Genomic DNA, 53534 nt, shown 5'->3' on the forward strand with positions numbered 1-53534 from the left:
CCCCGTCCTGTCAAACCTATGGTTTGAATTAGTTGGGGGTCAATTCGTCGTCGCCCAAAAATTCATCCCACACTCCTAAGAGTGAGTGTGGGGCTTCTTTTCGTTTAAGCTAAACTAACTTTTATTTGTTGTCTGACATCCCGCGCTAAATCCCAAAAAGATGTATTTATTTCTAGAGTGTGCAATGAGGTGATAGACGAAGCTAATACCCCTAAGTTTTCCCGATTAACTTCAGGTTTAAGGCGTTGTCTCAAATCAACATAAGAGCGACAACTAAGGCGTAATTTGGCTCTAGCCTCACTGCTAATTTCTCTCGCTGCTGCCAACATCATCGCTGTACACAAAGCGCCCTGTACTGTTGTTTTTTCTTTTCTGCAAAGTTCCACTAATTGTGAAGTAATTTCTTTATTTAGCTTTGTTTGAACCATGTTGCAACGACGTAATTCAGTGGGTACACACTTCTCGAACTTTAGAGTTTCAGGACGATGCAAACTCAGTTTTAGCTTCAATCGCAACAAAAATAAAATGCCCTTTATTTTCGCAATTTTACCTTGCATCGATTTTGACATTAACTCTTGAATATCAGGAAGCGGATGTAAAATAGGGATATTCTCTTCTATTTTGCCCTCTACTATTTTCTGGCAGTAAGTCAATATTTCTGAATGCAACTGAACAGTTGATAATCCATCTGATATTGCATGGTGCAATATTGTCAGTAAATAATTTGGTTGTCCATCTGCAAAAGTAATTAATACTGCGCGTGCCAGACATTTATCACTGTCAATTGGTTGGTTCAATTCTTCTAAAACAACTTCTTGCCACTGCCCACTAGACTGCTTTTGAACTACACGCAAAGGAATTGTTTTCGCTCCAAAGTCAAAGCGAAGATTATCCGAATCGCCGACGATATGAGAGTTCAGGTGCGGGTGACGACCTTGAATTAAGTCAAGAGCCTGTCTAACTATTTCTTCATTTAAGTCTCCCTTAATCCGGCTAATTGTTACTACATTAAAAGAACCAGCGTGCTGGTTTAAAATTTCCATAGTTTGCTCAATGGGAGCAAGTTTTCTATTGCCTATCATGAGTATTTAACCTTAATAAAAAAAATATGTAATTACAACCAAAATTAGTCAAATATAAATAATTATGGTTAATTACACACATGATGTAACTTATACTATAAAACTTAAGCTGAATTGCACAAATTTTAGAGTATGTGTGACTTAAAGCAAAAGCTTGCCTCTTCCAGAGCCTGACTAACTTTACGGTTGAATGCCCACTTTTCAAGAGGGATATAAATAGAAAAGGTGGACATTGCCCACCTTTGATTTAACCCTTCACACAAAGAACTTGCTTCAGAGTTGCCACAACCTCAACCAAATCAGCTTGATTTTCCATCACTTGTTCTATCGGCTTATAAGCACCGGGAATTTCATCTAAAACCCCTGTATCCTTGCGGCATTCTACACCCTGAGTTTGCTCAATCAAATCATCAAGTGTGTAGACATTTTTTGCCTTATTTCTAGACATCAAACGCCCTGCACCGTGAGAACAAGAGCAAAAGCTGTGAGCATTTCCTTTGCCTTTAACAATGAAAGATTTTGCTCCCATTGAACCAGGGATAATGCCATAGTCTTCAGTTTGGGCGCGGACTGCACCTTTGCGAGTCACATACACATCTTCGCCAAAATGTATTTCTTTCTCAGCGTAATTGTGATGACAATTTACCTCTAATAAAGGTTTAGTTGCCTTACCTCCCGCTAGATGTTTTTCGACAATCCGCTTAAATCGCGCCATCATCACATCACGGTTAACACGGGCATAATCTTGTGCCCATTGTAAATCATTCCAGTAGGCTTGGAATTCTGGTGTACCAGCGACAAAGTGAGCTAAATCTGGATCAGGGAGTTTATTACCTGCCATTTTAGCTAATCCTTTGGCTGTATTAATATGGCATTGTGCGAGATTATTGCCGATGTGACGCGAACCAGAATGCAACATTAACCAAACTTGATTGTCTGTATCGACGCACACCTCAATAAAGTGATTTCCTCCCCCAAGAGAACCCATTTGTTTCATGGCTTTGCCTTGCAAGTCTTGCACACCTCGATGCAAGTCGGAAAAATCGCTCCAGCGTTGCCAGTTGGTGACAGATTTTTCTACTTCTTTGTTTTCGTTGAATCCTGTAGGAATTGCTGCTTCCAGATCCAAGCGGATTTTCTTGAGTTTGCCTTCGAGTTGTTCACCAGTAAATGGGGTTTTGATGGCACTCATACCGCAGTTATGAACAAATACTCCAGCTTTGAGAGCAAAATTATGGTAATCAGGTACTGTGAGACAGTAAACATCTTCGGTGTAGTTGAGGGGAAGTACAGCTACAACTTTGTGATTATGATGAATGCGATCGCCTATCAACTCAAGATTTTCTGGTCGGTTATCCAATTCATCAACCTTACCAAGTAATCCTGATCTAGCAATAATCCCATCTGCTTTTTGCCATTTGCTGGAATATAGTTGAGCAATTAGGGTGTAGCCATCTTGATCAATGTGAGAATAAAAAGGCATCAGAGAAGTTTCAGGTTCCAATAACTGAGCTTCTTGATAAGTTCCATCCCGCAGCATGAATTGGTGATCTGGGGTGCAGATAATCTCTTCATGATTATCCAAAATCACTTTTACGAGTGGCGCATTTTTTCTGGTCAATCTAGCAGTTGCTTTAGCCGCGACAATTTTTCCTGTGGGAGTGCAAGCATAAACAATAAATTCTTGATCTTGCTCCCCTAAGTCTTTGATGGGATAAGATTGACCATCCACCAGAGGAATGAGGGTATCTCCCGCGAAGCAACCAATATCTACGCCTACAGCGGCTGGCATAATTGCCTCCTTTGTGGCAATTACAGAACCGACTAAAGCACCTTTACCAAGATGAACATCTGGCATTAAGGCAATGTGCTTATACACAAATGGCAGCGATGCCATATTTTTTGCCATCTTGGTTTCGTCTGATCCTAAGGGGTGATTCGCCCAAGAAAAAACAGGCGTTGGTGTGGTAATTTCTAACTTTTCGTAGGGCATAATTATCTCTTTTGGGAATTATTTTTAATGTAAGTTTTGGGATTAAATGTTCAATTTCATATTTAAAATTTAGCTAGTTCTCACTAGAGATAGCAGTAGATAAGTAAGTAGGCGAAAAGAAATCAAACTATGTTAAGTAAAGTAACAAATGCTGAAATTAGCCCTTACTACAAACCTTTAATTATTTACGTTGCTCTACTTAAGGCGATTAGGAGATTCTTAAAAGCTCAAACTCAGTGATGACAAGGGTTTGCATGAGTGCCTTTTGCTATTAATTTTAATTAAACAGCAATTTTAGACTACATTACAATAATACTACAATGTAATACAGGCGTCAACTAATTGCTAGAGGCTAACAGGGACTGATGGCGAATCAGTTAAATTTTGAATGGCTGATTACCTGGGAACTGGCACTTGATTAATTACCGCAGCAATTACCGCATCAATTTGTAAACCATCCAGCATCGATTCTGGTTTTAAAAGCAGGCGATGACGCAGAAGTGGCGATGCAACTGCTTTGACATCATCTGGTGTGACAAAATCTCTACCTGCTAACCACGCTGCTGCTTGAGAAGTTTGCAACCAAGCACCTGCTGCGCGAGGCGATGCACCCAAAGCTAAATCGGGATATTGGCGGGATGTTCTCACCAGGGCCAAAAGATAATCAATTATTGCCTCAGACACCTGAACTTGTTTGACTGCTTGTCGGGAGTGCAAAATATCGGCTACTGTTGCTATTGGTTTCATGCGGCTAATATCCAAGCGTCGCGCTGCAAAACCCGCTTGACGATTGAGCAGCATTTGCTTTTCTGCCGCTTGATCGGGGTAATCTACTACCAGTTTAAATAAAAATCGATCTAACTGTGCTTCTGGTAAGGGATAAGTCCCCTCAAATTCTAGGGGATTTTGCGTTGCAATCACCCAAAATAAATCTGGTAAGGGTATACTTTCACCATCTAGGGTTACTTGCATCTCTTCCATGGATTCCAGTAGCGCTGCTTGGGTTTTGGGGGGAGTGCGGTTAATTTCGTCTGCCAGGAGTACTTCAGTAAATACTGGGCCTTTTTTTAAAATGAAATTGCGGCTATCTAAGTCAAAAATGTTGGTACCAGTAATATCTGATGGTAAAACATCTGGTGTTAGTTGAATTCGGCGAAAATCTGCTTGGATTAACTGCGCTAACACTTTTACTAGGAGTGTTTTACCAGTTCCTGGTACTCCTTCTAAAATTATGTGCCCACCTGCTAGCAGTGCCACTAGTACCTGTTTGATCAGGTTGGATTGTCCTACAATTACTTGGTTAAGCCCTTGTCCGAGACGAATTAATACAGAATGGGTTTCACTCATATTTGATTTACAAAAAACTCACGCAAAGGCGGAAACAAGCGTTTAACAAATAAAAGCTATACAAAATTCCTAAAAATTAGATTATTTGAAATTTTTGAATTTTGTATCCTTTACGGGAGTCGTAGGCATATTTTGAATTTCCCGTAGGGTTTGCCATTTCCCCAACCAGCTTAACAGGTCTGGTTGACTCATGGGTTGTTTTGGGGATGGGCTAGGGTGGAGTGTAGGCGATTGCGCCGAGCGCAGTGCCGGAGGCGATCGCAGCTTTAATACAGCATCTAGTTCTGTAGCACTAGCGCCTGTTTTCTCTACCCAGAGGTTAATCAAAGTCTGGTGTTCTAGAAGTACTAGCCCTAATCCCAAGGCTTTTTGGAGTTGCTGTTGTTCTTCTTTACCCAGCATCTCGACAACAAAGTCGCTGGATTCAGCTTTTTGTAACACTCCGGCTAAAGCTTGGATGTATGCCTTGCTATTGTCTACTACTGCTGTATTTAAAGTTACTGGTTTACCAAAGCGGCGGTTTTGTGCCCAAATTAGTACTAATAACAGGATACTAACCTGTACCAGTGCTGGGAATAAAGGAGTTTTAGCTAAATAACTAAATAAGTTTCCTTGTCCTTCTTTCTCTCTTACATCGGCGTCTTTGTAGCCGTGGATGTATTCATCAATAAGTACTGTGTTACTTTTTTTGGTAACTAAATCGGCTAAATAACGAAAATTGCTTAAATAGTCTTGGTAAGCATTGGCGGCTAAATAAGGAGTAGTAGCAAAAATTACTCTTCCCTGTTTATACTTTTCTTCCCAGACAACAGCACCGAAGCGATCGCCTATGGTGGGGCGTAGCCCATCGCCTAAATTAAATTGTGACTGTTTAGTGTTCTGACGCCGTCTGCTTGTATCAATCTGAATATCTCCAAAAGGCGATTGTTGTTTAGTGCTAAATTCAGCTGCTGTTACTGGCTGACTCACGCCCAAAATTACTAAAGTATTGCCTTTTTCTACCCATTCTTGTTCTTCACCATCTAGCACTGGCGGATTGAGGTTGCCGTTTACCCGCAGGAGGGTGGCTGGCCCTTTTTGGTGATGGAGTTCACTCAAAGGCTTTTGCCAGCGCTGAATAGATGTTCCCTGCTGTTGCATAAAAGCATACCAAGCGCTATAACCATCTGGGGCGCGATTGTAAGTAGAACCACTAAGGTTTTTGCTGCTAGGAGCCGCTATCAAACTCAGTAAAATGATTACCGCCAAGGCGATCGCCCCCAGCCAAACAAGGCGATTTGAGCGTTTCATATTATCTACGAATTAATACTTAAAAATATTGTATTCTTTATTATAGAAAATTTTAAATTTTGAAGATCATCCTTTGAAAATCTCCCGATAGGCTTGCCGACACTGCTGATAATTTTCTGGTGAAATTTCGGCATTACCAAAACACAATTGCTCATGAGTGGTAATTAAAGTTTCATAAGGCTGCATGGGAGTCACAGTAGAACTTAGCAATTGCAGATATTCTCCATCTGTCCGGCTGGATTGCTGAATAGCGATCGCCTGTACATGCAACTGCTGCAACATGGCTAAATATATACAACGGCAAGCCTCACGGTAGTTACCCTGACGGGAAAACTCTTGCGATCGCGTCAAAAACAAAACAATGGATGCCTCATGGGAGGGACTTTTTGCCCTGGGAACAGTGGAATTGCCAACCCCAGCCAGCCAAGAATATATATAGTGACCAAATTCTTGCCATAACCGCCAAACTATCCAAGCTATAAATAAACCGAGTACCAGCCAAAACAGGAGTTTAAGTAACTCAGCAAGCCTAGGGCTAATTGACCATCTAGGCAATTCTGGTAAAGCTTGTTGAAACTGGGAGAATTGGTATTCTATCCATTCTTCCACTTGTTTTTGGAACAAAAAAAACTGCCAGCCCAAATTAGTTTTTTCAAAAGTATCTGTAGACATAAAAGAGTAGTGATAAAGGATGAAGCATCAAAATTCAATGAGGGAATATCATACTGTATACTTCGCCCTTTTTTGTATCATTAACCAGCCGATGATTACAAGTAATGCACCAAACACCAAAAAACCCAAATCCCAAGCTAACTGATTCGGGCCTGGTTTCACATGATGGATACCCAGAATTTCATGGTTAATCAGTCCTTCAACCAAGTTGAACAACCCAGCACCGCACAGTATTGACCCCATAAAGGTCTGTGATGACCAAGGGACATCTTCACGGCCTCCAGCTTGCCACAGTAAACCTACTCCTATCACAGTTAGCAACCAGTCGAAGGCATGAAATAACCCATCCCATACCATGTTTAAATCTATATTGGAGACGCTTGTCAGAGGTCGAATATTACTGAGCATATGATGCCATTGGAGAATCTGATGCAGCAAGATGCCATCAACGAAGCCTCCGAGACCCAGACCGAGGAAAATTCCAGCAGCAATCAGCGGTACAGGTCTGCTCCTATCACTTTTCGCACTCATTGTCAACCTTATAGATAGATATTTCTACCACAATAGAAGTGTTTTTAGAACAATATCTTCTGTCTTGAGTCTAGTGCTAGCGTTCAATATCAAGAAATAAAAAAGAGCCGTTTTCAAATGACTATTTATTTTTACAAGGTTTGGCAGCCTTATGGCTGTTTTTCCAACTTTTCTCCCCACGGTATTCAAATCCAGGGTACTTACTGGCCAACCGTTGAGCATTATTATCAAGCCCAAAAGTTCGTTGGTAGTCTGGATGCGGTAATTATACCTGAAATTCATGCCGCGGCAACTCCTGAAGCAGCAGCAGCTTTGGGACGCTGTTGCACCTACCGACTCCGTCCTGACTGGGAGTTGGTGAAAACTTGTGTGATGCGAGAAGCTGTACTCAAAAAGTTTCTTACTCATGGGGAGATTAGAGAAGTACTGCTGAACACAGACGATGAAATTCTAGTGGAAAACTCGCCAACGGATTATTTCTGGGGTTGTGGTGCTGATAAAACGGGTCATAACCATCTCGGCAACATACTTATGGATGTACGGGCAGAACTCCGTAAGTTCCCGTGTCTTTAAACATAGTTTTTGATTAAATCCGTTTAAGTATTCCCTATGAGAGGGGAATGGTTGCATTCCCCCAAATCTAGGCAAAATACTGATGAATATACCTGAATAACCCCGTAAATTCCCGTCTTTAAACATAATTTTTGATTAAACTTATTTAAGTATTAATACTTAAAAAGTATTTTTTTGGGGAGGGGAATCTGTCCACATTCTCCCAATAAACAAGCTTTCAGGAAATTGGTAATGATTGTTCATTATTTGGGCAAGAATATTAAGTTTATTATGATAATTGATATGAATAGCAACAATTAGAGATTTTTGTTGATAAATATCTTATTCTTAAGGGATAATCTAAGTATTGCCACTGTGAAGCTTTAATATTTGTAAAGAGAAGATTAATATCTTTTATGCCTAATCAAATTAATTTTTCTGAAGCGAAAGGCTCAAAAAGATAATTGTTTAAGTCGTAAATTCTCATCAGGGGCATTAAAAAAAAATATACTTGTGTTTGGGTGAAGATAAGCAATGAGATTTACTTATAAACCAAACGGTTTGCCGCAACGCTTAAACCAAGAAGATTTGCTGCACCGGATGATCAAACAGATTAGGCGATCGCTCGAACTCCAAGAAATATTAACAACCACCGTTAATGAAGTGCGTTCATTCCTGGGAACGGATCGGGTGAAAGTGTATCAGTTTGCAGCCGATGGTAGCGGTGAAGTCATTGCCGAATCAATTCATGAGCAGCGTTTACCATCCCTATTAGGGTTACACTTTCCACTACATGACATTCCCCAAACAGCGCGAGAGATGTTTCTGGTAGCGCAGCAGCGTTCAATTGTAGACGTAGCTAGGGGCAAAATAGGCTTATCGCCACTAAGGTCAAAAGAAACTGGTGAACCCTTACAAAGTCAGAATATCCACTATCGAGCAGTAGACCCATGCCATATTCAGTACTTAAGTGCCATGGGTGTGCAATCTTCCTTAGTAGTACCAATTTTACATTATGACTTAATTAAGCAATCGACAAAGCCGAAATTATGGGGATTGCTAGTATCACACAACAGCCAACCGCGAACGATTTTGAAGCGAGAACTCAAAGTAGTGCAGCAAATTGCCGATCAGGTAGCGATCGGCATCTCTCAAAGTAACCTTCTGTGCGAAGCCCTGGCCCAACAACAACGAGAAGCTATTATTAACCGAGTCAACAACCTGTTGCATGAACTACCCACAATCCAATTGCAAGATGCATTAGAAGCAACAATCACTGCCTTTAAAGGCGTAGGTGGCAGGCTGCATATTGAAAAGAGTGGGGAACTATACACCTGGGGTGATCAACCGACACTAGCCGACAAATTAGAAAACAACGTCATCGAACAGCATCCTATATGGCAAAACTGGATCACTAATTACAAACCTGGTAATATTTGGGTGATCGCCGACCTCTACAAAGAAACACATTTGCGAGTTTTAGCAGCGGCATTCCGATCTACTCGGATTCGGGGAGTGATGGTAATTCCCCTACATTATCGCGAAAAATTTATTGGTGTGTTAAGCATTTTTCGCCCAGAATTTGATACCGAAATTCTCTGGGCAGGACAGTGCGACCAGAATCAACGGCAACAGCTACCGCGCCTTTCTTTCGACATTTGGCGAGAGCAAAAAAAAGGACAAGCACCTGAGTGGAAACCGGAAGAAATCTCACTGGCACAAGCCTTGTGCTATCAATTTTCAACGGCGATTCAACAGCAACAAACATACCAAGAACTACAGTTGCTTAATGCCAACCTAGAAATTCGGGTGCAAGAGCAAACCGCGGAACTGGAAAAATCATTACTACTTACCAATGCACTTAAGCAAGTCACAGACCAAATCCGTAGTACATTAGACTTAAATACAACTCTGCAAACCATCGTCCGGGAAGTGCGCCCTCTGATAAATTCAGACCGGGTGCTGATTTACCGCTTACTGGGTGAATCTGACGGGGAGGTGATTGTTGAAGAGGTCAATGGTAATTGGCTGTCGGTGTTGGGAATGAAAACACCACCAGAATGCTTTCCTGATGAATATGCCCGTCTTTACTTTGGCGGTAGAATCAGGGCAATTAACAATGTATCGACAGAGTCTTTAAGTCCTTGTCATCGAGATTTTTTGGAGAGTCTGCAAGTCCAAGCCAACTTAATTGTACCCATCAAAATAGGTAAGCAACTATGGGGGTTACTCATTGCCCACCATTGTGAAACTCCCAGAAATTGGCAGGATGCAGAAATTGATTTGTTGCAACAGCTAGCAGATCAGGCAGCGATCGCAATTCAACAGGCACAGTTATACCAACAAAGCTGTGAAAAAGAAATTGAAGCTCAGGAAAAAGCAGGACAATTAGAGCATACCCTCTATCAGCTCCGAGAAACACAGACAAAATTAATTCACACCGAAAAAATGTCCGGTTTAGGACAGTTAGTGGCGGGTGTAGCCCACGAAATCAATAACCCCGTTAACTTTATCTACGGTAACCTGTGTCACGCTAACGACTACACCGAACATCTGCTTGACCTTTTACAACTCTACCAATCCCATTATCCTAACCCTGGTAGTACAATTCGCTCAACCATTGAATCTATAGATTTTGATTTTTTGGTACAAGACCTACCAAAAATCATGTCATCAATGAAAGTAGGAGCAGATCGGATCCGCTCAATAGTGCTTTCATTACGTAATTTTTCTCGCCTAGATGAGGCCGCAAACAAGTTTGTTGACCTGCATGAAGGCATAGATAACACTTTATTGATTTTGCAACATCGCCTGAAAGGATATACCGATTTTCCCGGCATTGAGGTAATCAAAGATTATGGCAACTTACCAAAGGTAGAATGCTATGCCGGTCAGATGAATCAGGTATTCATGAATATTATCAATAATGCCATTGATGTGCTGATTGAAGATAGTCAAACGAATAGAGAACAAGAGAATATCAAAAGCTCACCTACCATCCGGATTTCTACAAGAGTCTCAGCAGATAATACCCATCTGCTAATTAGCATTGCTGACAATGGACTAGGAATGAGTGAAGAGGTAAAAAAGCGAATTTTTGACCCATTTTTTACCACTAAGCCTGTAGGCAAAGGTACAGGACTAGGACTGGCAATCAGCTACCAGATTATTGTCGAAAAGCATGGTGGATTAATGGAGTGTATCTCAGAAATCGGTAAAGGCACAGAGTTCTGGATTGAGATTCCCCTAAAATTCCTAGGAGGAGGCATTGATGATTAGTTAGTGCTAAACTCCCATCTTTCCCGGCTGCGATTATTGAAACTCTCTTTCTCTAAAGACACCCTCGATTCTAACTTCATCCTAGCCACTTGCTTTACCAGGCTTTCACCCTTCGGGTTCCCCTGCCTAGTTCCCACGAATGGAAACCTTTGTAGCCGCGACTAGAAGTCCTTTGGGCTTGGGAACTGTTTTTCCGTATACAACCGTCATGGGCAGAAGTATACCCTCAGATTTGGGAGTGATTAACGGTCAATTTTTCCCTGGCTTTGGCACAAATACTGCTGCTCTCCCATACCTACCCTTTCCATTCTGGGCTTATGTGGTTAACAATGGGTTGAATGTATTTCAACTAATGCTTTCTTTATGGCTAGAACTCCAGATGAATACGCCGTACACCTCCTATTGGACACCGGTCATCGAGAAGAAGTCCGTTTTCCTACTTTTCCAGAGTTTCAGAAATGGTACAGCAGCGTATTGACGCCAAAGTATGATTCAAATGAGTTTATCAATGTGCCGATCAAGAATATTCAAGGTGAATATCTAGTAGTACGTCCATCTCGGATTGTGGCTATCCGGGTAGAACCTATTTTTAGTTCTAGTGTTGAAAGATTCAACTAAATGATGAGAAAAACCCTTGCTTTGCTTTCCTTGAGTTTGGGAATCGCCCTTGTAAACCCACTCTGGTCAGTTGTTGCTCAGATTCCAAATACACCGTCGTCACCAGTACCGACCAGTCCTGAAGTACAACCACCACTTAAACCAATCGATTTGCAAGCCAATTGCACCCCCCGGAATGCTTGCTTGGGTTGGGATGAGCAAATTTGGGGTAGCAGGGGTAAAACAGGTGACCGCCAAGCACTTTTGGCTTCCATTGACAACAGTCTGAGTTATCTAGGAAAGGATGTGGCGATCGCAGCATATCAAAATTATCCCATCAAGGAGATTTCCCTTGATCGCGTCCGTCGAAGTTTGCTGCGCTTCCGTCAACTGGTTGTCAGTTCTAAATCACCAGCCCAACTACAAGCTGCTGTCCGTCGAGAGTTTGTCTTTTACAAATCCGTGGGCAATGATGGCAAGGGTACTGTTAAGTTCACTGCTTATTACGAGCCTGTTTATACCGCTAGCCGTGTCAAGACTTCAGTCTATAAATATCCCCTTTATCGACTACCAGCAGACTTTGACCAATGGGCTAAACCCCACCCAAAACGGATTGATTTGGAAGGAAAAGATGGTTTGCTAGGGAATAAAAGCCAGTTGCGTGGTTTAGAACTGCTTTGGTTCCGCGATCGCCTAGACGCATACATGGTACACATTCAAGGTTCTGCCCAAATTAACTTAACCAATGGCAAAAAAACCTCTGTTGGTTATGCTGGGGGAACTGATTACCCCTGGACAAGTATCGGCAAAGAACTGGCGAAAGATGGCAAAATGGAGTTGAACGGCTTAACTTTACCACGCCTAGTGAGTTATTTCCGCCAAAATCCACGGGAATTGAGTAATTATCTGCCGCGTTGGGAAAGGTTTATCTTCTTCCAAGACACTGGTGGAACACCAGCTACAGGTAGTATTCATGTGCCGGTCACACCAGAGCGTTCCATTGCTACAGATAAGTCTCTCATGCCTCCAGGGGCACTAGCATTGGTTAACACCTCACTTCCCTATCCTGTCAGCCGTGGCAAACTGGAGTATCGTACGGTTAGCCGCTTTGTGCTTGATCAGGATACAGGAAGCGCCATCAAAAGCCCCGGACGAGTGGATTATTTCATGGGGTCTGGGCAATTAGCAGGCGATCGCGCTGGTGTCACTGGCGGTAATGGATCACTATATTATTTACTGCTCAAGAAATAGCTAATGGGTAATGGGTAATTGGTAATTGGTAATTGGTAATATTTTTCCCAATACCCAATACTCAAATACCCAATGCCTAATAAGGCGGATAACCAAAATCATCTTCATCAGCATAAACATAAGAACTGGAGACCCCTGCCAATTCCATCTTAGGTGTTTCTATTTTGATAGCTTCCTTACCGAATTCTTTATATTCTTCAAAAGTCTTGCAGATGATTGCCGACTCAGGCGCATCTGAAGCGATCATGTATTCTGTTAAAGTTCCCACCGTCGGATGCTTGTAGTCCACAGTCGAAGCGACCAAAGCCGTATTGGGCTGAATACCTCTTTCTTCACACTCAATTATTGGGCAAAAAATCCCGTGAGCATGAAAAAGCGGGCCTTTTGGTGTGACTGGTTTATTACAAAATCCAGCATAAGCCTTTTCTAATTCAGCTACGAAACCACCAACAATTCTACCTTGTTGATATTCGGAATAGTTTTTACCAAAACTAGCTCCTGCCGCACCACTGAGAGTTAATTGCAGTGGTAAATTATGTAAAAACTTTTTATTTTCACCCACTAGAAAAATTAAATGGCGAGTAAAAGTTTTAAATTTTAGTTTATCAGCTAAAAAATCATCCTTGTGATCTCTATATGTACCCAGTTTTATACCCGTTTCCCGGTCTTTAACAGATAATGGCCCCCGGCGCACTATCACTAACCGTGGTGTGCTGCTAATAAATACCGTTTCGGCTCCAGAGCTAAATTCATGCTCTATTTGTTGCCAATTATCATCCGGTTGAAAGCCAATAGCTTGGGCATTATCCATGCTTATCGCCAAACCGTGGGGCTGAAGACCATTTGGGCCATACCGAGGATTGATCATCAAACCCCAGGGGAGGACTTGAGAAGGTGGGGCGTTGAATTTCTCGTCCTCAAATTCAAACTTAGCAGATGCATTCATCATTTTCGACTGTTAAAGTGTTTTATTGATTAAGTTTATCAGTCTGGTGAACTACCCAGACTGACTTAGAGTATCGAGTACAGTGTTGGCTTCCAAGATTAGCATTCTGATCCCTTCTGCTCTAATATTTGTGGCTGCATTTCCATTTCTGTGATGGTGAGTACCGCATATTCCGCCACTGAATCATTCGCGTAGTATCCCCCTTGGGAGAAGGGATTGCAGTGGGGGAAGAGGGCGCGAATTAGTTAAATCAGGGGCTTTGTCTTTACAACCGCTGGAGCAGGTTTAAACCGTGAGTATCTGTACCACAGGTATTGAAAAGATCATATTCAATAGCCAACTGTTGCACTTGTTCTGATTCCACAGTACAGGGTTTCCAGGGGTTGGGATTTTTGTAGGCATAGAAAGCTTCAACGCCATCAATGCCGTATTCCACAGCAGCTGGAATTAAGTCAAAAAGCGATCGCTTGTAGCGAGCTGGATGAGCGAGTACAGCTAATCCCCCGGCTTGATGAATAGCGGCAATCACATTGGCTGCCTCATATTCTTTGCCTATAGTAGCTTTTCTTTGCAGATAGGGTTGCATACTGGGGTTTTCTGGGTCAAAGGCATAAGCTAAAATGTGAACTTCTATCTCCAAAAGGTTGGCATTGACTTCCACGCCACTCCACAGGTGAGGAGCAGTTGCACCAAGATTTTTCCACTTCCATTCTTCTAACCAAGCTTGTGCCGCTTGATAGCCATCAATACTATGATGGTCTGTGATAGCCAGCCCTTGTAAACCAATGGCGATCGCTTGCTCCATCAATCCACTCGGCTGCAACCTCCCATCCGAGTTAACTGTGTGCATATGAAAGTTGAATACCCCCGGACAACTTTGGGCATCAATGCTCTGGAATACTTGCTTCAAAAGTTCTATTGAAGCAGTAGGCCGGGCAAAATTTACAACCATAACCCCCTCTGAGCAAAAATTACGTGATTCTCAACACACGAACACCCCACATTTCCAGATGAGCAGCCATCAACACGGTAAACTAGTGTTATTAGCTATTTTTTCGGCTGCATTCACAAATTTTTCGATATGTTAAGACTACGTTAGCAAATCTCAAGGCTGATGGCCATGAGCATTTTGCATTGCTCCTATAAAGAGAGTTTAAAATATTGCCATATTCTTCAATAAATACGGGCAGTCAATTTAGGGCAAATAAATAAAAAATATCTAGCTTGGGTCAAGTTATTCCTTTTACCAAGCCAAAAACTAACTTCGATTTTTATACCTTTTAAGGCAGTAATCCAACTAATTCACCCGCACCAGTAATCACCTCTCCAATAGCAAAAGCGGGAATATCCTGTGATTGCCAGTGAGTGATTGTCTGCTCTACTTCCTGGGGCGGTACCAGTAAGACAAATCCAACGCCCATATTGAAGGTATTATACATAGCTTCAGGACTGACAGAACCAGCTTCAGCTAACCACTGGAAAACTGGGGGGATAGTCCAACGGCTGGGGTTAATTTTCAACCCTTGACCTTGGGCTAAACATCTAGGTAAATTTTCTGGTAGTCCCCCACCTGTGATGTGAGCCATACCGTGAATTTCTAACCCTGCTTGCAGCGCCGCGAGTACAGATTTAACATAAATGCGTGTGGGTTGGAGAAAAGTTTCGCCGATAGTTGCACCACCTAACAATTCTGGGGTGTCGTTCCAAGAAAAATTGCGATCGCTCACAATTTTTCGCACTAAACTTAAGCCATTGCTGTGGACACCAGAACTAGCAAGTGCTACAGCCACATCCCCCACCTGCACCTGGGAACCATCCAACATCTGGCTTTTTTCCACAATCGCCACACAAAACCCCGCCAAGTCATACTCACCCACTTGGTAGAAGCCAGGCATTTCTGCCGTTTCTCCACCCAGTAAGGCACAACCAGCCTGCTTACACCCAGAAGCTATTCCTGCCACCACCTGAGTTAACTGCTCTTTATCCAGTTTACCCGTTGCCAAATAATCTAAAAAAAACAGCGGTTGGGCACCAGATGTCAGCACATCATTAACGCACATCGCCACCAAATCAATACCAACGGTGTCATGGCGATTGAGAATGTTAGCGATTTTCAGCTTTGTACCTACTCCATCTGTCCCAGAAACCAATACTGGTTCTTGATAACCTGTTGGTAGTTGAAAGCAGCCACCAAAGCCACCCAGTCCCCCCAAAACTTCTGGTCTAAAGGTGCTGTGAACTAAATTGCGAATTTGATCTACAAAAGCTCTACCTGCTTCAACATCAACCCCTGCATCCCGATAATCCATGCCTAGCTACACCGTTATCAATTCGTTACAAACTTAGGCTATTATCATCACATATATTTAGGCGCGAACTGCATCAAAAAACCTGATCTTCGATACCGTGCCACCATTCGCCCAAATTCATTAAATCTTGGTAAATATCCTCTAACTCTTCTGCATAAGCATCTTCTGAAAGCGTCTCTCGCCGTTCTTGCAGTTTCTTTAGGCGTAGTTGCACCAATAGCCAAGGTTTGGAGATGCCGTCTGTGGCTTCGACGTATTGCGCTAGTTGTTTGCTATCCATAGATTTTAGATTTCGATTTTTATCAGGGACAAGCTGAAAACCCTTGAAGATGTGTTTAAATCAAGAAAACTGAATATAACAATCCTATCTGATTTGTGTTGGCGAAGAGAGCGCGACATCGCATAAATTACCTATGAACCAACCCCAAGACGCTCCTATTCGCCAAGAGAATTGAGAATTGAGAATTTCACTAATGATTTCGGATTGCTATCGGCTGCTTTGATTGCCATTACCTAATTTAGGCAAGAAGGCTCCCGCTATACCCGAAGGATATAGCGGTGGGAGGATGTCAAACTAGATATAGCAACACCAGTCAGTAACTATGATGACATCTGCTAAAAATGTTCCAGTGTCTGTTGAGTCAAGTATAACTATTGACATTTTGAATAGCAGCAGATATAACAGTAATGTGGAGGCTGGAGTGTAAGTAGACAATACGCCGAAAACCACAATTAAGCTTTCCATCCACCGACAAGGGAATAGCCGACAAGAGAACAAGTTTTAGGGAGGATAGGAGCTAAGTTTCTGTAGCGTTTATGCCTAACGCACCTCGCCAAAGAATATCAGTTATCACGAGTTGATAGCCATTTAAAAGCTGTAGAAATCAGCAAAGTTTAGAAGATAGCTAAAAATAGTTCCGTATACAACGGCAAATCTATCCGACTAATTTAGATAGATAAATTTGAAGTGATGCCAATTGGTTTCATCTCATGTAAATTTCTACTTCAGCTTTAACATTTTTATCTCCATATTAGCCTTGAAACCTTGATGCTATTAGGTTTCAAGGCTTTGCTATTGTTACGAGGCGCTAAAAAAGAAGATGGGAGGGCAAAGAGGTGGTGATACTTCAAATAGGCACTTTAGCTTTAGAACATTTCCCATTGAGGAGGGTAATGCCTTAGCAAATAAATTTTTGGGAATAAAGATGAAAAGCTTAGTTTGGAGAAAAGCATGGCGAAGTTGACAAATTCTAATCAGAGCAAACTTAGTTGGATTAAAATAATGACTCAAGAAAAGACAACCAGCATCATTCATCTGTGCCTCGACTTGAATATTTGGTATTCTGCTCTGCTTGCTGACCGATTAGACAGGCAAGGAACAGCAACTCAATCTCTTGTGGAAATTGCTAAACAGGGTGTTTGCATCCTTGGACAAATGCAACTTGTTATATCCTGGGGGATGTTAAACCGTCTACGCCTAGCGTTGCAAAGAGATTCGAGTATTCCCCAGTCAGCCATTGACTTATACATTAGTGCTATTGAGGGATATGCCCAGCTTGGTCCAGCCGATGGGGGGCCTCAGTTATCCTTAGGTGGTACAGGCATTATTAAATTACAAGACAGCGAAGACGCTCACGTTGTTGAAACTGCTTTAGCCGGTCGGGCAACAGTGCTAGTAACAGCTAATTTTAAAGATTTTATATCTAAAGATACAAATATTATTGTACCTGAACGGCACGCTATCCATTTTTCACCTGCTCATGCTTTCCATATCGCGCATCCTTACTTGATGATGGAGTGGATACGGGCTGGACAAATTCCGTCTCTGGAATAAATTCCACAAACTAAAAAAAACAGGATAACCGCTCAACAATGTCATGCGGTTATCATGTGCTATGACTATAGCAATCCTATTTGATTTGTGAACATAAAGTGAGTCAGATACCCGACTTCTTAGAGAAGTCGGGTATCTTTGTGTTCACAAATGATTTAGGACTGCTATAGATGCTATTAATATGCCCTGGTGGTTATGAAAGCAAGTTAGCGAGTTAAAGCAACTGCTGCTTCAAGGATGTCGTCTTCAGTTTCGATTTGATCCAGATTATCCACTTTCATGTGAGTCATAATCTGACGATGCGCTACCTTATATTGAGCATGCAGCAAGGTGCGTGTGATTTCTCTGGTTATTTCTTCAAAATCAGCAGGAGAGGCAAGTGCTTCAATTTGCCACAAAGCAGCACGCGCTTCTGGAGGAAGACAAACAAAAAACTTCAGAGCCATTCCGGCAATTTGGGAGGTTCGCCGTTGTTCCATCTTGGCTAGATGCGTAACACGGCTGGCCGTCTCTGTATCAATATGAGCAGATATTGTTTTTTCGGCCATACAATCCTTAACTTAAATAGCAATCTAATAGAAATTAGAATTCTTATAGAAATTATAGTTTATCTGAGTCATATCTCATAGTACTTTGTATATAACTACTATTGTATAGTGTGTAAGTCTAAACATGATTTTCAAGAAGTTTGTCTTAGCGAGCAATTGGTAGACAGCAATGCTGTGCCCCTAACCTTTGTTGCATCTATAGAGAAAAGTGCTATCTACAAACCCAGTCAATCAAAAACAGCCACGATACTGATCGTGACTGCTGTTTGAATTGATAAATCTACTAATTATCGGCGCTTGACAAAAGCTAGCAAAAGCAGATGATTAAGCTTTAGCTAGATTTTCCGCTGCAAAGTCCCAGTTAGCCAGCTGATCTAGGTAATTCTTGATGAATGCTGGACGAGCATTTCTGTAGTCGATGTAGTAGGCGTGTTCCCAAACGTCTAGGGTGAGGAGTGCCTTTTTACCGTGTGCTAGAGGGTTTTCTGCATTTGGTGTTTTGATTACCTTGAGGGTACCACCATCATCAATCAACCAAGCCCAACCACTACCGAACTGAGTTGCAGCTGCTGTAGAGAACTCTTCTTTGAATTTGTCGAAGCTACCAAAATCTTTGTCAATTCTAGCAGCCAAGTCACCGGTTGGTGCGCCACCGCCGGCTGGCTTTAAGGAGTTCCAGAAGAAGGTGTGGTTCCAAACTTGAGCTGCGTTGTTGAAAACTCCGACTTTAGAGGAATCTTTAAAAGAAATTTGGATCACCTCTTCCAAGGACTTATCAGCAAGTTCTGTACCGTCGGTGAGCTTGTTAAGGTTGTCTACATAAGCTTTGTGATGCTTGCCATAGTGATACTCGAAGGTCTCACCTTTCATGCCGTAAGGCTCTAGAGCATTAAAATCGAAGGGTAGGGGCAGCTGTGTAAATGCCATTTTGTGAAATCCTCTCTTTACCGTTTTCCAGTGGAAAGCTATTCCAGAAGCTTAGGAAAATACAAATTTTGTATTTAGCCGTTTTATCTCCTTAAATTCAGGGACATAAAACTTAACATCGTTATTTTACTACCAAAGTGAAGATCCAGGCAAAGTAGTTTGGTAATAAGCTAAATCCCTAGAGATTAATGATTATCAATAAAAACTGCTAATGGTTCATCTGCCCAATTCTACATCTATGACGGACAATCCCCCTAACTAAAGTGGGATTAAAGGGGGTAATTCCTTTGCCGTTATGCTCTGGATAGCGGGAATTTATAGTTGGTTGTGGGAATTTTCTTTTTACATATCTTGCTGATACTTCTGGCAAGAGATGCACCAATTAAATGATTTTAAATCTATCTAAAGCTAGATGAATTCATTGTTAAAGTGTCTTTAATATACATAAAGGCAGTTGACTTACAACTAAATATAGCTAATTGCAAAACCAAGTTATGGTATCTTTTCAGTTTTAAGAATGGTGAGTGATTTTTCACTCACCACGCTACTTAACTTCAAAACTCAAAACCACCAACTGCAGATTACAGTGATTACCACTAAGATAGGCGCTGTTGGTAATGGCTAATAATCTTTGCTGTGACTTCAGACTCGCTTAAACCATCGGTTTGAATTTCCACAGCATCTGCTGCTTTTTGCAAGGGGGAAACTTTGCGATTGGTATCTTTCCAGTCACGTTCAGCGATGTCCCGTTCCAGCTGCTCTAAACTGACTTCGGGTTGACCTTGTTTTTTAAAGTCTTGCTGTCGGCGACGTGCGCGTTCACCCACAGAGGCGGTGAGAAAGATTTTGACTTCGGCATCGGGGAACACATGAGTACCGATGTCTCGTCCTTCAGCTACTAAACCACCTCGTTTACCCCAGCTTTGCTGCTGTTTAACCAGTGAGACCCTGACTGAAGTCTGGGCGGCGATCGCAGATACGTTAGATGTCACCTCAATTGTGCGAATTGCCTGGGTAACATCAGTACCATTAATCCAAACTTGCACCGGAGATTGTAGATCCTGGGTGGGAGTCAGTTCAATTTTACACTGATTGACTAATTCAGCGATCGCACAATCATCATCAATGGCAATGCCCATTTGCAGTACGAGCCAAGTCACAGCCCGGTACATTGAGCCTGTGTCTAAGTACACCAAGCCTAGATTTGCTGCCACTTGACGAGCCACCGTAGATTTACCAGCACCGGCGGGCCCATCAATGGCGATGATGGGTTGGCGTAGGTGTAGCCCGTCGTAGACATCGCGCAAGATGGTATTGTCAATCAAACGTGTAGAACCAAGACGAGCTGCGATCGCCAGCATTGCTTCCTCCTCAACTTTTTCTAAAAACATCAACGTAGTCGGATCAACCAATTCAATATATTCCACGAAAATAGTGCTAACCGTTGCTATTTCTTGCCACACCAATGCTATGAGCTGACTGCTGTGACGAACGCCTGCCTTAAACGCAGCTTCAGCTTGCCGCAAGCCGCGAGACAACACTGTTGCCTGCTCTTTTTCCGTTGCAGTCAAATATTGATTACGAGAACTCAAGGCTAAACCTGATGCCTCTCGCACCGTTGGACAAGCAACAATCTCTACTGGCAAATTCAAATCAGCTACCAGCCGTTTAATAATCGCCAGTTGCTGACCATCCTTTTGACCAAAGTAGACTCGGTCAGGCTGTACCAAGTTGAAAAGCTTGGTGACGATCGTCGCCACACCCTGAAAGTGACCTACTCGAGAACGACCACACAAGCCTGATATCATAGCAGATGGAGGGATTACTTGCGTAACGTGAGATTCTTGTATATTCTTCGGGGGAACTCCAATTTCTTCCGGAGTCGGCGCGAAAATCGCATCTACTCCAGCTTGTTCACAAAGTTTTTGGTCTTGCTCTAAAGTGCGAGGGTAGCGTTGATAATCCTCGTTGGGGCCAAATTGCAGGGGATTGACAAAAATACTGACAATCACCGTCAAATTTTCCGAACGCGCTCGTTCAATTAAGCTTAAATGACCTTGATGTAACCCTCCCATTGTTGGCACTAGACCGACCACCGTCTGGTACCAGCAAGTCATGTCATCTAGTAAATCCTCTGGAACCGTAAGTTGGTTTGACTTTCGACGGTTAGTTAAATAGCAGCGTAAAGCTGCGACTGTTGTCAGCAGGCGCACAAAATTCCCCTAGTTCTACTCTTGCCTCTCCCCCGTTAGTTTATATCTGAAATAGGGGGAAGGGATGCTTCAACTAGGGGAATTAAGTCATAGTGAATAGCGAATAGAGCCTAGAGAATGATTTGTAGGGGTGAGGTTGAGTGTCAACCTCACCCCCCTTTATCTTCCCAAGATGTCAATTTGTACTGGTGCAATGCCACTACCGATCATTCCTAAAATCCGAGCAGCACCGGCAGAAACGTCAATAATTCGACCTCCAATGTATGGGCCCCGGTCATTAATTCGCACGACGACAGAACGACCGTTGCGGGTATTGGTAACACGGACTTTTGTCCCCATAGGCAAGGTGCGATGGGCTGCTGTTAAGCCTTCAGGGTTATACCGCTCACCGCTAGCAGTTTGGCTGCCAGAACCATCATAGCCATACCAAGAAGCTATGCCTGTGAAGTTGATTCGCACTCCACCAACGGCAATCTGTTGTGGTAGCTTTGGTATGGAGAATGGTGAGCGCATCGGCAGGTTAGCAATTTGACTTAAGGGAGATGCTTTGCCGATGAGTCTCCGCAGGCGATTGGTTGCTTGCAATGCGTCTTGTGCCAGATTTTTGGTGGTATCTGCTAATCGCGTGTCTTGATTGATTTCCACCAACTCCTGGTCGTTAATTTTGATCGTGTAGCGATCGCCTAGTTGCGCTTGGACAGAGGAACCTTTGTTCTGGGCAAAATTTGCGACGGTCGATTTGTCCCCTGCTTTCCAACTTACGGTAATTTGACTCGCGTCCACATTGTCCTGGATCAGCTGGTTGATTTTAGCTGCTATTACACCAGCTCTCTGTACCGGGTCATTGTCAACTGAGTTAATTACATTCCTAACATTCTCTACCTTGGGTGAGTTGCTACTAATAAGGGCGTACGATTGTACGCCCCCATAATTTCCAATTGCACCAACTTTTGTTGGACTACTGGCAACTTTTGAGGAACTCAGAAAGGTGAGAACAGGAATATTTCGGATAAAAAGGGTTGCTGCCTGCCGACCTCCAACACTGTGAGGATGAATTTCTGTAATCACAGCATCCGAGGTCAGGTTCCCTACTGGGGATTGATACTCTCCGACTTTGACCACATCAGTTGCAGGTGGTTGTTCAGAAGCTAGAGCAATTCCCTTAGTAGTTTGAGTCTGATCCATTAAAGGTATCCCTAAAGCAGTCAGAAACAGGGCGACAATAGTCCACAAATATCTTTGATTCATGCGTCCGATTTTTAAAGCGAGTGTAGAACTGAAGTTTTATGATTCGCGGGTTTTTCACCAAATAGAGAGTGACATTCCCTCTAAAACTCGAACTCGTTCCGCTTTCACTTTGTTGTTTATAACTGCAACAGACTAACACGAACCTTTTGGCTTGGGGATCAGGGTTTTATCGTAAGTCTTAGTAACTTTCCCCAATTTAAATCGTGTTTTTTAGGGCAAAACCTTTCTCAACTGCGGACTTTGGCTATGTAACCTTTTTTTTCAAAGGTAAACAATTTCTTAGCAAAAGTTAACATTAAGAAACTGCTAAAGCGAGGGATTGCTATTTTTAGCTGTTCACAGCGCTCTTTGCCCACAATGTATCTTAAATAACATTTACATTGCTCAAATTTAATCTCCAGTAACATCAATTTTTAATTCTAAACCCATGATAAATATTTAAATAATTTATTTCATTAAATATTCATTTTTATTCAAAACCCTTACTTTACAGTACTTAAAGCAAATTTCAGGATTTTTAGGAAATTGAACTTGATATTCTTTTAGCTGATTTTTGCACTATTTAACACTGATGGTGACGCTGCTAAATTTGAAGATTATTTTGTTATTTAGGTAACTTTAAGTTTAAGTAATATAAGCTAGAGAATCTGGATACAGCCCCAGTATATATTTTCTCTCATCCGAAAAAAACTAATGATGAGATAATGAAAAAGGTTAAGGGGCGGCGGTAGACAATAATGTCCTTGTATCAAGCAACACACTTAGTAGTGTTTATTTCAAGTATTTGCCCTAGTATTCTTTGTGAGATCCAGCTTTCAGCCCTATGGCCAACCCAGGAGATTTAGAAATAGTTCCATCACCATTTCCAGCAGTTCTCAACGAGTTGCATTCCGAGTACAAATCCCTGCAAGAGGGTGCAGTAGCGAACTATATTCCGGAATTGGCAAAGGTAAACCCCGACTTGTTTAGCATCTGCATTGTTACAGTCGATGGGCAGATTTACGAAGTTGGGGATTACTTGCAGCTATTTACTATCCAGTCGATTTCTAAGGTGTTTGCTTACGGACTTGCTTTAGAAGATCATGGAAGGGATTATGTTTTAACTAGGGTGGGTGTGGAACCAACAGGGGAGGCATTCAACGCCATTATCCTAGATGAGCAGTCAAAACGACCATATAACCCAATGGTAAATGCTGGGGCGATCGCAACTACCAGCTTAATTAAAGGTTCTGGTGCCACTGAACGCCTCAACCGGGTGCTGGATATGTACCGCCGATATATCGGACGGGATGTGTTTGTCGATATATCTGTATTTACTTCAGAACGCAGCACAGGACACCGTAACCGAGCGATGGCGCACCTAATGCTGAATTTTGGCATGATTGACCAAAATATTGAAGAGTCCCTGGATCTTTATTTTCAACAGTGTTCGGCGATGGTAAATTGTCGGGATTTGGCAGTGATGGCGGCTACTTTAGCGAATAAAGGTATCAACCCGTTGACAGAGGAACGGGCTGTAGATAGCCGTTATATTAAAGATATTCTCAGCGTTATGTACACCTGTGGGATGTACAACTTTGCTGGCGAATGGGCTTATAAAATTGGGATTCCGGCTAAAAGCGGTGTTTGTGGGGGAATTATCGCCGTTGTCCCGAACCAGATGGGGATTGGGGTATTTTCGCCACTGTTAGATAAACGTGGTAACAGTGTGCGGGGGGTAAAGGTGTGTGAGGAACTTTCCCAACGCTTGGGTTTACATCTGTTTGAGTGTTCTAATTCCGGTGGGAATTTTGGCGAAACGGTCTTTAAGCCATCTGGGGATGAGTAGGATTGGCGCACTACTATATATAGTGGAAAAATCTCAAGCATTGCTGTGCCCCTACTGTGTGTTACTTAAGCATTTATACTTTAAGTACAAGGGCTAGGCTTTTCCGCGTTTTTGCTGCTGAGTACATAATATAGATATATGCTTTTGCTCTCTTCGTTTTACAAAAGAGTTTATTGAACGAACCGCAAAGGGCGCAAAGGACACGAAGGAAGAAAGGAAGAAGAGTTAGAGAGAGTTTTTGCGTGAGTTATGGTGAATTATGATAATTTTCGCCATGTCGGATGTTTCTTTTTGGCAACAAATTAGGTAAGCTAGTCTTGACAATTACCCAGTGTTTTGCATCTTGCTATCTTGTGAAATAGTTTAGTCGGCTATTTTTTGGATTAATTTACAAAAGTGTGCAGGATAAACTCATGTTCCTCAGTATCGAGCAAATTAGCGAGTCTCTTAAATATTTGGAACAGGTACATCCTTTTTTCGGAGTGACTTTTTTAGTGTGCAAAAAGGTAGATATGCCATTAAAATATGCTAGTCAAATAATTGTGTTCAGGGAAGATTAGATTGGCTAATGCCCTACTGTAAACAAGAGTATTCCTTTGAGTATTTAAAAAGTAAAGTGCCGTTTATTGCTTATGAGTTAGAGCGTCAAGAGTTGGTAGAATTAGATAAGATAGCAAAAATCATGAAAACAAAAGCTTAATTTTTATTATATAGCAATCCTAAATTATTCATAAAAAGTTTGATTTCTCTCTTTCTTCTCTTTTCTTTGCGGTCTACAGCCCTTTGGGCAAGAGCCTACGGCACGCTTCGCGAACGCTGCGCGCGTGCGTCCTTTGCGGTTTGTTATCAAAATATTTTCACAAATCAGATAGGATTGCTATAGCTGAAAGAGACGCATCAAAAAAGCCTGAAAAGAGGGTAAATTTGTACGATGCTTAAGTCCTAAATTCATACTTAAATTCAGGAATGCCAGAAATTTGTTAAACCACAGATGAATTATCTAGATGTCTCTGTGGTTTCAATATTTGTACTCAACTCACGGTAATGACTACCCCGGCGCTTTCATTGGCTAATCTGTCTACTGCACATACGGAGTATGTTCCTGGTTGCACTGTGGCAAAGGTGGTACCAGCAGACAAAATTCGCTGGAGTGTCCAAGTATCTCCAGTTTGCCGATAAAGTGTCCAAGAACGAACTGGTCGATTATCACCAGGCTGCCAATTAAGCTTACGGTTGTTAACTTGCAGTCCTATGGGTGGGGACGGTGGTGTTGCATTTTGCCACGACATACTCGGCACTATTGCCGGTTGGGAATAAAGGGAATTTTTGAAGTTATCGGCGATGTTTTGGCGATTTTCGGTGAGGGAACTCATACTGTAGAAGATATTCCCTAGTGACAAGTCTTTCTTTAGGTTGCGAGTAATCTTGATTTGCTTGTCAATTTCCTCATCTTTCCATGCTTTGCCGTCTAGTTGGGCGATATTATTACCGGCGTAAATGTGCCGCTGCTTGGTGTTTGCTTCTGTCCACCATTTCAGTAATGCTTCGTAACTCTGTTTTGGTTGGTCGGTGCGCCAATAGAGTTGGGGGGCGAAATAATCAACCCAGCCTTGTTCTAACCATTTCTTGGAGTCTGCATATAGGACATTATAGGCATCTAAACCGGCAATACCGGCTGGTTGTCCGGGGCGGTAAATGCCAAAGGGACTAATGCCAAATTTTACGTAGGGCTTTGTGGCTTTTATTCCTTGGGATAGACGCAGCACCATTTGGTTGACATTTTCTCGCCGCCAGTTTTCTAAGCTGAGGGTACCGCCGGCTGATTTGTAGGCTGTGTAGGTTTTTTCATCGGGGAAAGACTTTCCAGCGATGGGATAGGGATAAAAATAGTCATCTAGGTGAACGGCGTCAATATCGTAGCGCTGCACAACATCGAGAATGACGTTGTAGGCCCTATCTTGAACGACTTTTGAGCCTGGTTCCATCCACAACTGATTACCCCATTGATAAACAACTTCGGGGTTGGTGATTGCGATGTGGGGGCTGACGTTGGGGGAACCTTTGATGCTGGTTTTGGCGCGGTAGGGGTTGAACCAAGCATGAAGTTCGATATTGCGTTTGTGACATTCAGCGATCGCAAATTCTAAAGGATCATAAAATGGTTCTGGTGCTCTACCTTGAGTTCCCGTTATCCATGCACTCCAAGGTTCTAATTGAGAAGAGTACAACGCATCCCCCTCTGGCCGCACCTGCAAAATCAGTGCATTGAAGTTCATCCCTTGCAATTGGCTGATAATTTGCACTAATTCTGCTTGCTGTTGGGCAACTGTCAGTCCAGATTTAGACGGCCAATCACTATTCCACACAGATGCTACCCAAGCCCCCCGGAACTCCCGGCGATGACTGACTTTGACAGTATTAGACGGTGTGGGTATTGGTGTTGGTATTGGTGTTGGTATTGGTGTTGGTGTGGGTGTGGGCGTTGGTGTGGGTATTGGTGTGGGTGTGGGTGTTGGCTTTGGTGTTGTTACAGCATTTGGGGGAACCACAATGTAGGGAGAGGAAATCTTTTCAGCTTGTCCCAGATACACCAAAGCTTGATAAATTATCACCGCTACATCTGCGCGAGTAGCCGCTATATTTGGGTTAAATAATTTGATATTTGGATAGCTAGCAACTAATCCTGCACGAGTGGCGATCGCCACTTGATTTCTAGCATAACCTGCTATGCCAGCCCCATCTTGATATATTTGCGGCAGTTTACTCAGCAAATCAGGTTCTACTTTAGCCGCCATCTCTAAGCCATTGACCAGCGAAACGAAGACATCACCTCTAGAAATCCTGTCACTGGGGCGCAGACGCTTATCAGGGTATCCAGCAATAAATCCTGTCTCGTAAGCTTTTTTAATCGGATTTATCGCCCAGTGACTGCCAGGGACATCAACAAAAGGCACATACTCCCGCTTTTTAGGTAGGGTAAAGACTGCCGCAATCATGGCAGCAAATTCAGCGCGAGTCACTGAGTTATCTGGGCGAAATGTCCCATTAGGATAGCCATTTAAAAAGCGACGCCCTGCTAAGGCTTCAATGAATAGCCTTGCCCAATGATTTTGAATATCTGAGAAGGGCCTAGAAGTAAATACCATTATTGATTGCAGCTAGCTGGCCTGATTTTAATTTAGCAGCATGATACCGCAAACGTCTATCCGAAACACCCGGCACAGAGAATTTTGTGAGTGTAGGCAAACAGTAAAACTCGCGATATAACCAAAAAGAGGTAGTGCTGGATCTAACAGGTGAGAAAACGCCCCCTAATTTACATCTTATTTACACTTAGCTTAGTTGGTATTCTAGGCGGTTCTTACGTCTGGGAGCAATTACCAACATTCCCCTGCGGAAAATGGGGTTTTGTTGTCAGTAAAAGTAAAAAATATTATATTACTCCTGAAAAAATAGTGATTGAGCCTTGGCGTGGTCGGCATCAGGTATACGGTATATTCATGATTCCTGATGGATATATACGCGACCATTTGGTTACCATAGAAATACCAGAAAAGCCGACTTACTGTGGAATTCTGCTATTTCCTAGCAATACCTATGGTGGTATTTATGCCAAGCCTGGACATTACCTAATGAAGGGATATTTGCAAACTCGCACTACCCTAGAGCTAATTTTTGAAGGTAAAATAAATCAGCTAAAGCAACCTAGTAATTGGAAATTGGGTTACATCAAAGAAAAACGAAAATGATACCCCTTCACACCAGCATCCCTGCAATACAAGCAGTGATAAAACTGGCGAGTAATCCGCCAATCATAGTTCTTACACCCATGCGAGCTAAATCTTGTTGGCGGTTTGGTGCAATTCCCGCAATCCCGCCAATGGTAATCCCAATGGAGCCGATATTCGCAAAATTACATAAAGCATAAGTAGTAATAATCGCTGCACGCTGGGAAATTTGGTGGTTTTCAATTAGTTTCCCTAAATCCACGTAAGCCAAAAACTCATTAAGGATGGTCTTTTTACCCAATAACGCTCCCACTTGGCCGCAATCAACAAAAGGTACACCCATCAACCAGGCCACGGGAGCCATAATAAAAGACAATATCCACTCCAACGAAAGCTGCTGTAAACCAACAAGGGCCCCCAACCATCCCAGCAGGGCATTGACAGCAGTCAACAATCCCAAAAAGGCAATAATCACTACCCCGACGTTAACTGCTAGCCTGACACCATCAATCGCTCCTGTGGTAGCCGCATCAATCACATTCGCGTAATGGCTTTTAATTTCCATCTGGGCTTTACCAGTAGTTTCCGATATTTCAGTTTCTGGATAAAGCAATTTTGATACCACCATTGAAATAGGGGCAGTCATAAAGAAAGCTGCAATCAGATGTTCTGCTGGGATGCCAAAGGAGAGATAAGCCCCTAGTACCCCACCAGCAATTGTGGCAAAGCCACCAGTCATCACTGCATGAAGTTCTGATTGCGTCATCTTGGCTATATAGGGTTTAACCATCAGCGCTGATTCTGTTGGCCCCAAAAAAATGTTACCAGCACAGGATAAAGACTCAGAACCTGATATTTTCATCGACTTCATCATTCCCCACGCCAGTACATTCACTACCCGTTGCAAAATGCCGTAGTGATATAAAACACTAATAAATGCGGAGAAAAAGATAATGGTGGGCAGTACTTGGAAGGCAAAGAAATGATCCTTGAAATTTTCGCCAAAGACAAATTTGGCACCGACATCGGACAAAGCCAAAAAATTACTGGCTACATCCCCCAGTGATTTAAACACATTCAAACCCCAGGGAGTTTTGAGAATCGCCAGGGCTAAGACAAACTCTAACCCCAACCCCCAGGCTACTGTTCGCCAACGTACAGCATGGCGATTGATAGAGAAGGCGTAGGAAATGCCAATAAAAACAAATATTCCCAGGGCGGAAATGGCGCGTTCCATGTAAACTCCCAAAATATAGATGCACCGCTATATAAATCCTAGACAAGTCTAGACATTTACTTCTTACTTCAATGGGAGCATGGGAGCGGTTATCCCACCCTGCGGGATCTTGCTACAGTAAGCTTACACGCTGTAGCCAAACGTGATAAATTAATTGCTGCATTTAGATCCCTATCCATCTCAAAACCGCAGTGCTCACAGTGATAAGTTCTTTGGGACAAAGAAAGTTTTTCTTTCTGATGTCCACAATCAGAACAGGTTTTACTAGATGGATACCATCTATCTGAACTAGTCTAAAACCCTTTTGCCTCTTGCCTTATCCCAAGGATAAATATTCACAAACCCATCACTGTGCGGTAATGCGGTTCAATTTGCGCCACAGTTTGAGATTTGCGCGATGTCTCCCACTGACTGCGGTTAAATAATTCTTGCCGCAATTCGTCAACATTTATGGTAGTAAATTGACCATTGCTAATAATTTGTTTACCATTTACCCAAGCACTAGCAACAACATTGGTGGGACGTCCTAAAACTAATAAACCGATGGGATCTGTCCGGGGCAATAATGATAAGTTGGTGAGGTCATAAAGTACCAAATCTGCTTGTTTACCAACGCTGAGAGAACCGAGTTTGTCAGCTATATTCAGTCCTTTTGCTCCCCCTAAAGATGCCATTTCTACTGCTTGTTGGGGTGTAATCCAATACTGATAATCTAAGTCTGTCACATTGTGCAAGATAGAACCAATTTTGATCGCTTCTAATAAGTCTTGGGAGTCATTGCTAGAAGCACCATCACAACCAAAAGTCACATTTACCCCAGCTTGACGATATTTTAAAATTGGGGCGATGCCGCTGCCTAAACGCAGATTACTCAAGGGATTGTGAACAACTGTAGATTGGGTTTCTGCCAGAATGGCGATATCAGCATCAGTTAACCAGACACAATGAGCTAAACTTGTGCGATCGCCTAAATAGCCAATTCGCTGTAAATGTGCAACAGCAGTACAACCATACTTCTCTAAGGCCAGTTTTTCCTGGGCTTTGGTTTCCAGTAAGTGAGAGTGACGACACAGATGATAGCGATCGCTTAATTCACTACACCCGGCAAATAAAGCATCAGTACACAACTGAATCCCCGTCGGTGCAACCAAAATATTCACACCCTCCTCTGGGCGATGAAACTGCCGCACCGCTTCTTCTATAATTTCCAGGGTAGCCGCCGTTGAGCGAAAATAAGGCTCATGAATTGGGGTGGATTCTCCCGATGGCATACCGGCAGTGATAGATTCATCTTGAATCAAGGGGGCGATAAAGGCGCGAATTCCCACTTCTCGATAAGCACGAACAGCGGTGGCGATGGTTTCTAACTCTTGTCCGGGAATTAACACCAGATGATCTACCACACTCGTTCCCCCAGAAAACAGGGTTTCTACCGCTGTTCCCAAGGCGCTGAGATATACCTGTTCAGGATCGAGGGGAGCAAAATCATACAGTTCTGCCAGCCATAATTCTAAAGGCAAGACAGACATAATTCCCCGTTGCCACATTTCTGAAGAATGGGTGTGGGCGTTGAAGAACCCAGGCAACAACAGTTTATTTTTCCCATCAATTGCCGTACCAATTAACTCTATATTAGGGGCGATCGCCGCGATTTTGCCATCTACCACCTGCACATCAACGGTTGCATAACCATCTTCAACAGCAATTAACACATCTTGGATAGTAAAATTCACCATAGCCTCCCTCCTAAGTTTCCATTACTGCTATGTCTATTGAAAACCTTAGGATTTTAACCTTAATTAAGGAATCGAACGCTTAACAGATTTTTAGGCTACAAAGTAAAAAATGGTGTTGGGCGTTGAAATTTATGAATCTACCTATTCGGACATTGGGCGTTGCACCAAATGCTTGGGGTGTGAATCAAGATATCGCAGATATTACTCGTCCTCCAAAGACGCCACAACCCGTTATTTTATCGACAGAAACGAAAACTCTGCGCCTAGACTTGGCAAAAACTGCCATCCTGATTATCGATATGCAAAACGACTTTTGCCACCCTGATGGCTGGTTAGCGCATATCGGCGTTGATGTCAGTAGGGCGCGTCAACCCATCGAACCCTTACAAACCTTACTTCCAGCACTTCGTGCCGCAGGTGTTCCCGTCATTTGGGTAAATTGGGGAAATCGTCCCGACTTACTCAATATTAGTGCCAGTTCACTCCACGTCTACAACCCCACAGGCGACGGCGTCGGATTGGGCGATCCTCTACCAAAAAATGGTGCTAAAGTACTCATGGCAGGTAGTTGGGCGGCGGCGGTAGTAGAGGAACTCCCACAACTACCGACAGATGTCCGCGTGGATAAATACCGCATGAGTGGGTTTTGGGATACTCCTTTAGATAGTATTTTGCGGAATCTCGGAACAACGACAATATTATTTGCTGGCGTCAATGCGGATCAATGTGTGCTAACTACCCTGTGTGACGCCAACTTTTTAGGATATGACTGTGTGTTAGTTAAAGACTGCACTGCTACAACTTCGCCGGCATATTGTTGGCTGGCGACATTATACAACGTGAAACAGTGCTTCGGTTTTGTCACTGACACAGCAGCAATGTTAACAGCCCTAAATAACTCTGAATCAACAGAGGGGAATAAATAAATGTACGCTACTCGTTGTGTAATTCCGGTGATCAAATCTCCTAAAGATTACCAAACATATCGCATCAGTCCCCAAGATTCCAATCGGTTAGCGATTATCTTTGATTCAGCAAACGCTAATACTTCCTTAACTTGTTGTGTAGAAATATTTGATGTTGGTGGAAAAACACCGCCCAATCGTCATCAATGGGCATTGGAAATGTTTTTTGTCCTCAAAGGGGAAGGAATGGCGATTTGTGATGGTAAAAATATGCCAATCAAAGCCGGAGATAGTTTATTAGTCCCTCCCACTGGCACACATTTGATTAAAAATACAGGTGCTGGTCGCTTGTATACTTTAACAATTATGGTTCCCAATGAAGACTTTTCAGAACTTATTCGCAGTGGTATTCCAGTGGATTTAGATGAGGAAGATTTGGCAGTGTTGGGGAAATATGATTCTCTGATACCCTGTTAAAAGCTGACAGAATTCAAAATTCAAAATTCAAAATTCAAAATTCAAAATGAATACAGCTTTTGCCATTATGTCGCCAATGCTGGACGATGCTGAATCCACGGGTTAGCGGCTTCTAGTTGGGCTGCAAGGCTGATTAGGGTAGCTTCAGCGGCGGGTTTGCCAATTAGCTGCACACTCATGGGTAAACCATTACTATCAAAACCTACAGGAATTGCGATCGCCGGTTGTCCAGTGGCATTTGCTGGTGGACAAGGTGCAACCCAGCGAATAACCTTTTCAAATGTCTCTTCTGGCGTCAAATTAGCCCATTCGCCAACTTGAATCGGTGAATGCAGATAAACTGGCAACACCAGCACATCGACAGTATCGAAAAACGCCACTATTTGCCGTGAAACTATCTGCATTTCGGCAACTGCTTGCAGGTACTCAACTACAGAAACCGTTTGTGCTATTAGCCAGCGGTTCATCAGCTGCAATGCCTCTGGTGGAATTCCTGAAGCAGCTACTCCAGCTTGCCAGACGATTTGAAATGGTTCAACTAAACCACTAAAATCTGGGGATTTCTCCTCAACTTGGTGTCCCAATTGCGCTAATAACTGGACTGTTTGTAAAACAGCTGCTTTGCAGTTGGCGTCAGCTTCCCCTATAGAAGTGATGCTAGTACCATAAGCAATTCGCAAACTACCCAATTTTGTCTGAGTGGCGGCGAGAAATGATGGTTCTGGATTCGGCAACCAGTAAGGATCACCGGTGACATAGCCGGATATTACATCCAACAAGGCAGCTGCATCAGCCACAGTACGGGCAATTGGGCCATTGGTAGCAATCCCAGCGAGGCGATCGCCAAATGGTGCTTTTGTCACTCTTCCCCGCGATGGTTTTATCCCCACCAACCCGCAACAAGCCGCAGGGCCCCGAATCGAACCACCACCATCAGAACCTTGAGCGATCGCACTTAATCCTGCTGCTACTGATGACGCTGCACCACCACTAGAACCGCCAGGGGTGTAGTCCAAATTCCACGGATTTCTCGCTGGGGGAAATCCCACAGGTTCGCTGTAAGGAAGTGAACCTATTTCTGAAGTTGCGGTTTTGCCGAGAATAATAAACCCAGCTTGTTTAATCCAAGTCACTACCCCATCATCAAAGTCTGAGATATTATTGATCAATACCGGATTCCCATAACTACAGCTAACACCCGCCACAGCGTTGAGGTCTTTTATGGAAATCGGCACCCCAAAAAATGGTGGTAGTTCGGAAGTAGTCGTCAGTAATTCTGTTTTGGCTTTGGCATCGGCTTCCGCCAATTCTGCCGTTACCGTAAAATAACTTCCCAATTGCGGATTTAACTGCCCAATCCGTTCTAAATAGATTTCCACTAACTCTAGCGGCGATACTTCCCCACGACGGATGAATTTTGCCAACTCTAATGCTGGGGTAAAAGCTAAATCAATCTCATTCATACAATTACCAATTCTCAAGTTAGAGGATTTATCTATCTTCTATTTTTTAGCAAGCCATCATTTGCAAATGCTTATGTCTAACGACACAAACTTATCCACAAAGCCCTAAAAAAAAAGCGAAAATAAACAAATAGCCAAAAACAACAGGGGGATAACCACAATCATATCCACCCAAAACCGCCTATGGATAGTAGAAGAATATCACCCCATGATCAATGCTGGTATTTTGACCTCTAATGATCAAGTATATCTTCTAGATATAGTAATCCTATTTGATTTGCGAGAGGCTCAGATCCCCGACTTCTTGAAGAAGTCGGGGATCTTTTATCTTTTTGTTCGGAACTCATTTAGGATTGCTATAGTCGTTTCCATGCAGCTACAACCCAGCACCTTGGCAGAATTAGAAAATGCGCTTCCACAGGGGTCGGATTTTGATCAATTGAGATTTTTTAGGACTTACGCATCAAGCACAAAATGTAGGGGCAATCCATGAATTGCCCCTAGGGTAAATTAGGGATTTTACGTCATTTTTGCGTAACAATATTTGGGATAGTTTAGTTTGTGGATGGCTCTACATTAAACTTGCGTCCGGTCAGTCAAAATCTCATAACCCATTTCTGTCACCAAGACTGTATGCTCAAACTGAGCCGACAGGGCTTTATCCATCGTTACTGCTGTCCAGCGATCAGATAATATCCGCGTATGTTTAGAACCTGCATTTAAAATTGGTTCAATTGCTAATGTCATCCCCGCACGCAGTTTGACATTTGCCATCTCCCTTGTTCGGTAGTTGAACACCGAAGGTTCTTCGTGCAAGTTACGACCAACACCATGTCCAGTGAATTCTTCCACAACAGTAAAACCATTCATTTTCACATGGTCTTCAATTGCCCCCGCCAAGTCAAGCAAGTATGCACCCGCTTTGACTTCCTCAATACCTTTATAAAGGGCTTCTTCAGCTACGCGAATCAATTTAGCCGCTTCTGGTGTAACATCGCCCACCGCAATTGTAATGCAGGAATCACCATGAAAGCCTTGGTAATAAGCGCCGGTATCTACTTTTAATACATCTCCAGTCCGAATCACTTTTTTGGGACTGGGAATGCCGTGTACAACTTCATTGTTAATGCTGGAGCAAATAGAAGCAGGAAAACCGTGATATCCTTTAAAGCTGGGTGTTGCATCCATTTCCCGGATGCGTTTTTCTGCATAAGCATCCAAATCAGCCGTAGTCATTCCTGGTTTTACCAACTCAGAAATTTCTTTGAGTACCGTTGCCACAATTTTTGCTGATTGCCGCATGATATCAATTTCTCGCGGCGATTTAATTTCAATTCCTCGGCGTTGTCTTTTTTCAGATTTCGGCTGAGTTGTTTGAGAAAGCAAGTTACTGAGAATGTTCATAGCAAATTAATAATTACTGGTGATTCACCGCTTAAGTATCAATATTAGTTGACAAAGAATATCTTTATTTAAGTTAACTTATTTTGCACCCAAGAGTACCAGGTTTGGCAAGAAGGTTGTTAACTGGCGTTTTGTGGAGTTTGATATTCAGTTGGGTTTCTTGGAAACAAATAAGTTTTTTAAATATCGATTTTCCGCAAATTGTCAGACTTTACCTTTTTTCTCAATAAGCCCCTAGGGTTATCAAGATTATTGACAATAATCTCAATAATTTAACGAATTTACGTTTTTTCAGCCATTGATATTGACCCCTTGACTTTTTGTGGTATTGTATTTGTATAATGGAGAAGTCTTGCTATAAGAAAAATTCATCCAGAAAATTGAGCATTTCCTTATTAAGTCTACGACCATAGCAGCAGAGAACCTCAATTAAGAATTAATAGTAATTACTCTAGTCATACCCCCTTCCGTATGTCCCGGTATTGTGCAACCTAAGCTATAGGTTCCCGATTTCAGCGGCACTACTACCCATTCTGCCTCAGCACCAGGTTTTAGTTCTAGTTCGTGGATAGCTCCTTTAATTTCTACTTTGCCTGCTTCAACTTGACGCTGATGGCCCAGCTGTCACCACTACGATTTTATCTGGGTGGAGTAACTCACGGGCTGCTTGATTAACCTGAGCAAGGGTGACTTGGTGGATTTTTTGAGTAAAAGAGTGCAATTCCATTTTAGAGAGTCCATACACCTGATTCATCACCATTGTGTCTGTTAATTCCTCTGGATTTATCAGAGAAACCTTGTAGTTACTGGTTAAGGTGCCTTTAGCCGTTTCTACTTCTTGTTGGGTAACACCTTGCTGATGGATTTGTTGTAGTAGTTGACGGGTGCTGGCGATCGCTTGACTGGCATCTTCTGGGCTAGTTTGCATCTCAATCAAAAATGTGCCGACATTTTTTCCGGCTTGGAAGCTGCTATAAATTCCGTAGGTTAAACCCAGGCGATCGCGCACTTCTGTTCCCAGCCTACTCGATAGGGTATCACCACCCAAAATCTGATTCAACACCAAGGCTGCATAAAACCGGGGATCTTGACGGTTAATACCTGAATAACCCATATAAGTAATGGCTTGGGCTTTACCTGGGAGAACTGGATTGACACGCACCAGTTTTTTTGGCATTGACACTGTCGGATATTTGATTGTTGGTGGTTGACCCCTCACTTGCCAGTCACTAAACTTAGCCTGAAGAAGCGATCGCACGATATCCACATCAAAATCTCCCACCAGGGCTAGCACCATCGTATCTGGACGATAATGTTTTTCCTTAAAAGCAATCACATCCTCACGTTTAATCCCCTGTATGCTTTTCTCTGTAGGAAAGGTGTGCAAGGGATGATTTTTTGGGTAAATCGATTGCACAAATACTTTTTTTGCTACTTCTTGAGGATCATCTAATTGTAAGTTAAGAGCAGTTAAAGCTTGTTGGCGATTCAGTTCCAACTCTTTTAAAGGAAAGGTACTGTTTTTGACAACATCTGCCAAAGTCGCCAGCAAAACAGGTAAATCCCCCGCTAAACTATTACCCTGGATCCGCACACCTTCCCGATATGCTTCAAAATCCAGACTCGCTCCGCGTTCTTCCAAAGTTTTAGCAATATTCAATAAACTCTTGGTTTTAGTACCATTCACCAAGCTGTCAGCCACCAGAGACGCCAGTCCGGCTTGATCATCTGGGTCAAATTCCATACCGGCTGTGATGTGTCCACTTAAAGTCACAGTAGGAGTACTCTTGTCTGATAACAGTATTACCCGCAGACCATTGGCAAAAGTGAATACCTGGGGCAATGCTCGTGTCAGGGTGTCTGTAGATGGCGGTACCGGCGGTAAGTACTTCATCACCTCAGATAGAAGCTCTGGTGGGCCAGGAGAGAAATTTTCTGTAGTTTGTGCTAATTGTGGTTTAGGGCCGATTCCTTTTGTCTGTTTCTGGGTTGGTTCAAAAAAGCCGACTATCCGTGCTTCTGGTTTCAGGTATTTGTTGACCACAGCCACAATATCCGCTGCTTTTACCTGACGGACAGCGGCTAAGTAACGGTCTGTATAGTAATAATCATCAGCAGTAGTCTCATCATTGCCCAATTGCATTGCCAGACTTGTGATATCACGATTACTTAAAATTACAGATGCGATTAATTGAGTTTTAGCTCGTTCTAATTCCTCAGATGTTACCCCTGTTTTTGCTAAATTAGCGATCGCCTTTCTCAGCCCTGAGTCAATAGTTGTCAAATCCTGATCAGGAGCCGCAATCAACAACATTTCATACCAGCCAGATTCCCGCAAACTCGTCACACCAGCTGTAACTTCACTGGCTAAACCCGATTCCACCAATACCTGATACAGGCGAGAATTCCGTCCCTCTGTCAAAATGTAATCCATCACAGCCAAGGCTGGCACATCCGGTTGATTCCCCTCCGGGAGTGGATACACCACTTGCAACATTGGCCCTGCTCCTGGTTCTCGCAGTACAATAGGAGTGTTAAGTCCTGAGTTGTGAGTTCTGATTTGATCTTTTGACTTACCCCTCCTCTTGGGTATTTTGCCAAATATCTCTTTAACTGTTTCCAGGGTTTTTTCCGTGGGGAAATCTCCCACAACCACTAAAACAGCATTATCGGGACAGTAGTAGTTGCGGTAATATTTCCGTACCTGCTCAACCTCAAATTTGTCAACATCGGCTTTAGTCCCACCTACAGGTAAGCCATAAGCATGATCAGGAAACACTACCCCCATCACGGCTCGATTTAGGCGGTATTCTGGGCTATTTTCATAACCCTGTAACTCAGATATTACTACCCGCTTCTCACTTGCTAATTGCTCAACATCAATCAGAGAGTTTTGCATTCTGTCTGCTTCGAGCATCAGCAGCGCTTTCAGTTTTTCCCGTTCCGCAGTGTTGTAATATGCTGTCTGGTCATAGCTAGTGAAAGCGTTGGAGTCACTGCCTAAAACACTAAATAACCGTCCAAATTGAATCGGACGGTCTTTGGTACCTTTAAACATCATGTGTTCCAACAGGTGAGCAATGCCATTTACTCCCGGTTCTTCGTTGCGCGAACCAACTTCATACCATACCTGAACAGTAATTACTGGTGCATTATGTACTTCTTTTGTCAAGACAGTCAGACCATTTTCTAGTACTGTCTTGAGGACGTTGTCTGTCACTGCCGGGGTATTGATTCTTTTTGCAAAGAGTGTTAGTGGCAGATTTTCCCAGTTATATCTAAGTTTATCTTGGCTAACAACAGGCTTGTGGCTTAACGCCAACACTGCAATTATCCAAACACTCAACATTAATAATAGAAAACGATATCGACGCAAGGTGACAAACACAGACATATCTTTGGCAGATACATATGTAAAATATATTACATATTTATTTTGGAGTAAGACTATATTCTATTCTTGATCAAAAATTCTGTTATCTCGGCAACATTCTGGAAAAAGATTCTTGTATCCGAAAGAGGGCTAAATGTGGAATTAAACCCTGTACTATGACTAATTAAGCACCACGGTAATATGTCTTGACAAAGAATACTAGCATATTGCCAGCCACAAGCAAAAGCTAAATGCAACAAGATTGGGCGTTGGGTATTGGCATAATTCCTTCTTCCCTTCCAGGTCTCTCTTCCTTAACCTAGTTTGGGTAAAACCCGGATCAATTCCAGGGGTAAGCCATCAGCATCAGCAATGAAAGCGACTTCAAAAAGGCGATCGCCTATTTGTTGCTGCATCGGTTCTAAAAGTATCTTCAGTGGTGACAATTTTATTACTGGTTGACTCTCTAGCACCACAGCCAAACGTGCTTTTAAACCATTCAACCAACTAGGTAAATCTGGTGTGATCTCCGTGAGATCAAAAGAAAGGTGATAATAGCCCACATAATGCTCGTCTGCAAAAGCATCTGGGGCTGGTTTCGGTTCAGGAATTTGGATCAGTTCAATTCTACCCCCCAATCCTTCCATCCAGCAAGCTAGAGTGTAGCCAGTAGTAAAGCGTTCCGAGCAGGTAAACCCCAACTGCTCATAAAAGGCGATCGCTCGATGAATATTTGCAGTCCGAATAGAAGCGTGGTGCATAAGTCAGTCCTTAGTCCTTAGTGCTTAGTCATTAGTCATTAGTCACTTGTAAAATGACCAATGACCATTGACTACTGACCACTGACCATCACTCAAATAACCGGAAATAAGGATAGCGCACTGGCACACCAGGCTCCTTTTCCAAATCAAAATTAATCACTTCCCAGCAAGGTTCCTCCGCAGCATCAGGGCTAAACTCGACTGGTAAGCCGTACAGTCTTGCTACTGTAGTTTCCGGCACTCCTGTACGCCAAGGCGCACTGCGTTCTAAATAACCACTCATCAATTCCTGATAGCGTCGCGCAATAATCACCCTTGTTGCTCGATAGCCTTGGGTATACAACTTATCTAGCGCTTCGTGAATTTCAAACCGAATACCATCAGGATGAGTATGTTGCCGATACCATTCGCTGTTCCACCTCCGCCAGTGACGCCCCGACTGTAGATGGATCAATTCTCCATTTTTCGGATTAGCCTCAAAAGCGCCATGACGCGGACATAGATAAGTATCTGTTAATGTCAGCGCTGGAATAGTCTGGCGACAGTGGGGACACTGTATTTCGGGGCCAAACATTGGGTACTGCAAGCCTGGATTCATCATGAAGTGCGTACAAACATAGTTTTGTCTTCACCAGCACCAGTTGGTTCGATTTTACACTTCGACTCCGCCACTTTGGGTTACTTGTTCACTGCTGCACAGACCCGGAGTTGCCGCTGGAACAATTCTCACTCTGATCTTCCTCAAGATAGAGGCGAGACGCCGTGATATCCTGGTTTTGCAACCAGCCTCAAAGGTTGGAGTTTTTCCAGTGTTCCTGGGTACCATATTCATATTCTATCGTGTCTAACTCCTCTTACTGGACATCTCCCGATTTTTCTCAAGCTGCCTTCATTGCAGCCAATGCTGTAGTTATAGGTTCGGTAAACATAGCCTCAGGAGTAAGCATCTGGTATGGAGCAGTGGTACGGGGAGATGTAGAACGCATTGAGCTTGGCGAATTCACCAACATTCAAGATGGGGCAATCCTACATGGTGACCCAGGTTCGCCAACAATCTTAGAAGATCATGTTACCGTAGGCCATCGGGCTGTGGTACATTCAGCCTACATTGAACGTGGAAGTTTAATTGGCATTGGCGCAATAATTTTAGATGGGGTCAGAGTGGGTGCTGGTAGTATCATTGGTGCTGGTGCCGTAGTCACTAAAAATGTACCGCCCTTGTCTCTAGTCGTTGGCATTCCTGGCAAAATACAGCGTCAAGTCACAGCCACCGAAGCCGAAGAACTGATCGAACACGCTAAACGCTACCAAAAATTAGCCTTGGTTCATGCTGGTAAGGGTAATGATCTAGGCTTTCTCAAGCCCTAGCAAAGAGCTATTTAGTAGCTGACTAACGCCTAAACTTTAAAGATTCTTTACACATCAGGCAAGCATTCTTGCCCACTTCAGCTAAAAATAAAAATGAGAGCAGTTGACAAAACTTAAATAACAGAGGGTTTGAAGATATGGACATTGATTACCGTGTAGCGATTGTTTTAGCACCAATAGCTATTGCTGCTAGTTGGGCTGTATTCAACATTGGTGCTGCGGCTTTAAGACAAGTTCAAAACTTTTTGAACAAAGAAGCTTAAACTCGGCATTGGGTAATGGGTAATAGTGAAAAAGGTAATAGGTAATAGTTCTTTCCCAATTACCTTTTTCCAATTACCTTTCTCCCATTCATACTTTTATGGATCTAGATTCTTTACTCCAACCCTTTCAGCACTTTGGTGTCCATCTGGGACTCTCGCGCATTGTCAAATTATTGGCAAATCTCGGCAACCCCCATGACCAAGTCCCCATAATTCACGTTGCTGGCACTAATGGCAAAGGTTCCGTCTGTGCTTATCTTTCTTCTGTACTTACCGAGGCTGGTTATCGCACAGGACGCTACACTTCCCCCCATTTAGTCGATTGGACAGAACGCATCTGCCTCAACGAACAACCAATTCCCTCGGAGGCTTTATGTCAATTAATCCTACAAGTTCAAGCTGCCATTGATCCTGATGAAGAATCGCCAACTCAGTTTGAGGTAATTACCGCAGCTGCTTGGTTGTATTTTGCTCAACAGCAAGTCGATATTGCAGTGGTAGAAGTCGGACTAGGAGGGCGCTTAGATGCTACTAATGTCTGTTCCCAGCCCCTTGTGACCATAATTACTTCCATTAGCCGCGAACACTGGCAGCAACTAGGCCCCACTGTCGCCGACATTGCCAGAGAAAAAGCAGGTATTCTTAAACCTGGTTGTCCTGCTGTGGTTGGGCCATTACCACCGGATGCCCAAAAAGTTGTGCTATCGGCTCTTAACACTAGCGCTTCTCTGGGAGACACTCCGCCAACCCAAGAGCCTATTTTAGAATTACAATCCCCTATTTTTACCCCTCAACCTGCCCATCAAATCGCTACAGGATGGGCAGAATATGAAAGAATTCAAAATCTAAAATTCAAAAATCACAATTCAAAAACTCTTAAATATCCTTTAGCATTACAAGGACAAATTCAGTTAACTAATTCCGTTTTGGCTTTAGCTGCTTTGGAAATACTCCAAGAAAAGGGTTGGCAAATTTCTGAAGCAGCCATAATCAATGGTATGGCAAAAACTAAATGGCCAGGGCGGATGCAATGGGTTACTTGGAAAAACCATAAATTATTAATTGATGGCGCTCACAACCCAGCCGCAGCCAAGGTTTTGCGCGATTATGTCAATACTTTAAACCCACGCCCTAAGCCTCAGAGTCACGAGGGAAAAGAGACAACTCAGCACTCTGTCAATTGGGTGATGGGAATGCTCTCTACCAAAGAACATCAGGACATTTTTCAAGCTTTACTCCGTCCAGAAGATAAATTGTATTTAGTGCCAGTACCAGATAGTAATTCGGCTGATATTGCTGAATTAGCAAAGTTAGCTGGTGATATCTGTCCAGAATTGCGCTTTTGCAGCACATATCCAGATTTATCATTAGCATTAGATGCTGCTTTTACTCCAACAGATAACTTGGTCGTTTTATGCGGTTCCCTATATCTAATAGGGCATTTTTTAGGAATGGGTAATGAGTAATAGTTGCTCCCAATTACCAATCAGGATTTAAGGATGAAAGGATGTGCAGGATTAATCTAGATGATTCTCCAATCAATCATGTTCATGCTTTAATCTGAGAATCTTGCTCCCAATCAGGATTTAAGGATTTTTGGATGTGCAGGATTAATCTTGATGATTCTCAAATCAATCATGTTCATCCTTTAGTCTGAGAATCTTGCTCCCAATCAGGATTTAAGGATTTTTGGATGTGCAGGATTAATGTTGATGATTCTCAAATCAATCATGTTAATCCTTTAATCTGAGAATCTTGCTCCCAATCAGGATTTAAGGATTTTTGGATGAGTAGGATTAATGTTGATGATTCTCAAATCAATTATGTTCATTCTTTAGTCTGAGAATCCTGCTCCCAATCAGGATTTAAGGATTTTTGGATGTGCAGGATTAATCTTGATGATTCTCAAATCAATTATGTTCATCCTTTAATCTGAGAATCCTGATCTTCATTACCGATTATTCCACTGTTGCGCTGCATCTTCTACGGCTTTATCTACTGTCTTTTCACCTAGCATAGCTGCTTGCAAGTTCTCGTAAATTGCCTTTTGCAGTTTTTTGAAATCCTTGAGTGTCGGGGTTAATATCTCTGAGTGTTGTAGCTGTTTAGCACTGGTAACTCTTGCTTGTTCAACTGTTGTGGCATTAGCTGCAACCTCTCGAAAGTAGCTGTCAGCTAGTGCTTTGATTGTCGATGGTAGAACATTCGCAGCTTTAGCAAAAGCTAGCTGGTTTTCGTCATTGGTGACAAATAGGGCAAATTTCACAGCGGCGTCAGGGTTTTTGGACTCGCGGGGAATAACTATGTTCATCACGGCGACATTTTTCTTGCCTGTATCACCTGTGAGTTGGGGAGCTATAGCCGAAGCTTGAGCGATTGTCGGGGCATTATTAGCGATCGTCTTGAGAAATTCTGGGCCAGAAGCTAACAACGCTGTCTGACCAGCTTGGTATAAATCAATAGCATGACGATGTCCCTGTGTCAATGATTCTTTAGGAAGCAGCCGTTTTTTATACATATCTACCCAATATTGAAATGCTGCCTTGCCTTGTGGGGAATTAAACGCCGCTTTACCCTCGGTATCTACTAGTGTAACTCCCATCTGCACAAAGGATTCCAGCACTTCGCCGGAATCTTGCGGTACAAAAGTCACAAAAAATGCATATTTCCCTGTCTTATCTTTAATTTGTTGTGCCACTTTGGCTAATTCTGCGTAAGTGGCAGGCGCTTTGCTGATACCTGCCTGTTTTAATAAATCGGTGTTATAAATAGTTAGCCGGGTGGTGAGGTACCAAGGAATCCCAAAGCTCTTGCCATTGAGCGTGCTTGCCTTCCAGATATTTGGCAGATAGGAGGAGCGTACGTCCTTTGAGACTTTTGCATCTAAATCTAACCAGGCATTTCGTCCTGCAAGTTGGGAAGCGAAATCTGGGTTGAGGTTGACAACATCAGGTGGCGTTTTTGCTGACACAGCTGTTAAAATTTTGTTCTCCATAGCAGCCCAAGGTATATCCACCCAGTTAACCTTGATACTAGGATTTCGAGATTCAAATGTTGCAATTAAGCTTTGGAAGTAGTTGGTAAACTGGGGTTGGAGTTGCATTGTCCAAAACTCAATAGTTGCTGCTTTAGATGAAGCTTGTTTTGTGCCTGTGCCAACGTTAAGAGTGCTGCAACTTACAATCCAACTGGTGAATAAGCCAAGCAGTACACAAACAGTTAGCTGTTTAAATTTTCGCATTTTAATCATCGTACTAGTAGTTTTACGGTTGATCGGGGTGAAAAGTTATGTATAGTTGTCGAGATTATAGGCTAAATCAATTACTTGATACCAAGATCGTTTTCAATAGTATTTAAATTTTCCATTTAGCAATCTAGTGGGCAAAACTGTGGTCAGAAGCTTCAAACTCAAAAGTCTATTTGGTAATTCTAATAAAGGGGTTGGCATTGAACTGGCGCCAGAACGAGTCAATGTAGTCCAGCTACGCAAGCAACGCCAAGGTTTGAAATTAGAGACTTTCACATCGGTATCGGTTCCCGAAGGCATAGTTAGTGATGGTCAAATTGCTGATCCTGCAGCAATGGCGCAACTAATCCAGCAGGCCTTGGCTGAAAGTAAAATCAAGACATCTCGTGTTGCTACTTGTGTTCCCGGAAGAGATTCTATTGTGCGTCTGATACCTGTACCAGCAGAGTTAGATGACAGGGAATTACGGGAGATGGTGTTAAATCATGAGGCGGCTTTATATTTACCCTATCCCCGTGAAGAAGCTGATGTGGATTATCAGAAACTTGGGTACTTTGTAGATGAGGATGGCATAGAAAAAGTACAGGTGCTTTTGGTTGCTACTCGTAAGGAGGTGACAGATACCTACGTGAGTACATTTGAGCAGGCAGGATTACAAATTGATGTTTTAGAGATTAACAGTTTTGCTCTAATTCGGACTATTCGTGATCAGCTGCGACTATTCGGGCCCCAAGAAGCAGCGGTGCTAGTTGATATCGAGTTCGATAGCACAGAAATTGCCATCATCGTTAATGGAGTACCACAATTTTCCCGTACGGTGCCCATAGGTACTTATCAACTGCAAACTGCTTTATCGAGGGCAATGAACTTACCCACATCACGAGATATGGAAATGTTGCAGGGCATGACTATTCCTTCAACTCCCATAGATGGAGGCAAAACTGGCGTCACCGGTATTAATCCTGGTATGGCTGCCATGTTGAGAGTGTTGGGAGAACTATCAGATGAACTGCGGCGTTCCATCGATTTTTACCTCAATCAAAGTGAAAATTTGGAAGTAGCGCAGATTCTACTGGCTGGCCCTGGGGGGGGACTCCAACAGTTAGATGAGTTTTTTACTCAAAGATTGAGTTTGCCAACTACCCAAATAGATCCTATAGGGTCTTTGTCTTTGGAAGTTGACGCGGAAAAATATCCCCTGGCGCTACGCCCTGGGTTGGGGATAGTACTTGGTTTAGGAATGCGGGAGGTATGACCGAATGTACAGTCTGGATATTAACTTTCTTAAAGACCGCCCAGCTTATCAGAAAAACTCTGACAAAAAGCCAGGAAAACCGGTTCAGATTGGGGATTTAAGGCCAGTTTATCTGGGAGTTGGCATAGGTTTGTGTTTTCCACTGTTGGTGGCCTCTGGTTGGTTGTTTTTGCAAACTCAAAGTGGCAATTTAGCGCAGGAAATAGCAAAACTAGAACAGGAAAAAGCGGAGTTAGACTCAAAAATCGGCAACATTAACAAAATCCAGAAAGAAACGATCGCTATTCAAGGAGAAACTCAAGCTTTAGTCACTGTGTTTGATCAGATTCGTCCTTGGTCTGCAATGTTGCAAGATTTGCGCGATCGCATCCCCGCCCTAGTGCAAATCGATAACATCAGGCAAATAGCGCCTATTGTCCCCACCAAGGGAGAAGCACCAACTAATACCGCTGGGGGATTAGAAATTAACGGATTTGCTAGCTCCTTTAATGATGTCAACGATTTCTTGCTGAGTCTGGAACAATCTAAGTTCTTAAAGTCCTCAGAAAGCAAAATTATTACAGCAGAGTTAGTAGATGCTCCATTACAAGTAGATTCTAATAGAAGTTCTGTGCCAATTAAACCACCGAAAATAGTCAAATACACTATTCAATCGAGCCTGACTGAGGTTCCAGCATCTCAGCTAATTCAGGAGTTAGAGAAAAAAGGCACAGTGGGACTAGTGGCTCGAATTCGCAGTATGCAACAAACAGGAGTCATTCCAAAATGACGTTTAGTGATGATTTGAGTTTTGCAGAACACGGCGGGGCGTTTGATGAAGGCACATCACCCTATCCTGTCGTCTTTGGTATTTCTTTCACACCCCAAATCATTGGCATCATAGTGGGGTCTTTGGGACTTTTGGGAGCAGGCTATATGTTCCTAAACCTAGTGATGCCAACCTTGGAGAGCTATCAGCAACAGCAAGTAAAAAATAGCGAACTTCTAGTAGAAATTGACCAAAAGAAAATCAAAGTCCAACAGGCTGACAAGATCAAAGAAGAGTTAGCTCAAGCAAAGCAGCAAAAAATTCAGGTTTTAAGTTTATTCGCTAACGAAAAAGCCTTGAGTACCTTACTGCTAGATACAAATCGCTTGGTTCAGTCAGGCGCTAAAACTCCTGGAAATGGCGTGGGCGCTCAACTGAAGAAGTTTGTGCCATCTGCCAATAAACCAGAAATAGTTACTGATGGCACTCTAGGACTACAAGTCGATAACAAGCTAAAACGCAGCAACATCAATGTGGAAATTGTCGGCACCTTTGAACAAACACAATCGATTATGCGTAACATTGAGCGGTTGCAGCCCTTGATGATAGTTAAAGACTTTCAAACAAAATTGGAACCACCAGAGGCTATTTCCCCAGAAGACAAAAACAAAAGAATGCGGAACGGCCCAGTAGAGATTACAACATCCTTCCAGTTGCAGGCATTAATGCCACTTAGTCCAGAAGATGCAGCAGCAATAGCAGCAGATACAGCAGCTAAAGCGAAGGGACAGAAGTAACAAAAAAGTGCTGAGTTCTATTAGCCTAGCCCGTGGTGAGTTCTGAGTAGAAACAATCATACTCAGCACCCAGCACTGACTACTCAGCACTAATTAGAGATGCGGCTACTTAAAGATTCTTGGTCAACACGGTTTTAATTAAGGTGAGGAATGAACTGTGAAACAGGTTCACGGTAACAGTTTAATATCGGGTGCTGCTACTTTTGTATTGTTGGCAGCTCAACCAGTGTGGGCACAGACTACTACAATTACTGATGTACAGCTAAATCCAGTAGATGGTGGAATTAGCGTGGTTTTGAAAGCTTCTGCCGGCAATCGCCCGCAAGTTTTTACCACCAAAAAAGGTAAAGCCTTAGTTTCAGATATTATTAACACTCAACTGCGTTTACCACAAGGTAATAGTTTCCGCAAAGAAGAACCCGCACCGGGAATTGCCTTAGTTGAGATCAGTCAGCTTGATGGTAATAGCATCCGGGTGACGGTGACTGGCAGCAACAACATACCCAGCAGCCAAGGAGTGGTGCGAAAGCAAGACGGCATTACCCTCGGCTTTACACCATCTACTGACACCACAGCATCGGCACCAACAACGCCAACAGCAACCAAACCGCCTGCATCTACCCCAGTCCAGGTTGCTCAAAAGCAAGATGTTCTTGTCCCCAACCCAGAAGTTACAATTGACGGCCGACCTGCACAACCTGCGGGAATCGGTCAACCTTATAATCAAGCTCCACCTTTCTTGCCCAGAGCCGTCGCTCCACCGGTGGGAGATATTTCTATCGCCACTACTGATGCCTCTCCCAGTAATATTGACTTGGGAACTCAAGAACGTGTTCCTCGCTTAGTGCTGCGAGATGCTCCAGTTAGAGAGGTTTTGTCATTGTTGGCCCGTGCTGCTGGGATGAACTTAGCTTACATAGGCGGCGAAGGAGCGCAGCCTCCAGGAGGTCAGCCTATCCCTGGTAATAGTACACCAACAATTTCTCAAACCATCTCTCTAGATATAGAAAATGAGCCAGTGCAAGATGTATTTAACTATGTCTTGCGCCTGAGTGGTTTAGAAGCTAACCGCAGTGGACGCACGATTTTTGTTGGGGCTAAACTACCTAATTCCACCCGTGATGTGGTGATGCGTAACCTGCGACTTAATCAGGTAACGGTGGGAGTCGCCCTGAATTTTTTGGTCGGCTTGGGGGCAGAAAGTGCCATTAGCCGGGAACGACTTGTTACTAGTGTCAATGCTGTGGCTGTGGGCGCTGGAGCCGCTCCTATCACCCAAACTCAAACGACCACAGAAACTAAACTGGAAACTCAACGGGCTGAGTTTAAAGATTCTAATCCCTTACTCAGAGGTATACAGGCACTAGGTGACGAGCGCACGAATTCCGTTACCTTGATTGGTTCTCCCCGGTTACTTGACATTGCAGTGGCTCAATTAACTCAGCTAGATATCCGCCGTCGTCAAGTTGTCGTTAATGTCAAAATAGTCGACATTAACCTGACTAACACGGATGAGTTCAGCACCAGTTTTTCTTTTGGCGTTGGTGACAATTTTTTCTCAAGTAGTGGAGGCGTAGCGAATGTTAACACAGGTAGAACTAGACCACCAACTACAACAGAAATAAATAACAGTTTGACAAGTGCACCAACAATCGACGATCCCGCCGGAGATTTCACCAACCCTGTGCAGTTTTCTCGCAATTTTCTCTCTCAGCTACAGGCTACTGTCACCAACGGCAATGCCAAGATTTTGACTGACCCAAGTTTAATTGTGCAAGAAGGTCAAACGGCTAATGTCAACTTGACCCAAGAAGTGATTGGCAAGTTCACAACAACTACAACTGACAACGGCAGCGGTGTTCTCAGAGAAGTGAGCGAGGTGACCAAGGAGAAAATTGGTTTAACTGTAGCTGTTAAAATTGAGCGAATTGACGACAATGGTTTTGTCGCTCTATCGGTTGCTCCTATTGTTAAAGCAGTCGGAAATACAGCAACTACAGGCGATGGGGAGATTGCTTTGATATCAGAACGCTCGCTGAATTCTGGCATAATTCGCCTGCGAGATGGTCAGACGCTAATTCTCAGTGGGATTATTCAAGATGAAGACCGCACAAGTATATCCAAGATTCCTATCTTGGGTGATATTCCGTTGATTGGTGCGCTGTTCAGAAGTACAACCAAAAATAATCTGCGTAAAGAGGTGATTGTGTTGCTCACACCTCAGATTATGGATGACACGCAGAATTCTGCCTATGGCTATAATTATACCCCCAGTCCACAGGTGCGGCAAATCTTTGAGCGCCGTGGCTTGAAGGCGCCTGGTAAGCAATAAGATGGGGTGCAAAACTCTATAGCCTTGGTTTGGTTTGATGTATTTCGATACCCGTAGCGCTGGGTTTCGGCATCAAAAGTTTGAAACCCCTGAATTTATTGATGGGGTTTCTTTCCTGCCTCCTCATGGATTTTTCATTGGTTCAGTACTGCAAAACTATTAGCATTTGATTCTGATTTCTTCTCTTTTTAGTTTTGGCTTCATACCCATAGTTGGTTTTACTAAGTACTTTTTCCTAGTTTTCTGGTGGTTTAGAGTACAACAAGCACCCAAAAATCACAAAAAATCCTGAAATCCATATAAATTAATGGTTTCATCTATCCACTTCTGGCTACAACACCTTAGAATGATTCATTGAAAAGTCGAGCCTATGGGATTTGCAGACATTTTGCGTGTAAATGCTCCCAAGGGCCGATTTTGGTAAATCTCCAAACAGAGATTTTGGTAAAGATGCAACAAATATCTGTAGAGAATCTCAAGTAAACCTCAAGGAGTTTGATATGAACAAGGGTGAATTAGTTGATGCAGTAGCTGAAAAAGCTGGTGTTACTAAAAAACAAGCTGATCAGGTCTTAACAGCCGCTTTAGAAACGATTATTGAGGCTGTCTCCTCTGGTGATAAGGTAACGCTGGTGGGATTTGGCTCTTTTGAATCACGGGAACGTAAAGCCCGTGAAGGTCGCAACCCGAAGACCAATGAAAAAATGGAAATTCCAGCGACGAAGGTTCCTGCCTTCTCTGCTGGAAAGATGTTTAGAGAACGGGTAGCACCCCCAAAATCTTAGGTTCTGCCTTAGGGAACTTGTTTTTGATGCGGCAACCTGCACACGGGGGAAATTTAGCCTGGGCAGCAGCACTGGCTGGCTGTCCCCCTGAGGCTATTCTGGATTTTTCTGCTAGTATCAGCCCTTTGGGCCCGCCAAATAGCGCGATCGCCGCTATTATGTCCCAACTTGGCAATCTCAGGCATTATCCAGACCCCAATTATAGTGAACTGAGACTAGCTCTCAGTCACTTTCATCAACTGCCGCCTGAGTGGATTCTGCCGGGTAACGGCTCTGCAGAATTACTTACTTTGGTAGGTAGAGAATTATCTCAATTAGCCGCAACAATGTTAATTACTCCAGCCTTTGGCGACTATTACCGTACCCTGGCAGCGTACGACGCTAAAGTTCTGGAGTTTTCTCTATTTAGTCCTGAGCAACAAGTGATGAGTTATGAGTTACCAGATTTACTCAGCACTCACCACGGGCTACGCCCCGCTACGCTAACGGTACTCACCACTGACTGTGGGTTACTGCTGAATAACCCCCATAACCCAACAGGAAAGCTATTTTCGCGGGAGTCCATTTTGCCTTATCTAGAGCAGTTTGCTTTGGTGGTGGTGGATGAAGCGTTTATGGATTTTGTGCCGCCCTCTGAGGAACAAAGCCTGATTTCGGTGGTGCAGGAATATAGAAATTTAGTGGTATTGCGATCGCTCACAAAATTTTATAGTCTTCCAGGATTGCGACTAGGATATGCTCTGGCTCACCCTGACTGCCTAGCTAAATGGCAGCAATGGCGAGATCCCTGGCCTGTAAACACCCTGGCGGCAGCGGCGGCAATTGCGGCACTTCAGGATCGAGAGTTTCAAGAGCAAACCTGGAAATGGCTACCACCTGTACGAAACCAACTCTTTCAGGGTTTAGCCTCAATTCCCGAATTGCAACCGGAAAACAGCGCTGCTAATTTTTTGCTGGTGGAATCAAAACGGTCAACTTCCCAGTTACAACAACAATTACTCCGGCAGCAGCAGATTTTAATTCGCGATTGCCTTAGCTTTAAAGAACTAGGCGATCGCTTTTTCCGCATTGCTGTACGTTCTGAGTCCGATAACCAGCGCTTACTAACAGCTCTCAAATCCTTGCTGCGTTCTGAATTCTGAGTTTTTTGTCAGTTGCCAGTTGCAAAGAAGAAACAACTGACAATTGACAACTAACAACTGACTATTGACTATTGACAAATGACTATTGACTACGATGTTGTAATTATTGGCGGCAGTCTTGCCGGACATTCCGCAGCCTTAGCTGCAACCCAACTACATGCCACAGTCGCCTTAGTAGAACCGAAAATCAACCACGGGTTGATTCATCACCACACACTAAACGAAATCGGCAAAATGGTGCAGCAGTTGCATAATGCGGTAAATCTTGGGATTCATCCCTCACAGGCTAATACCATACCAGAAATTTATCTTAACGGAGCAACCCCCCCCACCCCAGCCTCCTCAGAAAAATCGCCAATATCTACGGATTGGTCAAAAGTGATGCTATCTTCTCAAGGGATAGTTTCAAATCTTGCAGAACTAAATTCTCCTGCCAACCTAGCCGCTTTAGGGGTGGACGTCATCTTTGGCAATGGTCAATTTCATTCTTCACCCCAACTAGCTTTTGCTGTCAGCGATGCCTACGACGGGCTACGCCAACGCCTATTACACGCACGCACCTATTTGCTTGCTGGTGGTTCAAGTCCAGCAATTCCCAAAATTGACGGACTACAAGCCACTGGCTACCTCACTCTAGCTAATATTTGGCAATCCCTAAAAGAACCAAACCCGCCCCAAAATTGGGTAATTATGGGTGGTGTCCCCCAAAGCATTGAAATTGCTCAAAGTTTAGCGCAGTTAGGTTACAGCGTCACCCTGATAGTTAAACACCCCTATATTCTTTCCTCTATTGACCCAGAAATAGCCCAGTTGCTTCAGGCACAATTAGAAGTTGATGGCGTGCGCGTCCTGACCCAAACATCAGTAACCCAGGTGCGGCGAATTGAGGGTAAAAAGTGGATTCAAGCAGGAGATAAAGCAATTGAAACTGATGAAATTTTAATAGTAACTAAACAGCAGCCAAATCTAGAATCTCTAAATTTGGCAGCAGTAGGTGTTAAATGGCATCAGCAACGCTTGCTGGTAAATGATAAACTGCAAACCACTAACCGCCGTATTTACGCCTGTGGTGATGTAATTGGTGGTTATGACCTTGCTAACATCGCCAATTATGAAGCCAGCATCGCTCTGAAAAATGCCCTCTTTTTCCCTAGAACTGCCGTTAATTATCAATGCATACCTTGGGCGGTATTTACTCAGCCGATGCTAGGGCAAGTAGGTTTGACTGAAGCGCAAGCCAAAGATCAATTTAGTCAAGATAAAGTTTTAGTTTTACGAAAATATTTTAAATCAGTAACAGCATCTCAACTCCGAAGCGAAATTACGGGTATTTGTAAAATAATTGTTCTCGAAAATGGGGAAATTTTGGGAGCTACCATATTGGGGGCAGAAGCGGCAGAATTAATTAATTTGATTGCTTTGGCAATGTCCCGAAAAATTCCCGTCAAACATTTAGCAAGTTTATTTCCTGCCTATCCCAGTTTTTCAGAAATCATAGAACAAACAGCAGGAGAATGGAGCAAACAACGGCTAAATAGAAACACCGCCCTGCAAGACCTTCTAGAAGACTTTTTCCAGTTTCGCCGCGATTGGAATTTGTAATTAGCACTAGTACAGCGTCATCCGTGACAGGTTAAGGAAATTTTACATTTTGATGCCTTTAGGTAATTTGGCTTAACCATCTGGCAACTAAAGATTTGAGATTGGGGATTTTTGTGGGTAAATGCAGTTATCAAAAATCTAGCTAATTCTCCTCAATCCTACTCATTTTTATAGCTATATAAGAATAATGAGTAAGTTTTTTGAACTTGGTTTTAAGAAAGCTATTCTCACAGTATAATCAAGTTATGAAGCTAGTTGAACGTCATATCATGACCAAAAACCATCCTTTCTGGTCAGACATTGACCACAAGGCTTTTTTGTCTAAAAATTTGTTTAACTTAGCTAATTACTATTATCGTCAATATTTCTTTCAACACCACCAGAAACTAAACTTTAATCAACTCTATCACCAATTGTCTCAAACCGACGACTACAAAGCTTTACCAACAAAAGTTAGTAAGCAA

General features: G+C 43.0%; 42 protein-coding genes and 6 pseudogenes. 21 read left to right on the forward strand and 27 right to left on the reverse strand.

Annotated elements, in window-relative coordinates; translation table 11 throughout:
• Positions 1-104 precede the first annotated feature (104 nt).
• The 8 genes and pseudogenes from H6G32_RS20210 to H6G32_RS20235 form a co-directional block, all read right to left on the reverse strand.
• Positions 105-1082, reverse strand: coding sequence for a phthiocerol/phthiodiolone dimycocerosyl transferase family protein (locus H6G32_RS20210; protein ID WP_190461477.1), 978 nt, complete (start codon positions 1080-1082; stop codon positions 105-107).
• 247 nt (positions 1083-1329) lie between these two features.
• Positions 1330-2286 (reverse strand): annotated as a pseudogene (locus H6G32_RS27450) (RtcB family protein); the annotation flags it as partial.
• Positions 2287-2850: pseudogene (locus tag H6G32_RS27455) on the reverse strand (RtcB family protein); the annotation flags it as partial.
• Positions 2842-3075, reverse strand: a pseudogene (locus H6G32_RS27560) (RtcB family protein); the annotation flags it as partial. The pseudogenes H6G32_RS27455 and H6G32_RS27560, both read right to left, overlap by 9 nt.
• Before the next feature lie 396 nt (positions 3076-3471).
• On the reverse strand, positions 3472-4422 hold the full coding sequence (locus H6G32_RS20220) for an AAA family ATPase (protein ID WP_190461481.1): 951 nt from the start codon (positions 4420-4422) through the stop codon (positions 3472-3474).
• Between the two features lie 81 nt (positions 4423-4503).
• Positions 4504-5712, reverse strand: a complete 1209-nt coding sequence (locus H6G32_RS20225) for a DUF4350 domain-containing protein (protein WP_190461483.1) — start codon at positions 5710-5712, stop codon at positions 4504-4506.
• 66 nt (positions 5713-5778) lie between these two features.
• The gene (locus H6G32_RS20230) at positions 5779-6384 is read right to left on the reverse strand and encodes a DUF4129 domain-containing protein (RefSeq protein ID WP_190461486.1); all 606 of its coding nucleotides are present in this window, start codon (positions 6382-6384) and stop codon (positions 5779-5781) included.
• A 48-nt stretch (positions 6385-6432) separates the two neighbouring features.
• Entirely contained in the window at positions 6433-6915 is a 483-nt protein-coding gene (locus H6G32_RS20235) for a DUF2243 domain-containing protein (protein ID WP_190461488.1), read from the reverse strand.
• Between the two features lie 117 nt (positions 6916-7032).
• On the opposite strand from H6G32_RS20235, the gene H6G32_RS20240 reads away from it, so the two are divergent.
• The 4 genes from H6G32_RS20240 to mltA all read left to right on the forward strand — a co-directional run bounded on the left by H6G32_RS20240 (position 7033) and on the right by mltA (position 12594).
• Positions 7033-7488, forward strand: a complete 456-nt coding sequence (locus tag H6G32_RS20240) for an NADAR family protein (RefSeq protein ID WP_190461490.1) — start codon at positions 7033-7035, stop codon at positions 7486-7488.
• 513 nt (positions 7489-8001) lie between these two features.
• Entirely contained in the window at positions 8002-10746 is a 2745-nt protein-coding gene (locus H6G32_RS20245; protein ID WP_190461492.1) for a GAF domain-containing protein, read from the forward strand.
• A gap of 363 nt (positions 10747-11109) precedes the next feature.
• Entirely contained in the window at positions 11110-11364 is a 255-nt protein-coding gene (locus H6G32_RS20250) for a hypothetical protein (RefSeq protein ID WP_190461494.1), read from the forward strand.
• Between the two features lie 3 nt (positions 11365-11367).
• Entirely contained in the window at positions 11368-12594 is a 1227-nt protein-coding gene (gene mltA / locus H6G32_RS20255) for a murein transglycosylase A (protein ID WP_190461557.1), read from the forward strand.
• Positions 12595-12670: 76 nt separating this feature from the next.
• Here the strand turns inward: mltA and H6G32_RS20260 are convergent, their stop codons facing one another.
• The 4 genes from H6G32_RS20260 to H6G32_RS20275 all read right to left on the reverse strand — a co-directional run bounded on the left by H6G32_RS20260 (position 12671) and on the right by H6G32_RS20275 (position 16129).
• On the reverse strand, positions 12671-13540 hold the full coding sequence (locus H6G32_RS20260; RefSeq protein WP_190461559.1) for a DUF5895 domain-containing protein: 870 nt from the start codon (positions 13538-13540) through the stop codon (positions 12671-12673).
• Between the two features lie 265 nt (positions 13541-13805).
• Positions 13806-14492 carry a PHP domain-containing protein gene (locus H6G32_RS20265; protein ID WP_190461496.1) on the reverse strand — a complete coding sequence of 229 codons (687 nt, stop codon included), beginning with the start codon at positions 14490-14492 and terminating at the stop codon, positions 13806-13808.
• A gap of 328 nt (positions 14493-14820) precedes the next feature.
• Positions 14821-15849, reverse strand: a complete 1029-nt coding sequence (gene purM, locus H6G32_RS20270; protein WP_190461498.1) for a phosphoribosylformylglycinamidine cyclo-ligase — start codon at positions 15847-15849, stop codon at positions 14821-14823.
• A 73-nt stretch (positions 15850-15922) separates the two neighbouring features.
• Positions 15923-16129, reverse strand: a complete 207-nt coding sequence (locus tag H6G32_RS20275) for a hypothetical protein (protein ID WP_190461500.1) — start codon at positions 16127-16129, stop codon at positions 15923-15925.
• A gap of 1002 nt (positions 16130-17131) precedes the next feature.
• Between H6G32_RS20275 and H6G32_RS20280 the strand changes: the two genes are divergently transcribed.
• Positions 17132-17683 carry a PIN domain-containing protein gene (locus H6G32_RS20280; protein WP_190461502.1) on the forward strand — a complete coding sequence of 184 codons (552 nt, stop codon included), beginning with the start codon at positions 17132-17134 and terminating at the stop codon, positions 17681-17683.
• A gap of 206 nt (positions 17684-17889) precedes the next feature.
• Here the strand turns inward: H6G32_RS20280 and H6G32_RS20285 are convergent, their stop codons facing one another.
• The 4 genes from H6G32_RS20285 to H6G32_RS20300 all read right to left on the reverse strand — a co-directional run bounded on the left by H6G32_RS20285 (position 17890) and on the right by H6G32_RS20300 (position 22619).
• Positions 17890-18231, reverse strand: a complete 342-nt coding sequence (locus tag H6G32_RS20285) for a hypothetical protein (protein ID WP_190461504.1) — start codon at positions 18229-18231, stop codon at positions 17890-17892.
• Between the two features lie 324 nt (positions 18232-18555).
• A complete protein-coding gene (locus tag H6G32_RS20290) occupies positions 18556-19158 on the reverse strand; it encodes a superoxide dismutase (protein ID WP_190461506.1) in 603 nt (200 codons plus the stop codon).
• 596 nt (positions 19159-19754) lie between these two features.
• Entirely contained in the window at positions 19755-21371 is a 1617-nt protein-coding gene (locus tag H6G32_RS20295) for a bifunctional pantoate--beta-alanine ligase/(d)CMP kinase (RefSeq protein ID WP_190461509.1), read from the reverse strand.
• A 159-nt stretch (positions 21372-21530) separates the two neighbouring features.
• Positions 21531-22619, reverse strand: coding sequence for a septal ring lytic transglycosylase RlpA family protein (locus H6G32_RS20300; protein WP_190461511.1), 1089 nt, complete (start codon positions 22617-22619; stop codon positions 21531-21533).
• Between the two features lie 823 nt (positions 22620-23442).
• Here H6G32_RS20300 and glsA point away from each other — a divergent pair.
• Both glsA and H6G32_RS27155 read left to right on the forward strand, forming a co-directional pair.
• Positions 23443-24447, forward strand: a complete 1005-nt coding sequence (glsA, locus tag H6G32_RS20305; protein ID WP_190461513.1) for a glutaminase A — start codon at positions 23443-23445, stop codon at positions 24445-24447.
• A gap of 568 nt (positions 24448-25015) precedes the next feature.
• Positions 25016-25147 carry a hypothetical protein gene (locus tag H6G32_RS27155; protein ID WP_255502582.1) on the forward strand — a complete coding sequence of 44 codons (132 nt, stop codon included), beginning with the start codon at positions 25016-25018 and terminating at the stop codon, positions 25145-25147.
• A 331-nt stretch (positions 25148-25478) separates the two neighbouring features.
• Here H6G32_RS27155 and H6G32_RS20310 read toward each other — a convergent pair whose 3' ends face one another.
• Positions 25479-27593 carry a glycoside hydrolase family 10 protein gene (locus tag H6G32_RS20310; protein ID WP_190461516.1) on the reverse strand — a complete coding sequence of 705 codons (2115 nt, stop codon included), beginning with the start codon at positions 27591-27593 and terminating at the stop codon, positions 25479-25481.
• A 150-nt stretch (positions 27594-27743) separates the two neighbouring features.
• Between H6G32_RS20310 and H6G32_RS20315 the strand changes: the two genes are divergently transcribed.
• Positions 27744-28196 (forward strand): hypothetical protein, encoded by a 453-nt coding sequence (locus tag H6G32_RS20315; protein ID WP_190461518.1) that lies wholly within the window; start codon positions 27744-27746, stop codon positions 28194-28196.
• A 7-nt stretch (positions 28197-28203) separates the two neighbouring features.
• Here the strand turns inward: H6G32_RS20315 and H6G32_RS20320 are convergent, their stop codons facing one another.
• The 3 genes and pseudogenes from H6G32_RS20320 to H6G32_RS20330 form a co-directional block, all read right to left on the reverse strand.
• Complete coding sequence (locus tag H6G32_RS20320; RefSeq protein WP_190461520.1) at positions 28204-29412, reverse strand: NupC/NupG family nucleoside CNT transporter; 1209 nt, start codon at positions 29410-29412, stop codon at positions 28204-28206.
• Positions 29413-29501: 89 nt separating this feature from the next.
• Positions 29502-29696 (reverse strand): annotated as a pseudogene (locus H6G32_RS20325) (zinc ribbon domain-containing protein); the annotation flags it as partial.
• A 51-nt stretch (positions 29697-29747) separates the two neighbouring features.
• Positions 29748-31145: an amidohydrolase gene (locus H6G32_RS20330; RefSeq protein ID WP_190461561.1), complete on the reverse strand. Its 1398-nt coding sequence runs from the start codon at positions 31143-31145 to the stop codon at positions 29748-29750.
• Positions 31146-31279: 134 nt separating this feature from the next.
• Between H6G32_RS20330 and H6G32_RS20335 the strand changes: the two genes are divergently transcribed.
• Both H6G32_RS20335 and H6G32_RS20340 read left to right on the forward strand, forming a co-directional pair.
• Positions 31280-32074: a cysteine hydrolase family protein gene (locus H6G32_RS20335; protein WP_190461522.1), complete on the forward strand. Its 795-nt coding sequence runs from the start codon at positions 31280-31282 to the stop codon at positions 32072-32074.
• Positions 32075-32530: a cupin domain-containing protein gene (locus H6G32_RS20340; RefSeq protein WP_190461524.1), complete on the forward strand. Its 456-nt coding sequence runs from the start codon at positions 32075-32077 to the stop codon at positions 32528-32530.
• Positions 32531-32595: 65 nt separating this feature from the next.
• On the opposite strand, the gene H6G32_RS20345 is transcribed toward H6G32_RS20340, so the two are convergent.
• The 6 genes and pseudogenes from H6G32_RS20345 to H6G32_RS20370 all read right to left on the reverse strand — a co-directional run bounded on the left by H6G32_RS20345 (position 32596) and on the right by H6G32_RS20370 (position 40129).
• Complete coding sequence (locus tag H6G32_RS20345) at positions 32596-33993, reverse strand: amidase (protein WP_190461527.1); 1398 nt, start codon at positions 33991-33993, stop codon at positions 32596-32598.
• A 576-nt stretch (positions 33994-34569) separates the two neighbouring features.
• Positions 34570-35397: a type I methionyl aminopeptidase gene (map, locus tag H6G32_RS20350; protein WP_190461529.1), complete on the reverse strand. Its 828-nt coding sequence runs from the start codon at positions 35395-35397 to the stop codon at positions 34570-34572.
• 429 nt (positions 35398-35826) lie between these two features.
• Positions 35827-36006, reverse strand: a pseudogene (locus H6G32_RS20355) (sulfocyanin-like copper-binding protein); the annotation flags it as partial.
• Positions 35996-38791 (reverse strand): M16 family metallopeptidase, encoded by a 2796-nt coding sequence (locus tag H6G32_RS20360; RefSeq protein WP_190461531.1) that lies wholly within the window; start codon positions 38789-38791, stop codon positions 35996-35998. The gene H6G32_RS20360 and the pseudogene H6G32_RS20355, both read right to left, overlap by 11 nt.
• A 293-nt stretch (positions 38792-39084) precedes the next feature.
• Entirely contained in the window at positions 39085-39531 is a 447-nt protein-coding gene (locus H6G32_RS20365) for a VOC family protein (protein ID WP_190461532.1), read from the reverse strand.
• Between the two features lie 88 nt (positions 39532-39619).
• Positions 39620-40129: a TIGR02652 family protein gene (locus H6G32_RS20370; protein ID WP_441306994.1), complete on the reverse strand. Its 510-nt coding sequence runs from the start codon at positions 40127-40129 to the stop codon at positions 39620-39622.
• A 242-nt stretch (positions 40130-40371) separates the two neighbouring features.
• Here H6G32_RS20370 and H6G32_RS20375 point away from each other — a divergent pair, with 242 nt between their 5' ends.
• The 3 genes from H6G32_RS20375 to H6G32_RS20385 all read left to right on the forward strand — a co-directional run bounded on the left by H6G32_RS20375 (position 40372) and on the right by H6G32_RS20385 (position 42628).
• Positions 40372-40899 (forward strand): gamma carbonic anhydrase family protein, encoded by a 528-nt coding sequence (locus tag H6G32_RS20375; RefSeq protein ID WP_190461537.1) that lies wholly within the window; start codon positions 40372-40374, stop codon positions 40897-40899.
• Between the two features lie 137 nt (positions 40900-41036).
• On the forward strand, positions 41037-41162 hold the full coding sequence (locus tag H6G32_RS20380) for a photosystem II protein Y (protein ID WP_190461538.1): 126 nt from the start codon (positions 41037-41039) through the stop codon (positions 41160-41162).
• 98 nt (positions 41163-41260) lie between these two features.
• The gene (locus tag H6G32_RS20385) at positions 41261-42628 is read left to right on the forward strand and encodes a bifunctional folylpolyglutamate synthase/dihydrofolate synthase (RefSeq protein WP_190461540.1); all 1368 of its coding nucleotides are present in this window, start codon (positions 41261-41263) and stop codon (positions 42626-42628) included.
• Between the two features lie 485 nt (positions 42629-43113).
• Here H6G32_RS20385 and H6G32_RS20390 read toward each other — a convergent pair whose 3' ends face one another.
• Positions 43114-44412: an ABC transporter substrate-binding protein gene (locus H6G32_RS20390; protein ID WP_190461542.1), complete on the reverse strand. Its 1299-nt coding sequence runs from the start codon at positions 44410-44412 to the stop codon at positions 43114-43116.
• 139 nt (positions 44413-44551) lie between these two features.
• On the opposite strand from H6G32_RS20390, the gene pilM reads away from it, so the two are divergent.
• From pilM to H6G32_RS20430, 8 genes and pseudogenes are all read left to right on the forward strand, one after another.
• Entirely contained in the window at positions 44552-45664 is a 1113-nt protein-coding gene (pilM, locus tag H6G32_RS20395) for a type IV pilus assembly protein PilM (RefSeq protein WP_190461563.1), read from the forward strand.
• A 4-nt stretch (positions 45665-45668) separates the two neighbouring features.
• Positions 45669-46433, forward strand: coding sequence for a PilN domain-containing protein (locus H6G32_RS20400; protein WP_190461544.1), 765 nt, complete (start codon positions 45669-45671; stop codon positions 46431-46433).
• On the forward strand, positions 46430-47209 hold the full coding sequence (locus tag H6G32_RS20405; protein WP_190461546.1) for a pilus assembly protein PilO: 780 nt from the start codon (positions 46430-46432) through the stop codon (positions 47207-47209). The genes H6G32_RS20400 and H6G32_RS20405 overlap by 4 nt, the downstream gene beginning before the upstream one ends.
• A gap of 157 nt (positions 47210-47366) precedes the next feature.
• A complete protein-coding gene (locus H6G32_RS20410) occupies positions 47367-49541 on the forward strand; it encodes an AMIN domain-containing protein (RefSeq protein ID WP_190461549.1) in 2175 nt (724 codons plus the stop codon).
• A 500-nt stretch (positions 49542-50041) separates the two neighbouring features.
• Positions 50042-50326: an HU family DNA-binding protein gene (locus H6G32_RS20415; protein ID WP_190461551.1), complete on the forward strand. Its 285-nt coding sequence runs from the start codon at positions 50042-50044 to the stop codon at positions 50324-50326.
• Positions 50327-50352: 26 nt separating this feature from the next.
• Positions 50353-51468: a threonine-phosphate decarboxylase CobD gene (gene cobD / locus H6G32_RS20420; RefSeq protein WP_190461553.1), complete on the forward strand. Its 1116-nt coding sequence runs from the start codon at positions 50353-50355 to the stop codon at positions 51466-51468.
• A 78-nt stretch (positions 51469-51546) separates the two neighbouring features.
• Positions 51547-53070: a dihydrolipoyl dehydrogenase family protein gene (locus H6G32_RS20425; protein WP_190461555.1), complete on the forward strand. Its 1524-nt coding sequence runs from the start codon at positions 51547-51549 to the stop codon at positions 53068-53070.
• 245 nt (positions 53071-53315) lie between these two features.
• Positions 53316-53534 (forward strand): annotated as a pseudogene (locus H6G32_RS20430) (RNA-guided endonuclease TnpB family protein); the annotation flags it as partial.

The sequence above is a fragment of the Cylindrospermum sp. FACHB-282 genome (assembly GCF_014697195.1).
In the GTDB taxonomy this organism is placed as follows: Bacteria; Cyanobacteriota; Cyanobacteriia; order Cyanobacteriales; family Nostocaceae; genus Cylindrospermum.

Bases quoted from the DNA above. Each gene is read 5' to 3' on its own strand.
- H6G32_RS20265 (WP_190461496.1), bottom strand. From the start codon at position 14,492: ATGGTTGTAAATTTTGCCCGGCCTACTGCTTCAATAGAACTTTTGAAG.
- H6G32_RS20250 (WP_190461494.1), top strand. From the start codon at position 11,110: ATGGCTAGAACTCCAGATGAATACGCCGTACACCTCCTATTGGACACC.
- H6G32_RS20405 (WP_190461546.1), top strand. From the start codon at position 46,430: ATGACGTTTAGTGATGATTTGAGTTTTGCAGAACACGGCGGGGCGTTT.
- H6G32_RS20415 (WP_190461551.1), top strand. From the start codon at position 50,042: ATGAACAAGGGTGAATTAGTTGATGCAGTAGCTGAAAAAGCTGGTGTT.
- H6G32_RS20260 (WP_190461559.1), bottom strand. From the start codon at position 13,540: ATGAATGCATCTGCTAAGTTTGAATTTGAGGACGAGAAATTCAACGCC.
- H6G32_RS20245 (WP_190461492.1), top strand. From the start codon at position 8,002: ATGAGATTTACTTATAAACCAAACGGTTTGCCGCAACGCTTAAACCAA.
- H6G32_RS20310 (WP_190461516.1), bottom strand. From the start codon at position 27,593: ATGGTATTTACTTCTAGGCCCTTCTCAGATATTCAAAATCATTGGGCA.
- H6G32_RS20235 (WP_190461488.1), bottom strand. From the start codon at position 6,915: ATGAGTGCGAAAAGTGATAGGAGCAGACCTGTACCGCTGATTGCTGCT.
- H6G32_RS20225 (WP_190461483.1), bottom strand. From the start codon at position 5,712: ATGAAACGCTCAAATCGCCTTGTTTGGCTGGGGGCGATCGCCTTGGCG.
- H6G32_RS20285 (WP_190461504.1), bottom strand. From the start codon at position 18,231: ATGGCCGAAAAAACAATATCTGCTCATATTGATACAGAGACGGCCAGC.
- H6G32_RS20425 (WP_190461555.1), top strand. From the start codon at position 51,547: ATGACTATTGACTACGATGTTGTAATTATTGGCGGCAGTCTTGCCGGA.
- H6G32_RS20280 (WP_190461502.1), top strand. From the start codon at position 17,132: ATGACTCAAGAAAAGACAACCAGCATCATTCATCTGTGCCTCGACTTG.
- purM (WP_190461498.1), bottom strand. From the start codon at position 15,849: ATGGATTATCGGGATGCAGGGGTTGATGTTGAAGCAGGTAGAGCTTTT.
- H6G32_RS20230 (WP_190461486.1), bottom strand. From the start codon at position 6,384: ATGTCTACAGATACTTTTGAAAAAACTAATTTGGGCTGGCAGTTTTTT.
- H6G32_RS20210 (WP_190461477.1), bottom strand. From the start codon at position 1,082: ATGATAGGCAATAGAAAACTTGCTCCCATTGAGCAAACTATGGAAATT.
- cobD (WP_190461553.1), top strand. From the start codon at position 50,353: ATGCGGCAACCTGCACACGGGGGAAATTTAGCCTGGGCAGCAGCACTG.
- H6G32_RS20345 (WP_190461527.1), bottom strand. From the start codon at position 33,993: ATGAATGAGATTGATTTAGCTTTTACCCCAGCATTAGAGTTGGCAAAA.
- H6G32_RS20390 (WP_190461542.1), bottom strand. From the start codon at position 44,412: ATGATTAAAATGCGAAAATTTAAACAGCTAACTGTTTGTGTACTGCTT.
- H6G32_RS20365 (WP_190461532.1), bottom strand. From the start codon at position 39,531: ATGCACCACGCTTCTATTCGGACTGCAAATATTCATCGAGCGATCGCC.
- H6G32_RS20370 (WP_441306994.1), bottom strand. From the start codon at position 40,129: ATGAATCCAGGCTTGCAGTACCCAATGTTTGGCCCCGAAATACAGTGT.
- mltA (WP_190461557.1), top strand. From the start codon at position 11,368: ATGAGAAAAACCCTTGCTTTGCTTTCCTTGAGTTTGGGAATCGCCCTT.
- H6G32_RS20240 (WP_190461490.1), top strand. From the start codon at position 7,033: ATGACTATTTATTTTTACAAGGTTTGGCAGCCTTATGGCTGTTTTTCC.
- H6G32_RS20335 (WP_190461522.1), top strand. From the start codon at position 31,280: ATGAATCTACCTATTCGGACATTGGGCGTTGCACCAAATGCTTGGGGT.
- H6G32_RS20340 (WP_190461524.1), top strand. From the start codon at position 32,075: ATGTACGCTACTCGTTGTGTAATTCCGGTGATCAAATCTCCTAAAGAT.
- H6G32_RS20300 (WP_190461511.1), bottom strand. From the start codon at position 22,619: ATGAATCAAAGATATTTGTGGACTATTGTCGCCCTGTTTCTGACTGCT.
- H6G32_RS20360 (WP_190461531.1), bottom strand. From the start codon at position 38,791: ATGTCTGTGTTTGTCACCTTGCGTCGATATCGTTTTCTATTATTAATG.
- H6G32_RS20275 (WP_190461500.1), bottom strand. From the start codon at position 16,129: ATGGATAGCAAACAACTAGCGCAATACGTCGAAGCCACAGACGGCATC.
- H6G32_RS20320 (WP_190461520.1), bottom strand. From the start codon at position 29,412: ATGGAACGCGCCATTTCCGCCCTGGGAATATTTGTTTTTATTGGCATT.
- H6G32_RS20220 (WP_190461481.1), bottom strand. From the start codon at position 4,422: ATGAGTGAAACCCATTCTGTATTAATTCGTCTCGGACAAGGGCTTAAC.
- glsA (WP_190461513.1), top strand. From the start codon at position 23,443: ATGGCCAACCCAGGAGATTTAGAAATAGTTCCATCACCATTTCCAGCA.
- H6G32_RS20290 (WP_190461506.1), bottom strand. From the start codon at position 19,158: ATGGCATTTACACAGCTGCCCCTACCCTTCGATTTTAATGCTCTAGAG.
- H6G32_RS20400 (WP_190461544.1), top strand. From the start codon at position 45,669: ATGTACAGTCTGGATATTAACTTTCTTAAAGACCGCCCAGCTTATCAG.
- H6G32_RS20380 (WP_190461538.1), top strand. From the start codon at position 41,037: ATGGACATTGATTACCGTGTAGCGATTGTTTTAGCACCAATAGCTATT.
- map (WP_190461529.1), bottom strand. From the start codon at position 35,397: ATGAACATTCTCAGTAACTTGCTTTCTCAAACAACTCAGCCGAAATCT.
- H6G32_RS27155 (WP_255502582.1), top strand. From the start codon at position 25,016: ATGCCCTACTGTAAACAAGAGTATTCCTTTGAGTATTTAAAAAGTAAA.
- H6G32_RS20385 (WP_190461540.1), top strand. From the start codon at position 41,261: ATGGATCTAGATTCTTTACTCCAACCCTTTCAGCACTTTGGTGTCCAT.